A 57,671-nucleotide genomic window follows, 5' to 3' on the forward strand; every position below is an offset into this window, starting at 1 on the left:
ACGGTGCTGCTGCTGGCAGTGGTCGGGGCGGGGCTCGCGTTCCTCTGGTTCAACGCGCCCCCGGCGGCGGTCTTCATGGGCGACACCGGAAGCCTCGCACTCGGCGGAGCCCTCGGCGCGGTTGCGGTCGCCTGCCATCACGAGTTCGTGCTGGCGATCGTCGGCGGGCTGTTCGTGCTCGAAGCCGTCAGCGTCATCATCCAGGTTTTCTGGTTCAAGCGCACCGGCCGGCGCATCTTCAAGATGGCGCCGATCCATCATCATTTCGAGCAGCTCGGGTGGAGCGAGCCGACCGTGGTGATCCGCTTCTGGATCGTCGCCTTCATCCTCGCGCTGGCGGGGCTGTCGACCCTCAAGCTCCGGTGATCACGGCCCGCGCCTGGGCCGGCCGGCACTATGCGGTCTACGGCCTGGCGCGATCGGGCCTCGCGACGGTGCGCGCGCTGCTGGCGAGCGGGGCGACGGTCACCGCGTGGGACGAGCGGGAAGTGGCGAGGGCTGCGCTCAAATCCTCCCCTGCCGTTGCAGGGGAGGGGGACCGCTCGCCATCGGCGACTGGTGGAGGGGCCCCTCCGTCAGTCGCTGGCGCGACTGCCACCTCCCCTGCAAGGGCAGGGGAGGATCAGTTGACCCTCGCCCCCCTCGACGACCTCTCGGGCATCGACGCCCTCGTCCTCTCCCCCGGCGTTCCGCTCAACACCCACCCGCTCGCCGCCCGCGCCCGCGAGGCAGGGGTCGAAATCATCGGCGACATCGAGCTGTTCGCCCGCGCCCGGCCCGAGCTGCCGGCGCACAATGTGGTCGGGATCACCGGCACCAACGGCAAGTCGACGACGACGGCGCTGGTCCACCACATCCTGAAGACCGCCGGCGTGCCGACGACGATGGGCGGCAACATCGGCCTGCCGATCCTAGCGCAGAACCCGCTGCCCGCGGGCGGGGTCTATGTGCTCGAGCTGTCGAGCTACCAGATCGACCTGACGCAGAGCCTCGACTGCGATGTCGCGGTGCTGCTCAACATCACGCCGGATCATCTCGACCGGTACGACAGCTTCGAGGCCTATGCAGCAAGCAAGGCTCGGCTGTTCGACATGTCGAGCGGCGAGACGGTCATCGTGGGCAGCGACGCACCGACGCGCTCGATCGCTTCCCGTCATCCCCGCGCAAGCGGGGATCCCGCTTCTTCCCTCAAGCTGGACCCCCGCTTCCGCGGGGGTGACGCCTTGGTGGGACCGCACAACGAGCAGAACATTCTGGCGGCGCTCCTCACCGCGCAGGCGCTCGGAATCGCTGACGAACAAATCGCCGACGCCCTTCACACCTATCCCGGCCTGCCCCATCGAATGGAGCGCGTGGCGAACCGCGACGGCGTCCTGTTCGTCAACGACAGCAAAGCCACCAATGCGGAATCCGCCGCTCCGGCGCTCGCCGCGTTCGAGCGTGTTCGGTGGATCGTCGGGGGGCTCGCCAAGACCGAGGATCTGGGGCCTGCGGCCGACCACCTCGGCCATGTCGCCAAGGCCTACACCATCGGCAAGGCCGGGCCGATGTTCGCCCGCCTGCTGGAAGCTCGCGGTGTGGCCGTGGAGCCATGCGAAACGCTTGAAAATGCGGTGAATCGCGCGGCGGCGGATTCACAGCCGGGCGATGTTGTTCTACTCTCCCCGGCGAGCGCCTCGTTCGACCAGTTCCGGGACTTCGAGGCGCGCGGGGAAGCGTTCCGAAACGCCGTGGGGGCATTGTCATGACCAGCATCACTGGAAGACTGAAGGCGACGCGCGGCCTGGTCGACGCGAACCGCTACGGCCGGGCCGACCGCTCCGCCATCGGCCGCTGGTTCTGGGAGATCGACCGAGTCCTGCTGCTGCTGGTCACGGTGCTGATCGCGATCGGGCTGATCGCGGTCGCCGCCGCCTCGCCTGCGGCGGGCGAGCGCTACTCGGGCGGCACGCTCCAGCTTGCCGGGCTGCACTTCTTTTATCGCCAGCTCGTCTGGATCGCGCTGTCGGTACCGGTGATGGTCGGCATTTCGATGATGCCGCGCGAGCGGGCTCGCCGCCTGTCGCTCGTCGGCGCCGCGGTGTTCATGGCGATGCTGGTGTTCGTCCCGATCATCGGGCCTGAGGTGAACGGCGCCCGGCGCTGGATCGGCGTCGGCTTCGCGCAAGTCCAGCCGTCGGAGTTCCTCAAGCCCTTCTTTGTCGTGTCGATGGCGTGGCTACTTTCCCTCAAGGAGGGCGACAAGAGCCTGCCGGTCTATCCCGCCTCGGCGCTGGTGGTCGGGATCGTCGCGGTGCTGTTGATGAAGCAGCCCGACTTTGGTTCGACGGTCATCTTCGTCACCGTGTGGGTGGCGATGCTGGCGCTCGCCGGCCTGCCGCTCCGGATCCTCGGGATCATCGGCGCGCTCGGCGCGGTCGGCGTCGTCCTCGCCTACTTCTTCTACCCCGTCGCCACCGTCCGGATCGACGGCTTCCTCTATGGCGAAGGCGACAACTTCCAGGTGATCAACGCGATGCGGACGCTGACCGCGGGCGGACTGCTCGGCATGGGCCCGGGCGCCGGGACCCGCAAGTTCGGCCTGCCCGAGCCGCACACCGACTACATCTTCTCGGTCATCGGCGAGGAGTTCGGGCTGATCGCCTGCATCGCCATCGCCTGCCTCTACCTGGCGATCGTCGCCCGCGTGCTGATCAAGCTGCTCGACGAGGAGAACAGCTTCGCCATTCTCGCCGCGGCCGGTCTGGCGGTAGAGTTCGGGCTGCAGGCGATGATCAACATGGCGGTCAACGTCCACCTGGCACCGTCCAAGGGCATGACCCTGCCGTTCATCAGCTATGGTGGCTCGTCGATGCTGGCGTTGTCCATCGGGATGGGGCTTCTGCTCGCCTTTACCCGCAGAAATCCGTATCTGAAGCGCTCGCCCTATGTCGTGAAGTGGAGCGGGGACCGGGAAACCGCGTGACGCGCATGAATTTCGTACTCGCCGCCGGAGGAACCGGCGGACACATGATCCCCGCCCATGCCCTCGCCGCCGAGCTGAAGCGGCGGGGCCATGGCGTGCTACTGATCACCGACGATCGGGGCCGGCGCATTCCGGGCCTGTTTGACGGCGTGCCCGTCCATGTGCTGCCGGCCGGGCGCCTCGGCGGTGGCCCGCTCGGCCTCCTCAAGGCGGTGCGCTCGGTGCTCGCCGGGCGGCGCGAAGCGAAGCGGCTCTATCGCCAGCACCGGCCCGACGCCGTGGTGGGGTTCGGCGGCTACCCGGCCTTCCCCGCGCTGCTCGCGGCGTCGTCGCTGAAGATCCCGACCGTCCTGCACGAGCAGAATGCGGTGCTGGGCCGGGTCAATCGGCTGCTGGCGCGCGAAGCGCAGGCGATCGCCACGGCTTACCCGACGATCGAGAAGCTCAAGCCTGCCCAGCAGGGTAAGGTACGGCTGGTCGGCAACCCGGTGCGCGACAGCATCGTCCGGCTAGGCGAGCTGCCGTTCCCCGCATTCGACGAGGTGGCGCCGCTCAAGATCCTGGTGACGGGCGGAAGCCAGGGCGCCTCGGTGCTGAGTGACGTGGTGCCGGCCGGGCTGGGTGCGCTCGATGCGTCGCTCCGCCATCGGCTTCAGGTCGTCCAACAAGTCCGCCCGGAGGAGATGGAGCGGGTCCGTGAAACGTATCGCAAGCTGGAGATCCCGGCCGATCTCGCCACCTACATCCACGATATGCCGGCCGAACTCGGCGAGGCCCATGTGGTAATCGGGCGGGCGGGCGCCTCGACCATCGCCGAGTTGACCGCGGCGGGGCGACCTGCCGTGCTGATCCCGCTGCCGATCGCCACCGACGACCACCAGACCGCCAACGCGCGCGAGATGGTGAAGTCGGGCGGAGCGCGGATGATCGTCCAGACCGAATTCACGCCCGACACTCTGGCCCGCCAGATCGAGGCGCTCGCCGCCGACCCGGTCGCGCTCGCCAACGCGGCGGCGCGCGCCCTAGCGGTCGGGCGTCCGCATGCCGCAAGCGACCTCGCCGACCTCGTCGAGCAGGTCGCAGGAAAGGCGTCGCCGCTGCTGGTCGGGCCGGCCAAGACCCGGCCTGCCCGGCTCAGCGCCGCTGCCGCGGGCGCCCCGGCATGAAGGCGTTCGGGACCGATATCGGGACGATCCACTTCATCGGCATTGGCGGCATCGGCATGTCCGGCATCGCGGAGGTGATGCACCAGCTCGGCTACAAGGTGCAGGGCTCGGACCAGAGCGAGAGCTATGTCGTCGAGGGGCTCCGCAAGGCGGGCATCCCGGTGATGGTCGGGCAGAGCGCCGACAATCTCGGCGACGCGACGGTCGTGGTCTGCTCGACCGCGATCCGCGACGACAACCCCGAGGTCCGCGCCGCCGCCGAGCGCCGCCTGCCGCGGGTGCGGCGGGCGGAGATGCTGGCCGAGCTGATGCGGATGCAGTCGACCATCGCGGTCGCCGGCACCCACGGCAAGACCACCACCACCTCGCTGATCGCGGCGATGCTCGACAGCGGCGGGATTCATCCGACCGTGATCAACGGCGGGATCATCAACAGCTACGGCTCCAACGCACGGCTGGGTTCGTCCGACTGGATGGTGGTTGAGGCCGACGAGAGCGACGGCAGTTTCCTCCGGCTTGACGGCACCATCGCGGTGGTGACCAACATCGACCCCGAGCACCTCGAGCACTACGGCAGCTTCGAGCGGGTGAAGGACTGTTTCGTCGAGTTCATCGAGAACGTCCCCTTCTACGGGCTGGCGGTGATGTGCGTCGACCATCCCGAGGTGCAGAACATCCTGTCGCGGATCCGCGACCGCCGCGTCGTGACCTACGGCTTCTCCGCGCTCGCCGACCTGCGGGCCGACAATGTGACCGCCGAGGCGGGCGGATCGCGCTTCGACGCGGTCGTTCGCGGCGCGAACGGCGAGCGGCGGGTGATCGAGGGCGTCCGCGTCCCCATGCCCGGGCGCCACAATGTCCAGAACGCGCTGGCCGCGATTGCGGTCGGACTCGAGCTTGGCATGGACGACGAAGGGATCGCCCGCGGGCTGGAAGGCTTCGGCGGGGTCAAGCGCCGCTTCACCCGCGTCGGCGAGGTCGACGGCGCGACGATCATCGACGACTATGCCCATCATCCGGTGGAGATCCGCGCGGTGCTGTCGGCGGCGCGCGAGGGGATCGGCGAGGGCCGGGTGATCGCGGTCGTCCAGCCGCACCGCTACTCCCGGCTTCAGTCGCTGATGGACGACTTCACCAACGCCTTCAACGACGCCGACGTGGTGCTCGTCAGCCCGGTCTATGCGGCCGGCGAGGCGCCGATCGAGGGTGTCGACAACGAAGCGCTGGCCGAGCAGCTGCGCGCCAAGGGGCACCGCGCCGTCCACACCGTCGACGACAACGGCCACCTCGCTCGCTGCCTGCGCGATCTCGTCGCGAACGGCGACATGGTGATCTGCATGGGCGCCGGCGACATCACCAAATGGGCGGCGGGCCTGGCCGGGGCGATCGGCAGCGCCCGGGAAAGCCGATGAGCGGCCTTCTTTCCGACACCAACCGCCCCGGGCTCGTCGCCGATCGGACGCCGTTCGGCGTGCAGGGCAAGCTGACCCGCAACGCTCCGCTGGCGCCGCTCGTCTGGTTCAAGGCCGGTGGCGCCGCCGAATGGCTGTTTGAGCCGAAGGACGTGGACGACCTTGCCGCGGCGCTGCGCGGGCTCGATCCCGCCGTCCCGGTCATGGGCCTGGGTCTCGGCTCCAACCTCATCGTTCGCGATGGCGGCGTGCCCGGCGTGGTAGTCCGCCTCGGCAAGGCGTTCGCCAAGGTCGAGCGGCTCGACGATCTCACCCTGCGCTGCGGCGGCGGGGCGAGCGGGATCCTCGTCTCCTCGGCCGCGCGAGACGCGGGGATCGCCGGCATCGAGTTCCTCCGCTCCATCCCCGGTACGGTCGGCGGCTTCGTCCGGATGAACGGCGGCGCCTACGGGCGCGAGGTGCGGGACATCCTCGTCGAGGCCGAGGTGGTGCTCCGCTCGGGCGAGCGGCGGACGCTGTCGCTCGACGAACTCGGCTACACCTATCGCCACAGCGCGCTGCCCGTGCAGGCGATCGTCGTTTCCGCCACCTTCCGGGGCACCGAGGGCGAGTCAGCGGCGATCCAGGCCGAGATGGACCGCATCGCCGCCAGCCGCGAGGCCTCGCAGCCGCTGCGCTCGAAGACCGGTGGTTCAACCTTCAAGAACCCGCTGCCGAGCAAGGCGTGGGAGGTCATCGACCGGGCCGGCTGCCGGGGCCTGACGATCGGCGATGCCCAAGTCTCGGAAAAGCATTGCAACTTCCTCCTCAACTTGGGAAGCGCGACGAGCGCGGACATCGAGGCATTGGGCGAGGAGGTCCGGCGCCGGGTGCGCGCCGACAGCGGCGTCGAGCTGGAATGGGAGATTCAGCGGGTGGGAGTGAAGGGGTGAACCGCGACATGCACGTGGTCGTGCTGATGGGCGGCTGGTCGTCCGAGCGCGACGTGTCGCTGACCAGCGGTCGCGGGGTCGCCGACGCGCTGCGCGAGCGTGGCTGGTCCAACGTCACCACCCTCGACATGGAGCGCGACGTCGCCGCCAAGCTGGCCGAGCTCCGGCCTGACGTCGTGTTCAACGCCCTGCACGGCACGCCCGGCGAGGACGGGACGGTTCAGGGCATGCTCGACCTGATGGGAATCCGCTATACCCACAGCGGGCTCACCACCTCGGCGATCGCGATCGACAAGGAACTGACCAAGCTGCTGCTGGTCCCGGCCGGAGTGCGCATGCCGGCGGGCACGATCGTCGACAGCGAGACGCTCTACGACGCCGACCCGATCGCCCGGCCCTATGTGCTGAAGCCGGTCAACGAGGGATCGTCGGTCGGCGTGGCGATCGTCACCCAGGAGAGCAATTACGGGTCGCCGATCGGTCGCGAGACCGAGGGACCGTGGAAGCATTTCGACCGATTGCTGGCCGAGCCGTTCGTGCGGGGGCACGAGCTGACCGTCGCGGTGGTCGGCGGCGAGTCGCTGTGCGTCACCGAACTGAAACCGCGCACCGGCTTCTACGATTACGAGAGCAAATACACCGATGGCATGACCGAGCATGTCTGCCCTGCCGACGTTCCCGCCGACATCGCCGCGGCGATGATGCGGATGGCGGCGGATGCGCACCGGGTGCTCGGCTGCAAGGGCGCCTCGCGCTCAGACTTCCGCTGGGACGACGAGCAGGGCGAAGACGGCCTCTACCTGCTCGAGGTCAACACCCAGCCCGGCATGACCCCGCTCAGCCTCGTTCCCGAACAGGCGAAGCAGCGCGGCATTTCTTATGGTGAACTGGTCGAGAAGCTGATCGCGGAGGCGCTGGAGTAATGGCGGCGGCGGGGGCACGGAAAGGCAAGGCCAAGAAGGGTGGTCGGCCGACCGCCGCGCGCAAGCTGGCGGCGGCGCTGCCGCTTGAGGAAGGCAGCGCGAACAAGCTTGCGGGATGGGGAATTGGGCTGTTCGTGGCGTTCCTCGTCGCGCTGCTGATCGTAGCCTTCGGCATTCCGCGTCTGATCGGCGAGCAGCTTGGCGAAGCGGTCGGTGGCGCCGGCTTCGAGCTCAAGCGGGTCGACATCAAGGGCAACCGCCACATGGCGACCGCGCCCATCTACGCCATCGCCTTCGACCAGCCGTCCAAGGCAATGCCGCTGGTCGACGTCGCGGCCGTGCGCGGCAAGCTGCTGCAGTTCGGCTGGGTCAAGGATGCGCGGGTGTCGCGCCGGCTGCCCGACACGCTGGCGATCGACATCGTCGAGCGGACTCCGGCGGCGGTGTGGCAAAATCGCGAGCAGCTCAACCTCGTCGATGGCGACGGGGTGGTGCTGCAGAAGGTCCCGGTCGACCGGATGCCCGACCTGCCGCTGCTGATCGGGCCGGGCGCCAACGGCCATGCCCGGGAACTGGGATCGCTGATCGCCGCGGTCCCGACGCTCAAGCCGCAGCTCGTCTCGGCGACCTGGATCGGCGGCCGGCGGTGGGACCTCGCCTTCCAGTCGGGCGAGACGATCTCGCTTCCCGAAGGCGACACGTCCGCCGCGCAGGCGCTGGCCCGCTTCGCCCGCCTCGACAAGTCTTCTGGGCTGCTCGGCCGGGGGATCCTCCGCTTCGATCTCCGCCTTCCCGACAAGATGATAGTCCGCCTGCCCCGCGCGCCCGGCGAGAGCCTGACCCCCTCGACGGAGAATGCCGGCTGATGGCCGTGTCGCCCGACAAGCCGCTGATCGGCGCCCTCGATATCGGATCGTCCAAGGTTTCCGCGCTGATCTGCACGCAGGAGACGGACGGGCGCCTCACCGTGCTCGGCACCGGGCAGCGCCAGAGCCGCGGCATCAAGCGCGGCTACATCGCCGACATGGAGGCGAGCGAATTCGCGGTTCGCGAAGCCGTGGAGCAGGCCGAGAAGCTGTCCGGCGTCACCATCGACGACGTGTGGGCGAGCTTCGGCGCCGGCGGCCTGTCGAGCGACCTCGCCAATGTCGAGGTGGAGCTCGGTGGCCACCAGGTCGAGCAGACCGACGTCGACCAGCTGCTGCGCACCGGTCGCGATGCGATCAACCGGGACGGGCAGATGGTTCTGCACGCCCATCCCGCGCTCTACACGCTGGACGGGGTGCAGGGCGTCAAGAACCCGATCGGCCTCCACGCCGACCGGCTCGGGGTCGACATCCACGTCGTTGCCGCCGACCCGGCCCCGCTGCGCAATATCGACCTTACGATCCGCTCCGCGCACCTCGGGGTGAAGGCGATCGTCGCCTCGCCGGTCGCCGCGGCGCTGGCCTGCCTCACCGAGGAGGAGCGCGACCTCGGGGTGGCGCTGGTCGAACTGGGTGCCGAGGTCACCAACGTCAGCCTGCACGCCGGCGGAATGCTGGTGGGGTTGCGCTCGATCCCGCTCGGCGCGCGTGACATCACCGACGACATCGCCTGCGCCTTCGGGGTGAAGCGCCGCGACGCCGAGCGGATGAAATGTTTCCACGGCTCGGCCATGACGTCCCCACGCGACAATCACGAGATGATCGAGGCGCTGGCGGTCGGTGCGGAAGAGGGCGCCGAGCCAATGCGGATCAGCCGCGCCCAGCTGATGACCGTCATCCGCCAACGGATTGAGGAGGTCACCGGCGAGGTCGAGGCCAGCCTCAAGAGCCTCGGTTTTACCGGACCGGTCGGCCGCCAGGTGGTGCTGACCGGCGGCGGCGCCGACCTCAAGAACATCGCCGACTATATGCAGGGCGTGCTCGGCCGAGCGGTGCGGGTCGGCCGCCCGCGGCAGATCCCCGGCCTCCCCGACGCGCACAGCGGCCCCGGTTTCTCGACGCTGGTCGGGCTCGCGCTGCTGGCGAGCGGCGGCGAGACGGACATCCGGGACATCGGCCTGCCAATGGCACCCAAGAAGAAGGCGGAAGGCGTGGTCGGCCGCTTCATGTCGGCGCTGCGGGGCGGTTTCTAAAGCTGCACTGCGGGCCACCGCCCAGAATCGAGAGGAACAGCATGGCCAGCATCGCGGATCGGACCGGGCGCGCAGCCCTTCGCTGGCTGGTGGTGCTGCTCGGCGCTGCGGTATTCCTCAACTATGTCGATCGCGGCGCGGTAGGGATTGCGGCCCCGCTGATGAAGGGCGACCTCAAGCTCACCAACGAGCAGTTCGGGATCGCGGTCAGCGCCTTCTTCTGGATCTATGCGCCGGTGCAGCTGGTGGTCGGCTGGCTGTGCGACCGCTTCTCGGTGACCCGGATCCTCGCCGGCGGCGTGCTGCTGTGGGCGGCGAGCACGCTGCTGATCGGCTTCGCCGGCGGGTTCGCGAGCCTGCTGGTACTGCGCGTCCTGCTCGGAGTGGGCGAGAGCATCGCCTTCCCCGCGAGCAGCAAGATCATCGCCGAGCAGGTGCCTGCGGGCGGGCGCGGCGCGGCCAATGCGATCGTCTCCGCGGCGCTGGCGCTGGGCCCGGCGGTGGGAACGCTGGCGGGCGGCGCCATCCTCGCCAGCCTCGGCTGGCGCGCCATCTTCTGGATTTTCGGCGTGATCACGCTCGTGTGGCTGCTGCCGTGGAGCCGCGCCGCGCGGACGCTCGCGGCGGGGCGGGAGCGTCCGGCACCGGTGCCGCTCGGCCGGCTGCTCGGGCGCTGGTCGCTGTGGGCGATGAGCATCGCTCATTTTGCCAGCAACTACACCTTCTACTTCCTGCTGACCTGGCTCCCGCTCTTTCTCACCAAGTCGCAGGGCTACACCATATGGCAGATGACCCTGCTCGCGACCTTCGGCTACGCGGTACAGGCCGCCGCTGCGACCGTCGCCGGCACGCTTTCCGACCGCTGGACGCGCGCCGGGCACGACGAGGGTCGAATCCGCCGGGCGATGATGGTGGGAGGGCAACTGGTCGCCGCCGTCGCCGTGCTCGGGATCTTCGTTGCCGGCAGCGGCCCCATTCTCGCGCTCATGCTTGCCCTGGCCGGCGCCGCCACCGGCGTGCTGTCGCTCAACACCTACGCGGTCGGGCAGATGTTCGCCGGCCCGCGCGCCGCCGGCAGCTGGATCGGCTTCCAGAACGCGCTCGGGAACATGTCGGGGATCCTAGGGCCGATCGTCACCGGCGCGCTGGTCGACAATGCGGGTTACGCCAGCGCCTTCCTGGTGACCGGCGCGGTGGCACTGTTCGGAGCGCTGTGGTGGCTCGTCGCGGTGCCGCGGATTCACCAAGTTGCGCTCGACTGAACGGCTCGCTGTCCCAGAGTGAATCAAGTGAGTCCGAAGCGACACGGCTCACCGTCTTTTTTGCACATGCGTTAACGTTTTCGCTTGTGCCGAAGAGTCCGGCGATTCATAGCTTTGTCCCTGTGTTTCAACGCGCTGTCGGCGCAATTGGGGGGACTTGGCGATGAGCATCGATTTCATCCGGCCGGAAGTCGACGAACTGCGTCCGCGCATCGCCGTCATCGGGGTCGGGGGCGCCGGCGGGAACGCCATCGCCAACATGATCCGGCGGGATGTCCAGGGGGTCGACTTCCTCGTCGCCAATACCGATGCGCAGGCGCTCAACAACAGCCTTGCCGACCGTCGCATCCAGCTCGGCCCGAAGATCACGCAGGGGCTCGGCGCCGGCTCGCGGCCGGAGATCGGCCGGGCCGCCGCGGAAGAGACGATCGACGAGCTCGAGCGCTGTCTTGACGGCGCGCACATGTGCTTCATCGCTGCCGGCATGGGTGGGGGCACCGGCACCGGCGCGGCGCCGGTCATCGCCAAGGCGGCGCGTGACCGCGGAATCCTGACCGTCGGCGTCGTGACCAAGCCGTTCGCCTTCGAGGGCGCGCGGCGGATGCGCTCGGCCGACGCCGGGATCGACGAGCTCCAGCAGCATGTCGACACGCTGATCGTCATCCCCAACCAGAACCTGTTCCGCCTCGCCAATTCGGACACGACCTTCAAGGAAGCGTTCGAGATGGCCGACGAGGTGCTCCAGCAGGGCGTCCGCGGGATTACCGACCTGATGGTCATGCCGGGCCTCATCAACCTCGACTTCGCCGACGTCCGCTCGGTGATGGGCGAGATGGGCAAGGCGATGATGGGCACCGGCGAGGCGTCGGGCGACAATCGCGCGATCCAGGCCGCCGAGAAGGCGATCTCTAACCCGCTGCTTGATGGCGTCAGCATGCGGGGCGCCAAGGGCGTGATCGTGTCGATCGTCGGCGGCGAGGACATGCGCCTGATGGAAGTCGACGAGGCCGCCAGCCACATCAAGGAGCTGGTCGACCCCGACGCCAACATCATCTGGGGTTCGGCGTTCAACAACGATCTCGAAGGCAAGATCCGGGTCTCGGTCGTCGCGACCGGCATCGAGGCCGAGGTCGCGCAGCAGCCCGCGACGACGCAGGGCAAGGTGTTCAGCTTCCCGGGGCGGACCACCGCCACCGCGCAGCCGGCGCCGGTGGCCGCGGCGCCGATCGCCAAGCCGCAGCCCACGGCGACCTACCGCGCCGAGCCGAAGGCGCCGCAGGCGGCCGACATCAACGACCCGCTCGAGCTCGGCAACGGCAATGACGGCGGGGACGAGCTGCTGCTCGACTCCGACGACATCCTGACCTCGCCGGTTGGCACCCCGCCGATCGCGCCGCCGCGCGACGAGGCTCCGGTCGAGGCGGCCGGCTACGCGCAGCCGCGTGTGGCGACAGCGAAGGAGAGCGGCACGCTGTTCGAGCGGATGAGCAACATCGCGCGCGGCGCGGGCAAGGTGGAGGAGGGCGCTCCAACCCCGACCATCCGCCGCGAGCCGCTCGACATCCCGCGCTTCCTCAACCGCCAGACCAACCAATAGTCGCCGACTGAGGCGAGACCAGGAGGGTCGCGGGGTTCGTCTCCGCGGCCCTTCTTGCGTCCGGGTTCAGAACAGGGCGCCGGCCATGGTGAGAAGATTCTCGACGAAGCGCCGCAGGATCGAGCGCTGCCGTACCTCGTCCTGGCTGACCTCCTCCGACTGCGAGAGATAATGTTCCTGCCGCTCGCGGACTGCCTCGGCCAGCCGGGGCGAATGGAGCAGCATGTTGTTCTCGAAGTTGAGCTCGAGGCTGCGGCGGTCCATGTTGGCCGACCCGATCAGCACCACCTCGCTGTCCGCGACCATCGTCTTGGCGTGGAGCAGGCCGGGCTTGAACTCGAAGATTCGGACGCCCGCGCGTAGCAGCTGCGGGTAAAGCGACTTGGCGATCGCGCCGATGGGGGCGCTGTCGTTCCGCTCGGGCAGGACAAGGACCACGCTGACCCCGCGCCGGGCGCAGTTCACCAGCGCCGCCAGGAGCGGCTGGTCGGGGACGAAGTAGGGGGTGGTCACCACCACTTCGTGCTCGGCCGCGTAGAGCAGCGAGCAGAAGGCGCCCGACATGCACTCGCGCGGCGACAAGGGGCCGGTAGCGAAAGCAACGCCGGTGGTCTCGCCGCCTTCGACCGGGTCGGCCGAGGTGCTGGTCAGCAGCTCGGACAGGTCCTCCCCCGTCTCCACGGTCCAGGCGCTCGCGAAGATGAGCTCGTTCTGCAGCGCGAGCGGTCCCTCGAGCCGCACCATCATATCGACCCAGGGCGCAAACTTGGCCTTGATGCGGAACTCGGGATCGGCGAAGTTCTGGCTTCCGCAATAGGTCACGCGGCTATCGATGACCGCGACCTTGCGGTGATTGCGGAGATCGAGCCGGCGCGCGGTGATCAGGTTAAAGCCCTTGGGCAGGCTGAGCGACGGGCAGATATCGACGCCCGCGTCCCGCATCGCATCCCAGTGCAGCGAGCGGATCAGCTGGCGCGATCCCAGCGCGTCGGCGGCGATCCGGCACCGGACGCCACGTTTCGCGGCGCGGATGACCGCCTCGATCAGCTTTACGCCGTTGCGGTCGGTCAGCCAGATGTAGACGCTGAGGTGGACGGTGCGGCGCGCGGAGTCGATGTCCGCGACGAGCATGTCGACCGCGCTGTCGGAGTCCGGTGCCAGCGAGAAGCGGTTGCCGGCGCGGGCGTCGATGTCGGCGATGGCCTCGGCCTGGCGGAACGGCGGGAGGAAGTGGCCCGGCAGGGCCTCGATCGGCTGCTGCAGCCGCGGTCCGACGGTCAGCGACTGGAGGTGCCGCGAAACCTTCGCCGCGCGTCGCCGGAAGCGCTGCGACATCCACGGCTCGCCGAAGGTGGCGTAGAGCAGCACCCCCAGGATCGGGAGCAGGATAATCGTCATCACCCAGGCCGCGCGCGAATAGGGATCGCGCCCGTCGAGCAGCACGGCGCGGACGATGACGGCACCCTCCGCCAGCACCAGCAGGGTCAACCAGAGATAATGCGTCGGCAAGGCTCGTTCCCCCCAGGCGGCGGAACAGGCGAACGCGCGAAGCGGCCAAATGGCTCGACGCGGCCTACGGCTTGGCGGGAACGGCCTTGATGACGAATGCCCGGCCCGTGTCGAGATAGGTCTGCGCCGCGGCTTGCAGCATGGCCGGGGTGATCGAGCGGTATCCCGCGACCTGGCTGTCGATCTTGGGCAGCACCCGCGGGTCGTCGGCGGCGCCGGCGAGATTCGTCAGCCAGTAGGCGTTGGTCAGCCGGGTCCGCGCCACGCCCTCAAGCAAAGGCTTTTGCGCGCGCTGCAGCTCGTCCGCCTCGACCGGCCGGGTGCGCAGGTCGGTGACGATCCCGCGAACGGTGTCGACGAAGCCGGCGAGTGTCGCCGGCGGCGCCTCGATCGCGGCGCTGAACACGCCGTAGCGGTCCCAGACCTCCGACGGGGCGTGCGAGGCGCTCGGCGAGTAGGCGATGCCCTGCTCCTCGCGGACTTTTTGGGTGAGGCGCAGCTGGATGATCTCCGCCAGCAGGTTGAGCGTGCGCGCGTCGCGGCTGTTGCCGTAGAAGCCGACGGTTGGCCAGGCGACGAGCGCGGCCGCCTGATCCTTGCGACCCTGGTGCGTCAGCGTGACTTCGCCCGGCTTGGGGAAGAGCGGATCGGGGCCGTGGGCCTGGGCCTCACCGCGGCGCCGCGGGAGCGCGCCGAAGGTGGCACGGGTGGCGCGGATCGCGTCGGTCACGGTGACGTCGCCGACCATCACTACCTCGATCGGCGCGGCGGCGAAGGCGGGGGCGAGCAGCGCGCGTGCTTGGCTGATATTGCTGACGCTCATCTGGTCGAGCGAGGGGAGCGCCCAGCGGCGGTCGCCCGAATGGAGCAAGGCCTGCGCATCGCGGCCCATCACCCCGCCGGGCGAACTCGCCAGCTGTGCCTGGATCGCCGGGGCGAGCCCGCGATAGCGGTCCCAGCCGGTCGGGCGCCAGCCGGGATCGGCGATGTTGGCGGCGAGCAGCTGCATCTGGGTCGGCAGGTCGGCCGGGGTGGTTCGCCCGGCAAGGACGAAGCGGTCGTCGTCGACGGCCAGGCTCGCCCCGGCGATCTTGCCGGCAAGCGTCTGCTGCATCTGCTCGTAGCTGAGCTTGCCCGTCCCGCCGAGGATCACCGCGCCGCCTTCGATCGCCCACTCCGGGTTGACCGCGGCCGGATCGAGCGCCCGCTTGCCTCCGCCGAGCCGCGCCTGGACAAGAATCTGGTCCTTGGCAAAGGCGGTCGGTTTGACGATCAGCCGAACCCCGTTGGCGAACCGCACCGCGGTCGCCCCGGTGTCGCCGAGCACGCGCTGCTCGAGCACGCGGCCGGGAACCCCGAAGCTGGTGTATGGCCATGGCCGGGCGGCGGCGAACACGGTCGGCCGGACCGCCACGGCCTGGCTCTCGACGAAGGCCGCCTGGAGCGCGCTTGCGCCGCTGCGCACCAACGGCGGCTTGCCCGTCACTCCCATGACGGGCGTGGGGGAGGAGAGATAGAGAAGGGGGCCCGAGCCGGTGAACAGCGGCTTGACCGCCGCCAGCACGGTGGCCGGAGTCGCCTGCCGCGCCACCTCGTCGAAGAGCGCAAGCTGGTCGGCCGGCGAGAGGGTGACGACCTTGTCGCCGACCGCGGCGATGATCGTGTCGGCGATTCCGCTCGAGAAGCGGGTGTCGGCGCCGGCGACCGAGGCGGCCAGCGCCGCTCGCCGCTCGCCCAGCTCGCGGTCGATCTCGGCCTGGGTCACGCCGAAGGTCAGCAGCCGGCGCTGCTCCTGCTCGATCGCGGCAAGCCCCTTCTGCCACTCGCCGGGGCGAGTGATCGCGCTGAGCTGGGTGGTGTCGCCAATGTCGGCGGGTTGGCTTCGGCCGGCGCCACCGGCGATCAGTGGCGCCTTCTCGCCCAGCGCAGCCAGCCGCTCGATCCGGCGGTTGAGGATCTGCAGCGCCAGCGCCGAAAGACTGTTGCGGACGCGCTCGGGCCGGCTGTCGGCATCGAGGTCGGGCGGCCGGACCCATGAGATGGATACCGCCGTCGACAGTCCTGTTCCGACGAACACCCGAGCGTCGCCGGCGCGGGTCGCAACCGTGCCGCGGCTGCCGTTGGCACCGGCGGCCCCTTCCCCCTTCCAGTCGCCGAACTGCTGGCGGATCTTGGCCTCGATCTGGTCGACGTCGAAGTCGCCGACGATCACGAGAGTCGCGCGCTCGGGCCGGTAGTAGGCGTCGTAGAAGGCCTTCAGCCGCTCGCGCGGGGCGCCCTGGATGACCTGCGTCAATCCGATCGGCAGCCGCTGCCCGATCGGCTGCCCCGGGTAGAGGAAGTCCAGCTGGTTCACGAGCTGGTTCAGCTGCGGCCCGGCGCGGGTCCGCTCCTCCGCCAGCACGACGCCGCGCTCACGCTCGAGCGACTTGGCGTCAAACAGCGCCTTGTCGGCGACCTGGCGAAGGAGGAACAGCGCGGTATCGACTGTGTCCGCATCGGTTTCGGGTAGGTCGAGCTTGTAGATGGTGTGCTCGAAATCGGTGGTCGCGTTGGTGTCCGCCCCGAAGCGGAGCCCGTGGCGCTGGAGCCGCTGCACGAACTCCCCCTCGGGGACGTCCTTGCTGCCGTTGAAGACCATGTGCTCGATGAAGTGGGCGAGGCCGCGCTGCTCCTCCGTCTCGTTGAGCGATCCGGTGTCGATCAGCAGCCGCACCGAGGCGTTGTGCGCCGGCGTCGTGTTGCGGCGGATGGCGTAGCGCATGCCGTTGGCGAGCACGCCGGTGCGGATGCTCGCGTCGGGGGTGAGTCCGGCCGCGGAGACCCAGGCCGGCGCCTCGGCGGCGCGGGTGGCGGGAACGGTGGCAAGCAGTCCGCCCGCAATGGCGAGCATCGAGGCGGTCAGGCGCAGATTCATGGGGATCCTTGGGGTGGGCACAGCGGAATCGAGCGGCAGGATGGAGCAGAGCGGAACCGGGCTGCAAGTGAAAGAGAAGACGGCTGCGGCAGGATCGGCACGCTGCGCCAGCGAATTCGACGAACGGGCCCGCTTGGCTTGGCCAACGACCCGAGCGCGACTAATAGCAGCATTGCAACATGGCTGTGTTGCACGCATAAAACAGCCCGTGAGGACACCCCATTGACCGACTTTGCCGACATTCGCCGCCGCATGGTCGAGAGCCAGCTGCGTCCGCAGGGCGTCGTCGATCCGTTCGTGCTCGAGGCGATGTCGACGCTCCCGCGCGAGGACTATGTCCCCGCTTCGCAGCGAGAAGTCGCCTATGCAGATGCGATCATCCCCTTGGGCGAGCGACGGGGACTGCCGACCTGTTCGGTGACCGGGCGCCTGCTCAACGCCGTGGCGGCGCGCCCGGACGAGCGGGTGATGGTGGTCGGCGCCGGCACCGGATACGCCGCGGCGCTGTTCGCGCATATGGGCTGCAGGGTTACCGCGGTGGAGAACGATCCGCTGTTCGCCGACAATTTGGCGCGGCTGACGGGCGTCACGCTGGTCAGTGGCGAGCTGGCAGCGGGCCACGCCGCGAACGCGCCCTATGACGTGATCGTGATCGACGGCGCGATCGAGCAAATCCCGCCGGCGATCGTCGAGCAGCTCGGCGAAGGCGGCCGGATCGCAACCGTGCTCGTCGAGCGCGGGGTCGGCCGGCTTACGCTCGGCTTCAAGGCGCCGCACGGCGTCGGTTACAGCAGCTTTGGCGATGTTGGTTGTCCAGCCTTGCCCGGTTTCGCCCGTCCCCGGGTCTTCACCTTCTAACCGGAGAGACGCTTCGTGCGACTTGCCCTTCACCTTGCTTCCACGGCGCTGGCGATGGTCGCGCTTGCCGGTTCGGCGAATGCCGACACGCTGCGCGACGCGCTGGTCTCAGCCTACCGCACCAACCCCAACCTGACCGCGCAGCGCGAGGTGGTCCGCCAGACTGACGCCGGCGTGGCGATCGCCCGCGCCGCCGGGCGGCCGCAGGTGAGCGCTAATATTGGCCTCAACCGCAGCCTGACCCGGAGCGGGATCATTGCGGCGACCAGCGGCAGCAAGGGGCCGGTGATCAGCGGCGGTGTCGACCTCAGCGTTCCCTTCTTCACCGGCGGCCGGGTGCGCAATGGCGTCCAGGCGGCGCGGACGCGGGTCGAGGCGGGGCGGTCCACCCTCCGCGCGGTCGAGGGCGACGTCTTCACCCAGGCGACCACCGCCTACATGAACGTGATCCGCGACCGCGCGATCGTCGAGCTCAACCAGAACAACGTCTCCGTCCTCGAGACCAACCTTCGCGCGACCCGCGACCGGTTCCAGATCGGTGACGTCACCCGCACCGACGTTGCCCAGTCGGAAGCGCGGCTGTCGCTGGCGCGGTCCAACCTTGAGACGGTCCGCGCGCAGCTGACGGCGAGCGAGGAAACCTACCGCCAGGTCGTTGGCCATGACCCGGGCACGCTGGCGCCGCCGCCGCCGCTGCCGCCGCTGCCGGCCACCTCGGACGAGGCGGTCCGCATCGCAATCGTCCGCAATCCCGACCTCATCTCCATCACCCAGCAGACCCGGGCTGCCGGCTACGACGTCTCGGTCGCGCGATCGGGACGGCTGCCGACGCTGTCCGGCGTGGCTTCGGGCAATTATGTCAACACGGTTGCGGGGTCGGTCGGTCCGTTCCCGCGCTCGGGTACCGAGACCAGTCTCGGCGTCGCCGCCAACATCCCGCTCTACCAGGGCGGGTTGGTTGCCGGCCGGATCCGCCAGGCGCAGGCCGTCGAGGGCCAGCTGCTTGAGCAGACGATCGGGACCGAGCGCGCGGTGGTGGCGCAGACCGGCTCCGCCTTCGCCGCCTATTCCGCCGCGGAGCGTGCGATCGAGAGCAACCATGTCGCGGTCCAGGCGAACCAGCTGGCGCTGACCGGCGCTCGCGCCGAGAACAGCGTCGGCACCCGCACCATCCTCGACGTGCTCAACGCCGAGCAGGAGCTGCTCAACTCGCAGGTGGCCGAGGTGAGCGCACGGCGCGATGCCTATGTCGCCGGCTTCCAGCTGCTGAACGCCATGGGCATGGCGCAGGTCGACGAGCTCGGGCTCGACGGCGGTCCGCTCTACGATCCCACCGGTAACTACCGGCGGGTGGCGAACGGGCGGAACGACTGGGCCAACGACAAGCGCCACGTGCCGGTCGCCACGCGGACGGTGACACCGCAAGAGGACGTGCCGCCGACCGGGGTGACACGGCCGCGCTGATCGGCGATAGGTCGGGGATGCAGAACCCGTCCGGCGAACCGTCGATGGAAGACATCCTCGCCTCGATCAAGAAGGTGATCGCGGAAGAGAAGGAGCTGCGCGCCGCCGCGCCGCCGCCGGCCCCTGCTGCCGCCGCCGACGACGACGTGCTGGAGCTGGACGAGCTCGTCGCGGAGGAAGCCGCCGCCGAGGCATCCGCGCCGCTGCCGCCGGTCACAGCCGCCTCCGTCGAGAGCGGCCCGCCGCTGGTCAGCGACGATGCCGCGGCCGCCAGCCGGGAGCGGCTGGCCGTGCTTCAGCAGGTCGCCGCCGCGGCCCCGCCGGTAGCCGCGGTCAACCCGCTCGAGCAGGTCATCCGCGACATGCTGAAGCCGATCCTCAAGGAATGGCTCGACCGCCACCTGCCGGAGATCGTCGACGAGCATGTCCGGCGCGAGATCGGGCGGATCACCGGCACCCCGCTCTAGCGAGCCTGTTGCGTCGAATCGTTTCGGCGCTAACAGCTTGGTTCCATGAAGCGCCTCCTGCTCGCCGCGGCCGTCGCCGCGCTCGCTCCCGCCACGCCCGCCGGCGCCCGGCCGATGACCGCCACCGACCTGCATATGATGCACCGGCTCGGTGCGCCCGAGGTGTCGCCTGACGGCCGGACCGCGATGTTCACGATCAGCGATACCGACCTTACGAAGAACAAGCGCAACAACCGCCTCTACACGCTCGACCTGCGCACGCGCGGCGCACAGCCGGTGCCGCTCGCCGGCGCGGAGGGTGGACACGACGCCGTGTTCGCGCGCGACGGGTCGATCTGGTTTCTGAAGGCGGCCGGCGAGCGCGACCAGCTGTTCCGGATGGTACCGGGCGGCGCGGCGGCGCAGGTCAGCGACTTCGCGGCGGACGTCGGCGGGTTCAAGCTGGCCGACAACCTGTCTCGCGTCGTGGTCTGGGCCGATCGTCCTGCGTGCCCGGACCTCGCCTGCTCGACCGTCCGGCTGAAGGGCAAGCCGGAGGGCAGCGGGCGGACCTACGACCAGCTGTTCGTCCGCCACTGGGACAGCTGGGCCGAACCCGGCACCCGCTCGCGTCTCTACGGCTTCGCGCTGTCGGGCGGGCGATTGCAAGGACAGGGTGTCCTGCTCTCGGCCGGGCTGGAGGGCGACGCGCCGTCCAAGCCGTTCGGCGGCGGCGAGGAAGTGGCGCTCTCGCCCGACGGCACCACCGTCTTTTTCGCGCTGCGCGAGGCGGGGCGGATCGAGCCCTTGTCGACCAACCTCGACATCTTTCGCGCACCCGCCGACGGCAGCACCGCGCCGGTCAACCTGACCGTTGCCAATCGCGCCACCGACACGCTCCCGACCCTGTCGCCCGACGGACGCTGGCTCGCCTGGGCGGCAATGAAGCGGCCGGGCTACGAGAGCGATCGGCAGGTGCTGATGCTGCGCAACCTTGCCACCGGGCAGGTTCGCGCGCTGACCGAGGGTTGGGACCGGTCGGTTGCGTCGATCGCCTGGGCGCCCGACGGCCGCAGCCTGGTGGTGGGCGCGGGCGATACGCTCGACGATCCGCTGTTCCGGGTCGACGTCCGAAGCGGCAAGGTCAGCCGCCTGACCGGGGCCGGAACCGCGGGCAATGCGCGCGTGCTTCGCGACGGATCGATTCTCTACACGTCGAACAGCATCCGCCAGCCTGACGACCTCTACTTGCTGCGCGGGCGTGGCAAGCCGGCGCAGCTCACCGCTGTCAACGACGCGCTGCTGAAGGATCTCGACCCTGTCACGGTCGAGCGCTTCTCCTTTGCCGGTGCGAACGGCGACAAGGTGTGGGGGATCAAGACCAAGCCGGTGACAGCCGCGAAGCTGCCGATCGCCTTTCTCGTCCATGGCGGCCCGCAAGGCAGCTTCGCGGACGGATGGTCCTACCGCTGGAACCCGCGGCTGTTCGCCAGCGGCGGCGGCGGCTTCGCGGCGGTCAGCGTCGATTTCCATGGCTCGACCGGCTACGGCCAGGCCTTCACCGACGCGATCACCAACGACTGGGGCGGCAAGCCGCTCGAGGATCTGAAGCTCGGCCTCGCCTACGCGACCGCGAACGACCCGCAGCTCGATGCCGCCAACGCCTGCGCCTTGGGCGGAAGCTATGGCGGCTACATGATGAACTGGATCGAGGGGAACTGGCCCGACCGCTTCAAGTGCATCGTCCAGCACGACGGCGTGTTCGACGCGCGCGCCATGGCCTACGAGACCGAGGAGCTGTGGTTCGACGAGTGGGAGCATGGCGGCAAGGCCTATTACGAGGACCCGGCCGCGTTCGAGCGGTGGAACCCGGTCAACCATGTCGCCGCCTGGAAGACCCCCCAGCTTGTGATCACCAGCGAGAAGGACTTCCGCATTCCCTACACCCAGGGGATCGCCGCCTTAACCGCGCTCCAGCGCAAGGGCGTGCCGTCGCGGCTGCTCGAGTTCCCCGACGAGAACCACTGGGTGCTCAAGCCCAAGAACTCGATCCAGTGGTACGACGAGGTGTTCGGCTGGATGAACCGCTGGACCCGCGGCACCGCGCTAACGCGGGTCGAGGGCGATCCGGCGCAGCTCGATCCGGCCGCTCGTCACCCCGAGGCGCAGCCGGTTGCGGCCGGCAGCCAGGGCAAGCGCGGGGAAGCGGAGCCGGCTCCAGCCGCGCACCGGCCCGACTGACAGGGTCACCGGCGCGCCGCCGTTCACCGTAACGGTAAGGCGCGCCGGGGCCGCGGCCCGCAGCAGGAGGCTTCCGCCGCGCGCGCCCGCGCGGTCGGCGTCGAGGCTATACTGCAGCCATTCGCCCGCCTCGAACGCGGTCACATAGGGCTGGCCGGCAGCATCGCGCGCGAGATCGACCCCGTCGTTGCGATAGGTCCGCCCGTCGTTCCACTCGGTCCGCTCGCCGCCGGTGTCGACATGATAGTCGGCGTCGACCCGGTCGGCATAGGCGATCCCCGGCGCCCCGAGGTCGTAGTCGGCGGCGGCCACGACGAGCGCGCCGGGCCCCAGCAGGCGCGGGCGGAAGGGCAGGGCCCGGTCGTCGTGCGGCTGGCGCATCAGCGCATCGACCACGTCGGGGTGCGGCTGGTTGAAGCGGACGTCGGCATCATGGGTGGCCAACCGCATCATCGCGGCGCGCGCGGCGGCGGGCGAGGGACGGGGCCCGTTGCCGGTCAGCCAGGCGACGAGCCGAGTCCAGCCCGGGTTGGCGACGAGCTCCAGCGGGTTGCTGACCCCTATCTTCTTGAGTGGCCACCAGGCCCAGCCGACCCGGTTCGCCTCGAGCAGCCGGACCACGTCGCGGCCCCACGCGTTGGAATTCTCGCCCGTCTCCCCGACCCACACCGGGCGCCTGGTCGCCTCGCGAAGCGCGAGCATCTTGGCGATCGAGCGCTGGTCGTTGCGGTTCCAGTATTTGTGAAAGCTCAGCACCAGCTTGGGATCCCAGTCGGGCGCGATCCCGTCATAGTTGTTGCCCCAGCAATTGCCCTCGATGAGGATGAGGTGGCGAGGATCGCTCTCGCGGATCGCGGCGGTGATCTGGCGGTAGAGCGTCTTGATCGGCGCATTGCGGTGATCGTTGCAGCCGTGCCCGCCGCTCCCGTCGAAGTCCCAGTTGGGCTCGTTCAAGATGTCGTAGGCGCCGACCCAGGGATTGTTCGCGTAGCGCCTCGCCAGCGCCCGCCACAGCTCGACCGTGCGGCGCCGGCTCTCGTCACTCTGCCACAAGGAGGGCTGGGCGGGATCGCGGTCGGCGATCGGCAGGTCGTTGCCCTGACCGCCCGGCGCGGCGTGGAGGTCGAGCATGACCCAGATTCGGTTCGCCGCCGCCCATTCAAGCAATTGGTCGGTGCGGCGGAATCCGTCCTGCCGCCAGCGGATCGTCCCGGCCGGCGCCGCCGGATCCATGAACAGCGCATGGTGGAGCGGCAGGCGGACGGCGTTGAAGCTCCAGCGGTGGAGCAGTTCGAGGTCGCCGCGCGTCGTCTGGTGGTCGAGCCAGGCGGCGGCGAAGCGGTCGACCGCGGGGCGGCCGACCAGCGCCGCGAGCCGCTGCTGGATGACATGCTGCTGCCCGAGCTCGCCGAGCTTCAGCATATAGCCTTCCTGCAGCATCCAGCCGCCCAGCCCGACCGCGCGCAGGAGAAGCGGCCGGCCGGCTCCGTCGACGATCTCGGTCCCGCGAACGTCGAGGAAGCCCGGCGCGGGAGCCGGCGCGGGAGCCGGGGCGGGCGGCGAGGCGGCAGCCGGGGCACCTGCAAGCAGGGCGAGCAGGGCCGCCGTTCCGAACCGCCAGCCACCCATGTTCTATCCCTCTTGTGAACGTTCTCAGCTCAGTCTGGAACGATCGCGATCCCTGCGCAAGCGGCGGTCGTCACCATCGCCTGTGCGGCGGGCGGGGCTGGGGTGTTGAGTGTTGGCGCGCTCGCCTCTAACCGCTCGGCGATGAGCGAGCTGCCCAAGACCTTCGATCCCGCCTCCATCGAGGCGCGCTGGTATGCGCACTGGGAGGAGAGCGGTGCCTTCCGGCCCGACCGGCCGGACGCCGAGCCCTTCACCATCGTCATGCCGCCGCCCAACGTCACCGGCTCGCTGCACATCGGCCACGCGCTCGACAATACGCTGCAGGACATCCTCATCCGGCGCGAGCGGATGCGCGGCAAGGACAGCCTGTGGGTGGTCGGCACCGACCATGCGGGGATCGCGACCCAGATGGTGGTCGAGCGCCAGCTCGACCTCGAGCAGAAGAAGCGTACCGACCTCGGCCGCGAGGCGTTCCTCGAGCGGGTGTGGGAGTGGAAGGGCGAAAGCGGCGGCCAGATCACCCGCCAGCTCCGCCGCCTCGGCGCCTCATGCGACTGGAAGCACGAGCGGTTCACCATGGACCCGGGCTTTTCGAAAGCCGTCACCCACGTCTTCGTCGAGCTGCACAAGCGTGGGCTGCTCTACCGCGACAAGCGGCTGGTGAACTGGGACCCGCGCTTCCAGACCGCGATCAGCGACCTCGAGGTCGAGACCCGCGAGGTACCGGGCAAGTTCTGGCACCTGCGCTATCCGCTTGTCGAGGGGTCCGGCCATATCGAGGTGGCGACCACCCGGCCCGAGACGATGCTCGCCGACATGGCGGTGGCGGTCCATCCGACCGACGAGCGCTACACGGCGCTGGTCGGCAGGCAGGTTCGGCTGCCGATTACCGGGCGGCTGGTCCCGATCATCGCCGACGAACATGCCGAACCGGAGCTTGGGAGCGGCGCGGTCAAGATCACGCCGGGGCACGACTTCAACGATTATGAGGTCGGCAAGCGCGCGGGGATGAAGCCGGGCGAGATGCTCAACATGCTCGATGCCAGCGGCCATGTTGTCCAGACCGCGGACGGGCTGATCCCGGCCGAATTGATCGGCTTGGAGCGGTTCGCGGCGCGCCAGGCGGTGATCGGGATGCTCGAGGCCGAGGGCGCGCTGGTCAAGGTCGAGGACCGCACCATCGCGACGCCCTATGGCGACCGCTCGGGCGTGGTGATCGAGCCGTGGCTGACCGACCAATGGTATGTCGACGTCAAGCCCCTCGCCGAGCGCGCGATGGAAGCGACCCGCTCGGGCGCGATCCGGATCGTTCCCGAGACTTGGGCGAAGACCTGGTACAACTGGCTGGAGAATATCCAGCCCTGGTGCGTCAGCCGTCAGCTATGGTGGGGCCATCGCATCCCCGCATGGTTCGATGGGACCGGCAATGTTTTCGTCGCGGAAACCGTTGAGGAGGCGCAAGCGCAAGCTGGGAACGGAGTTGCCCTCCGCCAGGACGAGGACGTGCTCGACACCTGGTTTTCCTCCGCCCTGTGGCCGTTCGCGACGCTCGGCTGGCCCGAGCAGACGGCGGATCTCAAGCGCCACTACCCCAACGACGTGCTCATCTCCGGCTTCGACATCCTCTTCTTCTGGGACGCGCGGATGGCGATGCAGGGGCTGGAGTTCATGGGGGAAGCGCCATGGAAGACGCTCTATCTCCACGGGCTGGTCCGCGACGCCAATGGCCAGAAGATGTCCAAGTCCAAGGGCAACACGGTCGACCCGCTCGGCCTCATCGACCGCTACGGCGCCGACGCGCTGCGCTTCACCATGGCGGCGATGGAGAGCCAGGGGCGCGACATCAAGCTCGATGAGCGACGGGTCGAGGGCTACCGCAACTTCGCGACCAAGCTGTGGAACGCCGCGCGCTTCCTGCAGCTGAACGGGGTGGGAGCGAGCGCCAGCGTCGCCGCGCCGGCGGCCGAAAAGCCGGTGAACCGCTGGATCATCGGTGAGGTGGTGACGACGCTCGCCCGGCTCGACGAGGCGTTCGACCAGCTCCGCTTCGACGGCATGGCCGACGCCATCTATCATTTCACCTGGGGCACCTTCTGCGACTGGTATGTCGAGCTGGTGAAGGGCGGCTTCGACGAGGAAACCAAGGCGGTCGCCGCCTGGGCGTTCGACCAGATCCTGGTGATGCTCCACCCGTTCATGCCGTTCGTCACCGAGGAAATCTGGCACGCGATGGGGGAGCGCGACCACGACCTCATCGTCGCGCAGTGGCCGGAGCCGCAGGCTGTGATCGATGCGGAGGCCAAGGGCGAACTCGACTGGCTGATCCGGCTGATCGGCGAAATCCGTTCGGCGCGGACCGAACTGAATGTGCCGCCGGGTGCGCGCCTGCACCTGTTCGCCGCCAATGCGAGCGATGCGACGGAAGCCCGGCTCGACCGCCACTTCGAAAATCTTCGCCGGATGGCGCGGCTGGAATCAATCCAGCTCTCGCCGTTCGAGGGCTCCGGGTCAGCGCAGGTCGTGGTCGACGAGGCGAGCTTCGCGCTGCCGCTCGAGGGCATCATCGACCTCGCCGCCGAGCGCGCGCGCCTGACGAAGGCGATCTTCGCGGCGGAGAAGGAGCGCGACAGCCTCGCGGCGCGGCTTGGGAACCCGAGCTTCGCCGAGCGTGCCAAGCCGGAAGCCGTCGCGAAGGCGCGTGCGGACCACGAGACGCGGGCAGCCGAAGCCGAGCGCCTCACCGCCGCGCTTGCCCGGCTGGGCTGAGGGCAGAGCCATTCTCCCGCGCGGGATTGTGGCGGCCGAGCCACAAGGATCCGTGCATTTTGGCGCAAAGCTGCGCTGAACTGGCGGGCAGTCGAACTCGCGGTTAATCCTGATGACGTTCTGTTAACCAAGTTTTCCCTACTCCTGCCGGGAGCCGGGCGGCTGATAGCGCGGCGGAACAGGGGGTAGCATGCAGGCCGTGATCCTGGCCGGTGGTCTGGGCAGTCGACTGGGCGAGGAGACATCCATTCGCCCCAAGCCCATGGTTGAGATCGGGGGCATGCCGATCCTCTGGCACATCATGAAGATCTACTCGAAGTTCGGGATCAACGACTTCGTGGTCTGCCTCGGGTACAAGGGCTATGTGATCAAGGAGTTCTTCGCGAACTACTTCCTCCACACCGCCGACGTCACTATCGACCTCAAGAACAACGGGCTGGAGGTTCACCAGAACTGGGGCGAGCCGTGGAAGGTCACGCTGGTCGAGACCGGCACCGACACGATGACCGGCGGCCGGCTGAAGGCGATCCGCCGCTATCTCAAGGACGGCCAACCCTTTTGCTTCACCTATGGCGACGGTGTCGCCGATATCGACATCGGCGCGCTGGTCGGCTTCCACAACACGCACGGCAAGCGCGCGACCATCACCGCGGTGGCGCCTCCCGGACGGTTCGGAGCGATCGACTTCGACGGCGACATGGTCCGCAGCTTCCGCGAGAAGCCGGCGGGTGACGGCGGGCTGATCAGCGGCGGCTTCTTCGTCGCCGACCCCTCGGTGCTCGATCTGGTCGATGGGCCGGACACGATCTGGGAACAGGGGCCGATGGAGCAGCTGGCCGCCGCCGGCGAGCTGGTCGCCTATCGCCACGAGGGCTTCTGGCAGCCCATGGACACGCTGCGCGACAAGCTGTTCCTGGAGGATCTGTGGGAACGCGGGGCGCCGTGGAAATGCTGGTGAGGTCATCCATCTGGCAGGGCCGGCGAGTGCTCGTCACCGGGCACACCGGCTTCAAGGGCGGCTGGTTGTCGCTGTGGCTGCACCAGCTCGGCGCCGAGGTCAGCGGGTTCTCGCTGCCGGCACCGACCGAGCCCAGCTTCTTCGAACAGACCCGGCTGGCGGAACTGATCGACCACCGGGTCGGCGACGTCCGCGATCCCGCGGCGGTGGCGGCGGTGATCGCCGAGGTGCGCCCCGAGATCGTCTTCCACCTCGCCGCCCAGCCGCTGGTCCGCTACTCTTACGACCATCCGGTGGAGACCTACGCCATCAACGTCATGGGCACCGTCCATGTTCTGGAGGCCTGTCGCCACCAGGACAGCGTCAAGGCGGTCGTCTGCGTCACCACCGACAAATGCTACGAGAACCGCGAGTGGGTGTGGCCCTATCGCGAGTCCGATCCGATGGGTGGTCACGACCCTTATTCATCGAGCAAGGGCGCGGCCGAGCTGGTGATCTCCGCCTATCGCCGCTCCTATTCCGGCGGTCCGCGGATCGCCTCGGTCCGCGCCGGCAATGTGATCGGCGGCGGCGACTGGGCGCTCGACCGACTGGTGCCCGACCTCGTCCGCGCGTTCATTGCCGGGGAACGGCCGCTGATCCGCAATCCGCGGTCGGTGCGGCCCTGGCAGCACGTGCTGGAGGCGCTGAGCGGCTATCTAAGGATCGGCGAGCGGCTGCTCGACGGCGACGACACCGCGGCGACGGCGTGGAACTTCGGGCCGTCCGACGACGATGCGCAGCCGGTCGGCTGGATCGTCGAGACGATGCTGGCGGGCTGGGGCGCGCAAGGCTGGGACCGACCCGGCGGAGAGCAGCCGCACGAGGCGGTGCTTCTGCGGCTCGACTGCAGCAAGGCGCGGGCCGAGCTGGGCTGGCGCCCAGCGCTTCGGCTTGAGGAAGCGCTCGGCAAGGTGATCGAGTGGCATCGCGGGGTCGCCGACGGGGGCGACGCAAGGGACATCAGCATTCGGCAGCTGGCGGATTATGCCGCGCGCCGGGACAGGCAAATGGGCGAGGTGACATGGGCGTGAACGACAAGCAGGCGATCGAATTGGCGAACCTCGCCGAACAGTCGGACGAGGGGCAGCTTCGGCAGATGATCCTCGACCTGGTCGGCGAATATGCGCGCCGCCATCACGCGCCGAAGCCGTTCGTCCCCGGCGAGAGCATGGTGCCGGTATCGGGCAAGGTCTACGGCGCCGAGGACATGCAGAAGCTTGTCGACAGCTCGCTCGACTTCTGGCTCACCACCGGTCGCTTCAACGCTGAATTCGAGGAGCGGCTCGCCGCCCGGATCGGCGTCCGCCACGCGCTCACCACTAATTCGGGCTCGTCGGCCAACCTTCTGGCGCTGTCGACGCTGACCTCGCACTATCTGCGCGGCGAGGCGCTGAAGCCCGGCGACGAGGTGATCACGGTGGCCACCGGCTTCCCGACCACGGTCAACCCGTCGCTCCAGTACGGGCTGGTGCCGGTGTTCGTCGACGTCGACATCCCCACCTACAACATCAAGCCCGAGATGATCGAGGCCGCGGTCAGCGAGAAGACCCGGGCGATCATGATCGCGCACACGCTGGGCAACCCGTTCGACCTCGGCGAGGTGATGCGGGTCGCGCAGAAGCATAACTTGTTCGTGGTCGAGGACTGCTGCGACGCGCTCGGCGCGACCTATGGCGGGCGTCACGTCGGCACCTTCGGCGATCTCGGAACGCTCAGTTTCTACCCGGCGCACCACATCACGATGGGCGAGGGCGGGGCGGTGTTCACCGACAAGCCGAGGCTGAAGCGGGTCACCGAATCGATGCGCGACTGGGGCCGCGACTGCTGGTGCGCGCCGGGGATGGACAATACCTGCGGCAAGCGGTTTTGCCGCAAGCTCGGCGACCTGCCGATGGGCTACGACCACAAATATACCTACAGCCACTGCGGCTATAATCTGAAGATCACCGACATGCAGGCGGCGGTCGGCTGCGCGCAGCTAGACCGGCTCGACGGCTTCATCGCCGCGCGTCGCCGCAACTTCGCCCTGCTGACCGAGCTGCTGAAGCCGCTCGAGGATCTGCTGATCCTGCCGCGGGCGACCCCGAACAGCGAGGCGAGCTGGTTCGGCTATCCCATCACCCTGCGCGAGGGCACGCGGATCAGCCGCGACGACCTGGTCAAGCATCTCGACGCCAACAAGGTCGGGACTCGGCTTCTGTTCGGCGGCAACCTGCTGCGCCAGCCCTACATGCGCGGTCGCAACTATCGCGTGGTCGGCGAACTGACCAACGCCGACATCGTGACCGAACGGACCTTCTGGATCGGCCTCTACCCGGGGCTCGAGGCCGCGCATCTTGAATATTCGGCCTCGCTGATCACCCGCGCGCTCAGGAATTAAGTGTCGGCTAACCATTACCGGATACCAATTTGCCAATAGCTTTCTGGGGGATGGTGAGATGGCCAAGGGCAAGCGGATCTACGACCTGTTCGTCAGCTTAAAGGGGGAGTTCGAGGCCGAGGGCCTGACCCGCGACGAAGTGGCCGGAGAAGCGCTGTTCGCTGCCCGTCGCGGCCTCGACTATCTGGTCAAGATCGGCGGCTGCGAGGCGAAGTCCGACCTCGTCTTCCTGCAGCAGGTCGGGATCAGCAGCGTCGTCGCACCGATGATCGAGAGTCCGTTCGCGATGAGCAAATATATGGCGATGGTCGATCCCAAGCTGTTCGACCACATCGGGGTTACGATCGAGACCGCAACGGCGGTCTCGGACATCGACCGGATCATCGACGCCGGGGTCCACCTCACCGACGTGACGATCGGCCGCTCCGATCTCACCGCCTCGTTCGGCGGCAGCGGGGTCGACAGCGCCGAGACGATCCGGATGGTGAAGACGGTCGCTGCGGCGGCGAAGGAGCGGGGCCTCCACGTGACCATGGGCGGAAGCGTCAGCGCCGGGACGCGCGACCTGCTCCGCAAGGATGCCGAGCTGCGCTCGCTGCTCGACCATATCGAGACCCGCAAGGCGATCATGACGGTCGACCGGTTCATCGCCGACGGGACGCTGGAAGCCGCGATCGAGGCCGAGCTCGACCTGCTGGTCCATCGCGGTGCGGTCATCGACAAGCGCGGCGGCGAAGCCTCGTCGCGCGCCGACAAGATCCGTGAGCGGCTCTGATCCGATGCAGCCCAAGCTGATCCTCGATTTCGACGGCGTGCTCTTCAACAGCGCGTACGAGGCCTATTGCGTCTGCAACCGCCATGCCGAGACCAATCCCGGACTGCGCGATGACGTCGGGTTCGACGAGTTCATGCGCTTCCGCGCGGTGCTCACCGACGCCTGGCAGTTCAACCGTCTCTACTCGCGCGAGCACAAGCTGTGCGATCCGGCCAAGCTTCCGCAGGTTCGTCCCGAGGCTGCCGACTGGGCCTATGCGGAAGGCTTCTTCGCCGCCCGCGCCGAGATGATGAAGGACGAGTCCTGGCCCAAGCTGATGGCGCCGTACGACTTCTTCTTCCTGCTCCGCCCGACGCTGCGCAAATATCCGGACAAGTTCGCGATCCTGTCGACCCGCAACGTGGAATCGATCCGCCGCACGCTGGCCTTCTTTGATGCCGACGTCATCCCGGTGTTCGGCCAGGAGGACATTCGCCGCGAGGGCTCGAAGGTCGAGGTGGCGCGCAGCCAGGGCTGGCTCGAGCCGGGCAAGTTCATCACCGTCTACGTCGACGACATGAATGCCCACCTCGAGCCGTTCGACGGTCGCGTCTACCTGCCGCTCCACGCCAATTGGGGGTACGACCAGGTGAAGGACGCCAGCCTCAACTCGAACCAGGTCCTCAAGATTCTCTGCTCCATGCTGAAGCTGAGTGCGGCGGCATGAGGGACGGTTCGGTGGGCATCAAATACAGCGACCAGATTGGCGCCTGGCTCAAGGAAGCGGGCTACACCCATTATTTCTTCGTCGGCGGGGGCAACATCATGCACCTGACCGAAAGCCTCGACCGCTATCTCACCGGCGTTCCGGTGGTGCACGAAGTCGCCGCCGGGATCGCCGCCGAATATTTCAACGAGCTCGCCGCGCCGGCCAAGGCGCTTGCGCTGGTTACTGCGGGACCGGGGCTGACCAACATCGTGACCGCGCTGTCGGGCGCTTATCTGGAAAGCCGCGAGCTGCTGGTGATCGGCGGTCAGGTGAAGACGTCGGACCTCGCCGGGCCGACGATCCGCTCGCGCGGCATCCAGGAGATTGATGGCGTGTCGCTGGTGCGGTCGACCTGCAAGCTCGCGCACCGGTTCATGAAGCCCGAGAAAGCGGCGGACTTCGGCCGCATGATCGCGACCAGCTGGACGCCGCGGAAAGGCCCGGTGTTTCTCGAGATTCCGCTCGACGTCCAGGCCGCCAGTGTCGAGCAGGCGCCGCTCGGCGAAATCCTCCTCGATCCACTGCCAACCGCCGGCGACGCCCTGCTCGGCGAGATCGTCGCGGCCTATGATCGCGCGGAGCGTCCGATCGTTCTTGTCGGCGGCGGGGTCGACCATCAGACCATGGCCGGGCTTCGCGAGCGCTTCATCGCGCTCGGGATCCCGACCATGACGACCTACAACGGTGCCGACCGGCTGGGCGGCGACGATCCGATCTATCTCGGCCGCCCGAACACCTGGGGCCAGCGCAGCTCCAACATCATCATCCAGCAGAGCGACTTCATCCTCGCGCTCGGCACCCGTCTGGGACTGCAGCAGACCGGCTTCAATTGGCAGGAATTCGGCCGCGACGCTCGGATCGCCCATGTCGATCTGGATCGGGGGGAGCTGGAAAAGGGCCACCCGCGCACCGACTGGCAGATCGCCGCGGACGCCAACGACTTCGTCCGCCGCTTCGTCGCCGCCGATCTTGCGCCCAAGGCCGAATGGCTTGCCGAGGCGAAGCGGATTCGCGCCGCCGTGCCACGGGTCGAGGACGTCAATCAGACCGGCGAAGGCTATCTTTCGCCCTACGATTTCATCGTCCGGCTGGAGAAACTGACTCGCGCCGACGACTTCGTCATCCCGTGCAGCAGCGGCAGCGCCTTCACCTTGTCGATGCAGCTCTACGAGCAGAAGTTCGGCCAGCGGATGCTGACCAACAAGTCGCTTGCTTCGATGGGCTACGGCCTGTCTGGCGCGATCGGAGCCTCGGTCGCCGCGAAGCCGGGGCAGCGAACCATCCTGATCGAGGGCGACGGCGGCTTCGCGCAGAACATGCAGGAGCTGGGCACCGTCGAGGTCAACCAATCCAACCTCAAGATCTTCATCTTCCACGACCAGGGCCATGCCTCGATCCGCATGACCCAGCGCAACTATTTCAACGGCAAATATCTCGGCTGCGACCGGCACTCGGGGCTCGGGCTTCCGCAGTGGGAGAAGCTGTTTCTCGCCTGGGACATCCCGGTGATGGCGCTTCCGCTCGACTTCGAGACGGATCCGCGCTTCGGCGAATTGTTCGAGGCCGACGGGCCGGCCGCCTTCATCGTGCCCGTCGATCCCGAGCAGACCTATTTTCCGAAGATCAGCAGCCGGATCACCGCCAGCGGATCGATGGAGAGCAACCCGATCGACCGGATGACCCCGGAGATCGACTATCTGGCCGGCGCGTGACGCGCGCTCTGCCCGAAACGGTCGCCGCCGCGCTCCGCGACAGCGACGCGCGGCTGGTGCTGACCGGCGCGGGCGGCTGGCTCGGCCTTGCCACGCTCGAACTGCTCGCCGAGACTCTCGGCCCGTCCTTCACTTCGCGGGTCGTCGCGTTCGGCTCCGCCCGGCGGACGCTCCGCCTGCGTGACGGCACCGCCATCGACCAGCGCCCGCTCGAGGAGATTGTGGCGCTCCGCCCCCAGGCGACGCTGGTGCTGCACACCGCCTTCCTGACCAAGGACAAGGTCGCTGGCATGAGCGAGCAGGCCTATGTCGCGGCCAACCGGCGCATTTCCGACACGATGTTCGGAGCGCTGGATGCGATCGGCGCCGACGGGCTGTTCCTCGCTTCGTCTGGCGCGGCAGGCTTCGCGGACGATCCCGCCGCGGCGCCCGACCTCCGGCTCTATGGCCGGCTGAAGCGCGATGACGAGGAGCGGGCCGCCGTCTGGGCCGCGGAGCGCTCAGGAACCGCCGCAATCGCTCGGATCTTTAGCCTGACCGGACCGTACATCAACAAGCCGCACAACTATGCGCTGGCGAGCTTCCTGCTCGACGCACTTGCTGGCCGACCGATCGAGGTCCGCGCCGCCACACGGGTTGTGCGCAGCTACGCCGCCATCCGCGACCTCGTAGCGCTGTCGCTGTCGCTGCTGCTCCGTCGCGCCGATGCGATCACCCGGTTCGAGACCGGCGGGGTGCCGATGGAGATGGGAGAGATCGCCGCGGCGGTCTCGGTCGTCACTGGCGGACCCGGCTTCGTCCGCGCGCCGCTCGGCGAGGGCGAGGACAATATCTACGCTGGCGACGATCGTCAGTGGCATAGCCTTCTGGCCGGAGAAGGGCTCGCACCGACCCCCTTCGCCGAGCAGCTTCGCGAAACCGCGGATTATCTCGCCGCGCTTGACCGGGTCCGCCCGGAACCGGGCGTCGGTGCCAGCCGCAGCAGGACGCAGGTGAACCATGCTTAAGATCCCGACTGTCTCGCCCGAGATCACGGTGGTCATTCCGTGTCGCAACGAGGAGCTCAACGTCGAGAAGATCGCCGCGGCGGTGATCGGGCAGATGGAAACGGTGTGCGCCGACTTCGACGTCCTCTTCATCGAGAATGAGTCGAGCGACGGGACGATCGAGGCGATCCGCCGGGCCTGCGCCCGCGATCCGCGGGTCAAGGCGATCATCAACACCCGCAACTTCGGCCAGCTCCGCTCGCCCACCCACGGTATCTTCCAGGCCAAGGGGCGGGCGATCATCGGCATGTGCGCCGATTTCCAGGATCCGCCCGAACTGCTGCCCGAGATGGTCCGCCGCTGGCGCGCCGGGACCGACATCGTGCTCGGCGTCCGCGAGTTCGAGAAGAGCTCGCCGCTGCACGCCGCGATGCGCGACATGAGCTATTCGCTGCAGCGCCGGTTCGGCGACTATCCGATCATTCCGCACGCGACGGGTTTCGGCCTCTACAGCCGACGCGTGGTCGACTCGATCCGCGAGCTTAACGAGCCCGAACCCTTCTTCCGCGGGCTGCTGGTCGAGACGGGATACAAGATCGAGACGATCGAGTTCCACCGTCCTCCGCGGGCCGCCGGAGAGTCCAACAACGGCTTCTTCGCGCTGCTCGACTTCGCGCTGCACGGGCTCGCCAGCTCGTCCAAGGGCCTGCTCCGGGCACCGCTCTACGTCACCTTCTTCATCGGCATGGCCTGCGTCTTCACGCTGCTCGGCGCCCTCTACTCGATGATCGTCGGCGCCAACCCGCGCATGTGGTTGTTCGCGACCCTGGTCGAGGGGCAGTTCGGCCTCCTCTTCCTCTTCCTCGGCCTGCTTGGCGTCCATGTCCGGCTCATCTCCGACCGCACCCGCGGCACGCCGCTGGTATTGGAGCGCGAGCGGATCAACTTCGCGCCTGAGGACTGATGGCGACGCGGTTCGGGGAGGCAGTCCCGGCGCGCTGGCGCGAGCTTTGGCGTTACTATCAGGCGGGAGCCGTCAACACGCTGTTCGGCTATTCGCTCTATGCGCTGCTGGTGGCGGCCGGGCTCAACCTGTTCGCGGCGCAGATCGTCAGTCACGTCACCGGCGCCGCCTTCAACTATTGGACCTTCAGCCGCCATACGTTCCGCGACCGGCAAGGGTCGAAGACGCGCTTCGTCCTCGCCTATGCCGGGCAGTATCTGCTCAGCCTGGCCTGCTTCGCGCTGCTCGCGCCGCTGATCCGGTCGCCCTACCTGATCGGGCTGGTGACGATCGGGATCGTCTCATTGCTCAACTATTTCGTGCTGAAGCAACTGGTCTTCCGCCGCGCCTGATCCGTTCGTGGCGGCGGGAGGCGGACGTGGTATTGGCGCAACAGCAGTGAAGTTATTGCCGGCGGGCTGAACTTGCTTACGGCAAAATTATTCAAACTATTGAGTGCCTTAGTCTGCAACGGTTGGCGTTGATGACGCGTCGGTGACGCTCGCCGCCGTCGACATTCGGCCATTTTGGCAACAGGGGAGCATTTCGTGCCTCGCCCGACGCTTTGCCGGAGGATTGCCGTTCGCGGCGACCCGCGGACTGCGGATCGGGACGGGTGACGCGCGGCCGGTCGTACCGGACCGCGAAATCAGAAGGGAGTTTCCGTGAAGACTATCTGGACGAAACTGCTGGTCGGAGCCGCGGCGGCGACCGCGATCGCCAGCCCGGCGGCAGCGCGCGACGGTGCGCCCTACGTCGGCATCGAGGGCGGTGTGATCATCCCGCTCAAGTCGAAGGTGGACCGCGACTTCGGGACCGGCTGGACCGACTTCATCAAGGTCAAGCATCGGCTCGGCTACGACGTCGACGGCATCGCCGGCTACGACTTTGGCCTGTTCCGGCTCGAGGGCGAGTTCGCCTACAAGCGCGCCAAGCACAACCGCTACGAGGTCCAGTCGACCGCGACCGGAACGCTGCCGGCCGGCGTGTTCGCCGGCACCGCCTACGACGCGGAAGGCCGCACCAGCGTGCTCTCGGGCATGCTGAACGGGCTGGTCGACATCGGCGACGAGACCCGCACCAGCTTCTATGCGGGTGGCGGCGTCGGCCTCGCCCGGGTCACCATGACCATCGGCGGCCTTGGCCCGCAGACCCTCCGCTTCCGCGACAGCGGCAAGTTCGCCTACCAGGGCATTGCCGGCTTCCGCACGGCGCTCAGCCCGAACGTCGATGCCGGCCTGAAGTATCGCTACTTCTCGACCAACCGGCTGCACGACGACTTCGGTGGCGCGGTCGGCTACAACGGCCGTTCGACTTTCCGGTCGCACAGCGTGCTGGCGAGCCTGACCTACAGCTTCGCCTCGCCGCCGCCGCCGCCGCCGCCTCCGCCGCCCCCGCCGCCGCCGCCGCCTGCGCCCACGACGCAGACCTGCCCGGACGGTTCGGTGATCGACGTGACGGCGACCTGCCCGGCGCCGCCCCCGCCGCCCCCGCCGCCCCCGCCGCCGCCGGCTCCGGAGCGCGGCTAAGCGACGGTCTGGCCGGGAGCGGGCTCAGGTTCCTCCCGGTTCGGGCATGGCAACAGACGAGGTCGGCGGCGCAAGCTGCCGGCCTTTTCTGTTTTCGGGTGAGGTATGGAAAACGCGCTAGCCGCGCGGGGCGGCGATGGTCACCGCGGCGGCCGCGACCCGGGCGGTGAACGGAGTCTCCGGCCCGAGCTCCCCGTCGATCGAGACCTTGAGCCGGGGCCGGGTGGTGATCCGCAGCTCGCGGCCGTGGAACTCGCGCACGGTCTGGCGCCGGCTGCGGTGGCGGAGCGCCGAGGCGGCATAGTTGATCCCCAACCCCACCAGGCTCCGCCCCTCGACCGCCTGGACGACGATCTCGCCGCTCTCGACGCTGGCGCTGTCGATCAGCTCGACCCCGCCATGGAAGCGTCCATTGGCGATCCGCACCTCGGTCGCCCACAGGCGGTGGCGCTGGCTGCCATCCTCGACCACCAGCCGGAAGGCGCGGAAGCTGGCCGCCGACCAGCCGGCCCAGAGGAGATAGCCCAGGCGGCCGAGACTGCGCTTCAGCCCGTGCGGCACCGTCTCGGCGACCTTGGGAGCGAGCCCCAGCGCGGCGTTGTTGAGGAAATAGTCGTCCTCGATCTGGCCGAGGTCGATCTTGCGCGGCGCCCCGTCGTGGATCACCGCCACCGCGCCGGGCAGGTCGAGCGGGATCCCCATGGTGCGCGCGAAGCTGTTGGCGGTCCCCAGCGGGAGCAGCGCGAAGATGGAGTCCTTGCCGACGAAATGGTCGATGTTCTCGCTGAGCGTGCCGTCACCACCCCCCAGGATCACCATCTCGGCTCCGGTCTCGATGGCAGCGATCACCTTGCCGTCGATCTGCTCGGGATCGCTCACCGCCTCGGCGGCAGTGAGTTCGATCCCGGCCTCGACCAGCCGGCTTCGCGCCTCCTCGAACGCGTCGGCGCCGCGGCGGCTGGCGGCATTGACGATGAGGACGGCGCGGCGTGGAAGTGTATGGGTCATGGCGGTGGAATGAACCAGCGGGCACATCTTTCCGTTGGACGCGGACGCAAGGAGAGCTGAATGGCGACACGAGCCATGTCACAGGGACGCGGACGCCACGACCTCACGCAGGGGCCGATCACCCGCACCCTGCTGCTGTTCATGCTGCCGACTCTCGGCTCCTCTATCCTGCAATCGCTGAACGCCTCGATCAACACCATCTGGGTCGGGCGGATGCTCGGCGAGCAGGCGCTGGCGGCGACCAGCAACGCCAATACCGTGATGTTCCTGCTCCTCGCCTTCGTGTTCGGGTTCGGTATGGCGGCGACGATCCTGATCGGCCAGTCGTTCGGCCGCCGCGACGTCGAGGCTGCCAGGCGGGTGATCGGGACTGCGGTCGCCGCCTTCTTCGCGGTGGCGGTGGCGATGAGCGCGATCGGCTACGTCCTCGCGCCGCGGATCCTCGGCTGGCTGGCGACCCCGGCCCCGGCGGTCCCGCTCGCGCTGGCCTATCTTCGCGTCATCTTTCTCGGCATGCCCGCGGCGCTCACCTTGGCGATGCTGATGATGGCGATCCGCGGCTCGGGTGACAGCCTGACGCCGCTGTGGTTCATGGGGCTGTCGGTAGTGCTCGACAGCGGGCTCAACCCCGTCTTCATCGCCGGTCTCGGCCCCGCCCCGAAGCTCGGCATCGCCGGAGCGGCGACTGCGACCCTGATCGCCAACTGGGTGGCGCTGGCGGCGCTGATCGGCTGGACCTATCTCCGCGACCTGCCGCTGCGGCTGCGCGGGGCGGAGCTGCGCTTCCTCCTCCCCGATCCCGCGTTGCTCCGGACCATAATCACCAAGGGGCTGCCGATGGGGCTGCAGATGATCGCCGTCTCGGCTTCGGCGATGACGATGTTCGGGCTGGTCAATCGCCAGGGCGTCGACACTACCGCGGCGTTCGGCGTCGCGCTCCAGCTGTGGACCTATGTCCAGATGCCGGCGATGGCAGTCGGCGCGGCGGTCTCGACCATGGTCGCGCAGAACATCGGCGCGGGCCAGTGGGACCGGGTTGGCAAGGTGACCAACAGCGGGATCGGGATCACGCTCGCGGTGACCGGCGTGATGGTTGTTCTGCTCGCGCTCGCCGACCGCACGGTGCTCGCCCTCTTTCTCGGCGGGAACAGCCCGGCGTTGCCGATCGCCCGCCACATCCAGCTGCTCGGTACCTGGGGGTATCTCCTGTTCGGGGTGACGATGGTGATCTTCGGCACGGTCCGCGCCAACGGTGCGGTGATCCCGCCGCTGATCATTCTCGCGGTCGGGCTGCTGCCGATCCGGATCGGCTTCGCCACACTGGCGCAGCGCTGGATCGGTCCCGACGCGCTGTGGCTCAGCCTGCCGATCGCCTCGGCGGCCAACCTCGTGCTTGCGCTCGCCTATTATCGCAGCGGACGCTGGCGCAAGGCGCACATCGACGTGCCCCCCGAGCCCGAGGAGTGCGTGGAGCAGAGCGTCTCCACCATGGACCCGGGAGGTCGGCTGCATCCGACTGGATGAGCCGCGGCGGCCGCGCTAGAGGGCGGCCATGTCCAGCTATCCCGCTCTGCGCATGCGGCGCGCCCGCTCGGCCCCCTGGATGCGTGCGATGCTCGCCGAGCACCGGCTGCACCCCAGCGACTTCATCCTGCCGATGTTCATCTGCGACGGGCAGGGCTGCGAGGAGCCGATCGCCGCGCTGCCCGGGGTCAGCCGCTGGAGCGTCGACCGGATCGGCGCAAAAGCGAAGGAAGCGGCGGCGCTCGGCATCCCGTGCATCGCGTTGTTTCCCAACACGCCGCCGGGGCTGCGGACGGAGGATGCGCGCGAGGCACTCAACCCGGACAACCTCATCTGCCGAGCGACGAAGGCGGTGAAGGACGTCTGTCCGGAGATCGGCATCCTCACCGACGTCGCGCTCGATCCATATACCGCGCACGGCCACGACGGGATCACCGACGGCTCGGGCTATGTGCTGAACGACGAGACGTCGAAGATTCTGACCGACCAGGCGCTGACCCAGGCGCGGGCGGGGGCGGACATCGTTGCGCCCTCGGACATGATGGACGGGCGGGTCGCCGCAATTCGCGGCGCCCTCGAGCGCGAGGGCTTCGTCAACACCGCGATCATGGCCTATGCCGCCAAATATGCCTCGGCCTTCTACGGCCCATTCCGCGACGCGGTCGGCAGCCGCGGGCTCTTGAAGGGCGACAAGAAGACCTACCAGATGGACCCGGCCAACAGCGACGAGGCGATCCGCGAGGTCGCGCTCGACCTCGCCGAGGGCGCAGACATGGTGATGGTGAAGCCGGGCCTGCCCTATCTCGACATCGTCCGCCGCGTGGCGGAGGAGTTTCGGGTCCCGACCTTCGTCTACCAGGTGAGCGGCGAATATGCGATGCTCGAGCATGCCGCCGCGGCGGGCGCGGGCGAGCGCGACGCGCTGATCCTCGAGATGCTGCTGGCGTTCAAGCGCGCCGGGGCGAGCGGGATCCTCACCTATCATGCGATGGACGCCGCCCGGCTGATCGCCGCCGCATGAGCGACCTGCTGCTCACCCGGCTGGCCGAGCTCGAGCGCGCCGCTGCGCCGCTCGAGCCGGCCGCCGAAGAGCGACAGTCGGTGGCCACACGCGCGCTCGGCGACGCGCTCAACTATTGGGCGGGGGTCGAGGAGGCGCCGGCGAGCGTGCCGGCGGAGAAGGTGTTCGAGCGGCGGTTCGAGCCCGAGTTCACCGAGACGGGGCGAGCCGCGGACGAGGTGCTCGACTATGTGCGCGACTGCATCGCGGCGCCCGGCTTCACCACCGCCTCGCCGCGCTTCATGGCCTATGTGCCGGGCGGCGGGCTGCCATGGGCGGCGGTCGGCGACCTGCTCGCCGCGGCGTCGAACAAGTATAGCGGCTTCGCCTCTGCAGGACCGGGCGCGGTGCGGGTGGAGAACGCCTGTGTCCGTTGGGTGGCCGAGGTGGTCGGCCTTCCGGACGGCGCCGGCGGGACGCTGACCAGCGGCGGCAGCCTGGCCAATCTCACCGCGATCGTCGCCGCCCGCGAGGCGCGCGACCCGAACGGCGGCGGCGCCGTCTACCACAGCCGCTTCGTCCACCATTGCGTCGACAAGGCGCTGCGGATCGCCGACCGCCACCGCTCGCCGCGCCGCTTGGTCGCGACCGATGCCGAGCACCGGCTGTCGGTCGCGGCGCTTCGCGACATGGTCGAGCAGGACCTCGCGGACGGCATCCGCCCATGGCTGGTCGTCGCGTCGGCCGGGACGGTCGATACCGGCGCGATCGATCCGCTCGACGCCATCGCCGACCTCTGTGCCGAGCACGGGATCTGGCTCCATGTCGATGGAGCCTATGGCGGCCTGTTCGCGCTCAGCGAGACGGGGCGGGGCCGGCTGACCGGGATCGATCGCGCGGACAGCCTCGCGCTCGACCCGCACAAGACGATGTTCCTGCCCTACGGCACCGGAGCTGTGCTGGTGCGCGACGAGCGGCATCTGCTCGCCGCCTTCTCGCAGCAGGCCGACTACCTGGTGCCGGTTGAGGAGAGCGCGGTCGGCCACTCGCCCGCTGACCTCTCGGGCGAGCTCACCCGTCACTTCCGAGCGCTTCGCCTGTGGCTGCCGCTCCAGCTCGCCGGAGTGGGTGCCTTCCGCGCCGCGCAGGAGGAGAAGCTGCTGCTCGCGGCCTACTTCCACCGCCGGCTCGCCGCGATCGACGGGTTCGAGCCCGGCCCCGAGCCGCAGCTCTCGACCGTTGCCTTCCGGCTCTCCGCCGGGGACGCCGCAAGCGAGCGGCTGCTCGGCGCGCTCCAGCAGGGCGGGCGGGTGATGCTGAGCGGGACTCGGGTCGATGGCCGCTTCACGATCCGCTGCTGCATCCTAAGCTTCCGCACCCACCGCCGCCACGTCGACGAACTGCTCGCGCTGCTTTCCGTGGTCGACCCGCAGACCGGGGAAATGCGTCATTAACCCTATTTCTACCGGGAGCGCCTAGGCCCATGCCGACACGGGACGAGGTGGGCAGGGGCATGGCGAGTGCGGCGCTGGGCGGAGTGGCGGACGAGGGAGTGCGGGCTCGCTCGACGCGATGGCGCTTCGTCGCCACCATCTTTCTCGGCAGCTTCCTCCTGTTCCTGGTCCAGCCGCTGGTCGCCCGTCTGGCGCTGCCGCGGCTCGGCGGTGCGCCGGCGGTGTGGAATTCGGCGATGCTGGTCTACCAGGCGCTGCTGCTCGCCGGCTACGCCTATGCCCATCTCCTCTCCCGTCTCGCGCCGCGCACCCAGGCCGGCGTTCACCTCGCGCTGTTCGGCCTCGCCGCGCTGACCCTGCCGATCGGGTTGAGCGGCATGGAGATGGCGCCCGATGCCAACCCGCTGGTGTGGGTCCCATGGCTCCTGCTGGTTTCGATCGGGCCGATCTTCTTCGTCGTCTCCGCGCAGGCGCCGCTCATTCAGCGCTGGTTCGCGATGGCCGGCGGCGGCGATCCCTATCCGCTCTACGCCGCGTCCAACCTCGGCAGCTTCGCCGGCCTGCTCGCCTACCCGCTGCTGGCCGAGCCGCTGACGGCGCTTGCCGAGCAGCGGGTCGGCTGGAGCATCGGCTTCGGCCTGCTCGCCCTGGCGGTCGCCGGCTGCGCGACGGCGCTCCCGAAGAGCGTCGCGGAGGAGGCCGCGATCGAGACCGGCCCGCGTCCGACCACGCGGCAGGTCGCCCGCTGGATGCTACTGGCGGCAATACCCTCGGGGCTGATCCTGTCGACCACGCTCCACCTCACCACCGATATCGTCGCCATGCCGCTGATCTGGGTGGTGCCGCTCGGTCTCTACCTGCTGAGCTTCGTCGCCGCCTTTGCGCCCGACCGCCGCGCCGCCGCGCTGATCGGGCGGATCACGCCCTTCGCCCTGCTGATCGCCGGTATCGCCGCCTTCCTGCCCAGCACCATGCCGGCGATTACCGGGGCCTTTGCGCTGGCGACCCTGCTGGCGCTCTTCACCGTCTCGGTCTCGCTGCACGGCCAGCTGTTCGACGAGCGCCCGGCGGCCGAGCACCTCACCCGCTTCTATCTCGCCATGTCGGCCGGCGGTGTGCTCGGCGGCTTGTTCTGCGCCCTGCTCGCGCCCTTGCTGTTCGACTGGACCTACGAGCATCCGATCCTGCTGTTTGCCGCCGCCTGCCTGCTGGCGCCGGTCAGCCCGTTTGAGGCGACCCGCCGCTGGTGGTCGCGCGAGCCGCTGGCAACCCGGGTCGGGCTGATCGGCGGAAGCGCGCTGTTTCTTCTTTCCATCTGGGGCAAGGGCGAGAGTTCGACCGCGGATGGGTTAGAGGAGCTCGCCTCGGGCGGGATCATCATCGCAACCGCGGTGGTCGCCATCGGCAACCGGCTGCTCTACCCCGCCGCGCTCGGCGCGCTGATGCTCTGCTATGGCGGGTGGGACATGCTGACCTGGTCGATCCAGCCGGGCCGGATGAGCCGCAGCTTCTTCGGCGTCTACGCGGTCCGGCCGTCGGGCAAGGACGCGCGGATGCTGGTCCACGGAACCACGCTGCACGGCATCCAGAACCTGGGCAGCCCGGCGCGCGAGCGGATGCCGACCAGCTACTATGCGCCGCTGTCGGGCGTAGGCATCGCCATGCGGACTCTGCCCGCAAGCGCACGGGTCGATGTGGTCGGGCTCGGCTCGGGCACGCTGAGCTGCTACTCCCGCCCCGGTCAGCAGTGGCAATTCTTCGAAATCGACCCGGTGATCGCCGAGATCGCCAACGATCCCCGGCGCTTCACCTTCCTCTCCCACTGCCTGCCCAATCCCCGCATCAACATCGGCGACGCCCGGCTGACGCTCGCCCGCCAGCCTTCCGCAAGCGCCGACCTGCTGGTGGTCGACGCTTTCTCCTCGGACAGCGTGCCGATGCACCTGCTCACCCGCGAGGCCTTCCAGGTCTACCAGCGGGTGCTGGCGCCGGGCGGGCTGCTGATGGTCCACATCTCCAATCGCTACCTCGACCTCCAGCCTGTGCTGGCGGCAGCGGCGCGGGAGGGCGGCTGGTCCACCGCCTATCGCCGCTACCGGCTGACCCCGGCGGAAGCCGCGCTCAACTATGCCGGTTCGGACTGGGTGGCGTTCAGCCGGAGCCCGGAACGGGTCTATCAGCTGCAGCGCGGATCGGGGGTCGAATGGCGCACGCTGGCGGAGCGCCCGGGGTTCGAGGCCTGGACCGACGATCATGCGAGCGTCCTGCCGATCGTCCGCTGGTAGGCTTGCCCGCGGCGGCGAGCTCGGCCACGAGGCGCGGATGAGCGAGACCCTCATTAAAACCGAGCGGCTGCGGCTGCGGACCTGGGACGCGGCGGATGTCGATCCCTTCATGGCGGCGACCAATACGCCTGCGGTCCTGCGCTGGCTGAACGGGGTGCAGGAGCGACCCTTCTACGAGGCAATGCGAAGCCGCATCGACGCCTGCCAGCGCGAGCACGGCCATGGCTTCTGGATCGTCGAGCGCAAGGCGGACGGCGTGATCCTCGGCTTCTGCGGGCTGAAGCGGGTCAATGCGCCGGGCGCGCCCAACCCGGACGCGTTCGAGATCGGCTGGCGGTTCCGCGAGGATGCCTGGGGGCAGGGCTATGCCAAGGAAGCCGCGATCGGCACGCTCGACCATGCCTTCGGCCCGCTCGGCGCGACGGAGGTGATCGCGATGACGGTCGCGGGCAACCGCGCCAGCTGGGGCCTGATGGAGCGGCTGGGCATGTCGCGCCGCGCCGACCTCGACTTCACGGACACGCGGTTCCCCGACCCGGGCGACCTCAATCCTACCATCCAATATGCGATGCGCGCCGCCGACTGGCCGCGGGCGCGCGCGGCGCTGGAGCCGGGAAGCTAGCCGCCGAGCCGCCGCCGGACCGCCCCGGCACGGTCGCTCTGCCGATCGTCGATCCGGCGGATCTCCGCGGCACCCTGCTGGATCGCGTTGAGATCGCCGGGCGCGATCGTGTCCGCGCGCTGCAGCGCGTCCGCGGCAAGTGAATCGATGTCACCCAGCGCGGTGGCCACCGGCCGCCGGGCCGCTTCCGCGGCGGACAGCGCCTGCTGCGCCACGATCCAGCCTTCGCTGCCCGCCGCGCCGGCACCCCCGGCCAGCCGCTCGGCGGCAGCAATGAGCGGCTCGAACTGACCGTCGCCGGCGCGGGCCTGGCCGACCAGCGCCGCGACCCGGCTGCTGGTGGTGCCCGAGGCCGGGCCGGACACGACCTCGCTGGCGATCGGCACGCGTGGATCGATCGCTTCTGCGGCGCGCGGGGCCAGCGACGGCAGCCCGCGCGGCGAGGCGCAGGCAGCGAGGCTGAGGCAGGTCAGGGCGGCGAGGAAGGCGGGACGCATGGGCAGGGGATAGGCATGGCGGAATATCGGCGCAATGCGGCAAAGCGGGGTTGCGCCGCCCGGCATGCTCGCCTAGATGGCCCTCGGCTCAGGCGCCCGTAGCTCAGCTGGATAGAGCATCAGACTACGAATCTGAGGGTCGGACGTTCGAATCGTTCCGGGCGCGCCATTTTCCTCCCTGTTCGTCGCCGCCACTGTTTCCCAACGGTCACAGTCGGCGCGCTTCATCGTCCGTTCGGAAATGCGGGCCTATGCCGCCGCGGACCTTGGCGGCATTTCAGCGGGTTATGGCGGGTGCAGTGAACTCCATCAGGCTTTCCCTTGGCATCGGCGCGGCGGTGCTCGCGCTGGCGAGCCCGGCCGAGGCGCGGCGTCGGCCGCTGCCGGCACCGGCGGCGCCGGTCGTCACCTATGCGCCGCGACCGACTGATGCTCCCCTGTGGTTCTGGAACAAGAAGGTCGATCCCGCGGTCGGGGTGCTCGCCACCGTGCTGGTGAATGCGCCCGCGGAGGGCATCGTCGACGGGGCGCAGCGAGCCGCGGAAGTGAACCGCGCCGCCGCGCTGGCGCTGTCGGGCAAGCCCGACGACACAGCCGCGGCCAACCGCATCGTGTCCTCGGCCTGGGCGGCCTATGTCCAGGCGATCAAGGCGCCGACGCCGGGCATGATCTACGCCTATGCCTCGCTCAAGCCCCAGAACACCGAGCGCGCGACCATCCTCCGGTCCGCCGCGGCGGCCAGCGACCTGTCGCGGCATCTCGAGCAGGTCGCGGCGCTCAATCCCATCTATTCCGCGCTGCGGGCCGAGGCGATCAAGCGCTACAAGGCCAATGGCGGGTTTGCCGACGAGGCACTGATCGAGAATCTCGCCCGTGCCCGCTCGCTCCCGCCGGGGGGGCGCTACATCCTCGTCAACACCGCACAGCAGCGGCTCTGGATGTTCGAGGACGGCAAGCCGGTCGGATCGATGCGGGTGGTGGTCGGAATGCCCGATCTCGCGACCCCGCTGATCGCCAGCTACGTCCATTACGCGACGCTCAATCCCTACTGGAACGTCCCCGACCATCTCGTGAAGAAAACGGTGGCGGCGAACACGGTGAAGACCGGGCTCAAATATCTGACCGCGCACGGCTACCAGGTGATGAGCGACTGGACCGACAAGGCCGAGGTAGTCCCGGCGGCGAGCGTCGACTGGAAGGCGGTCGCCGACGGCGGCAAGATGGTCCGCGTCCGCGAGCTCCCCGGCGGCGCCAACAGCATGGGCAAGATGAAGTTCACCTTCCCCAATGGTCAGGGCATCTTCATGCACGACACGCCCGAGAAGGAGCTGCTCGACAAGGACGTGCGGACCTTCTCCAACGGCTGCATTCGGCTCGAGGACGCGCCGCGGCTGGGGGAATGGCTGCTTGGCCGGCCACCGGTCGCCGAGGGCAGCGATCCCGAGCAGCTGGTCAAGCTGCCGCAGGGCGTGCCGGTGTTCGTCACTTATCTCACCACCATGCCAGTCGACGGCCGGCTGGTCACGGTGAGCGACGTCTATGGCTGGGACCGCAGCCCGAGCAAGCAGATCGCCGCGGCCGAGTTCCTGCCGACCGGCGCGCGCGACTAGCCGCCGCCACCCGCCCGGGCCGCCATGGCCGGAGGGCAACACTTGTTAGAGTGTCGGCGGGGCGCTACTCCGCTGTTGATGATTTCGGGGAAATTGGGCGTGTTCAAAGGTTTAGATGATCGCAGCGAGCCGAAGGCCCGCATCGGACAGCCACGTGGGCGGCGCTTCGCCCGGCTCGCGCTCGCCGGCGGCGTGCTGGCGCTGCTGTCGGGCTGCGGCGGCGGCCTGTCGGGCTCGACCGGCCCGTCGCGCAGCGCGATCCTCAAGGCGCCCACCGGGGCGCGCATCGAGGGATTGCGGATCATCGACATCACCAATGTCGACGCGGCGCGGGCGAGCCCCGCCGCCTCGCCCAGCAACTTCGCCCAGGCGCTCGGCGGCGCCACCCCGATCGGGACCACGGTCGGCGTCGGCGACCTGCTCGAGATCACCATCTGGGAAGCCGCCCCTGCCGCCCTGTTCGGGACCATGCCGAGCGACACCCGGATCGACTCCGCGATCCAGACCAGCCGCGGCAACACGCTTCCGCAGCTCCAGGTCGGCCCCTCGGGCACCATCTCGGTCCCGTTCGCGGGCGACGTGCCGGCGGCGGGCCGCACGCTGCGCCAGATCGAGCAGGAGATCGTCCGTCGGCTGCAGGGCCGGGCGCACCTGCCGCAGGCGCTGGTCCGCGTCGCCAAGAACGTCACCGCCAACGTCACCGTGCTCGGGGACGTGAAGCAGCCGACGCGGGTCCCGCTGACGCCCAAGGGCGAGCGGCTGCTCGACGTGATCGCGGAGACGGGCGGCACCGCCCAGCCGTTCGAGAAGATGACCGTGCAGATCACCCGCGGCCAGCAGGTGCTGTCGATGAGCGCCGCCGACATCGTCCGCGACCCCAGCCAGAACATCGTGATGGCGCGCGACGACGTGGTCAGCGTCTCCTACCAGCCCTACAGCTTCACCGTGCTCGGCGCCGCCGGCAAGAACGACGAGGTCCGCTTCGAGGGGTCGGGCATCACCCTGTCGCAGGCGCTCGGCCGGGTCGGCGGGCTGCGCGACCAGCGGGCCGATCCCAAGGGCGTCTACATCTTCCGCTACGAGCCGGTCACGCCGACCCCGCTGACCCCGGCCGCCGTGAGCGCCGCGCCGGCCAGCGTCCCGGTCATCTACAGCGTCGACCTCAAGAACCCCTCGTCCTACTTCGCGGCGCAGAAGTTCGCGATCCGCGACCATGACGTCATCTACGTGAGCGTCTCGCCGCTGTCGGAGATCCAGAACTTCATCAACGTCATCGCCTCGTCGATCCTGCCGGTGACCTATGCGCGGGGTGTCCTCAACTAAGGGGGTGGCACCGAGGTGAGCGATCCCGCGCCGCTTCTGCTCGACGTCAGCCGGCTGATCTGGCGCGCCTGGGTGGGGCGCCGGCCGACCGGGGTCGACCGCGTCTGCCTCGCCTATCTGCGCCACTACGGACCCCGGGCGCAGGCGGTGGTTCAGCACCGCCATTTCCGCAGTATCCTCGGCCGCCGCGCGTCGGCGGCGCTGTTCGCGCTGCTCGACCAGCCCGGCCCCAGCTTTCGCCGCGACTTCACCCGCCTCGCGCTCCGGCACTCGGCGTCGCGGCGGGGCGACGGCAAGGGTCGGCTCTACCTCAACGTCGGGCATACCGGGCTCGACCAGGACGGGTTCGGGCGCTGGGTCCGCAACGCGCAGGTGCGGCCCCTCTACTTCGTCCACGACCTCATCCCGATCACCCACCCGCATCTGTGCCGCGCCGGCGAGCGCGAGCGGCACGAGCGGCGGATGCGCACGGTGCTCGACACCGCCGCCGGGGTCATCGCGAACAGCCGCGCTACCCTTCAGGACCTGAACGACTTCGCCGCCGCCGAGCAGCGGCGGGCGGGGCCGCAGCTCGCCGCCTTCCTCGGGGTGACCCCGCTGCCCCGGACCGCGCCCAGCAGCCGCGCTCCCGACGCCCCCAGCTTCGTCGTCCTCGGCACAATCGAGGCGCGCAAGAACCACCTCTTCCTCCTTCACCTCTGGTCGCACCTGATCGAGCGGATGGGGGCCGCAGCGCCGCGCCTGCTCATCATCGGCCAGCGCGGGTGGGAGGCCGAGCAGGTCGAGGACTGGCTTGACCGAAGCGACCGGCTGCGGACCCGGGTGACCGAGCTCAACCACTGCTCGGACGAGGAGCTGGCAGCGCATCTCGGCTCGGCGCGGGCGCTGCTCTTCCCCAGCCTCGCCGAGGGTTACGGCCTGCCGCTGGTCGAGGCGCTCGGCGCGGGCGTGCCGGTGATCGCCAGCAACCTGCCGGTGTTCCGCGAGATCGGGCAGGACATGGTCACGCTCCTGAACCCGCTCGACGGACCGTCGTGGGAACGCGAGGTGCTGGACTATGCCCGTCCGGACAGCGAAGCGCGTGATCGTCAGGTCCGCCGCCTCGCCGAGTTCCACACGCCGACATGGGTGGACCATTTCGCCACGGTGGACGACTGGCTCGTCCGCTTCTGATCAGCGCAGCAGCCGCTCGTGCATCGATTCGACGAGGATGGTGACCGCGGACTCGCTCGCCAGCCCGCCGCGGACCAGGCACTGGTCGGTCAGCACCCGGCGAAAATCCTCGAAGAGCCCCGGTTCGGGTGGCTGCGGATCGCGCCAGAAGCCGTCGAGATGGCCTTGGTGGGTCAGGCCGGGCAGATTGTAGATCGCCTCACCGATCGCGCACACCGGCACACCGGCCGCGAGCGATAGCGTCGCCGAGGTGCTGTTGACGCAGACCATGCCGCGGGCATCGCGCGCCATGTCCTGGAGGTCGCCGCCGTCGACGTAGTGGAGCCGGTCCTCGATCTTCAGCCGGCGCGCTTCCTTGCGGACGAACCCCGCCCAGCTATGGAAGCGATTGTCGAGCGGGTGCGCCTTGACCAGCAGGTGGACGTCGTCCGGGGCATTCGCGGCGAAGCTCTCGATCACGTAGCGGGCGGCGCCTTCCATGTCGGGGAAGTGCGAATGCGCGCGGATCTGATAGTCGCCCGACAGCTGTAGCGGGAAGACGAAGAAGGGCTTGCCGGCGATCTCGCGCAGGGTCTGCTCGGCCGCCTTGTCGCGGCGATCGCGCCACCACAGCCACCACAGCCAGCCGAACCCGTCCATGATGATCCCGCGCGGCCGGTGCGAGCGATAGTGCGGGTAGCGAATCCGGCCGGTGCAGACGTAGTGATAGTACCAGTAGCTGTCGCGCGCCCGGCGGCGGAAGGTGGCGGTGATCGGGTCGTGGACCGTCTCTGGCGGCAGCCGCTTGGCCTGCTCGCGAATCCACTGCTTGTTGCGGGTCAGCCGCGAGCGGGCGTTCACCCCGTCGAGCTCGAGCGTCATCCAGTCCGGGCGGAGATAGCCTTCCTCGAGCACGTGGATGCGCAGCTTGCGCGAGGAGGCGATTCCGTGCGCGACCACATGATAAGGTCGGCAATCGCCGTACATCAGCACGTCGGTGATGCGGTGCTCGCGGATGAACTTGTCGATGAAGACCGGCCAGCGCGAGAAATTGTCGCGATAGTCGATCGTCGGCTCCGGCCAGTCGAGCCGGTCGCCCCCGCTGAGATTGATCCGATAAACTTCGTTCCCGCTGTCGGTGAGCGACTTGGCGAGACGCAGGAACAGCGGCCCGGGCGGTCCCTGCAGGAAGAGGAAGCGGCGGGTGAAGTTGCTGCTCATCGGCCGAGCAGGCTCCCGGCCGCGCGCTTGAGGCTGCCCTGTGCCCGGCGCGCTCGGACCAGCATGCCGTCCTTGGGCGCGGCTGCCGCGGCGAGCCGGTCGACCAGCACCTCGGGCGAGCAGGGGAGGCGGGTCACCGGGTCGAGATAGCGCGGGTAGAGGATCAGTGTGGCGGCGACGAGTTCGTCGAGCGAACGCCGGCGGGTCCGCCGCGGCAGTGCCTCGCCGAGATCGGTGGTGAGCCCCCAGCCGGCATAGAAGGGTGAGCCATGGGTGGTCACCGGCTTGCCGCGCATCAGTGCCTCGAAGCCGGCGAGGGAGGTGTTGACGTGCACCGCGTCGGCCTCGCCGATCAGCGTGGTGATCGGCCGGTCGCGGACGATCTCGTCGGCGACCGCGAGGCAGGCGGCCTCGGGGATCGCGCCGGTGCGATGGCCGGCCTCGACGTCCGGGTGCGGCTTGTAGAGGATCCGCGCGCCCGGCTCCTCCGCGCGGACGCGGCGCAGCAGTTCGAGGTTGCTGTGAACCCTCGACCCGCTGACCACCGACCGATCGTCCTCGACTTGGCCGGGAACGAGAATCTGGCGGCCGGACCCAGCGCGCGGCGCGAGGGTCTCGGTGGCGACCGCATATTTGCTGATCCCGCCGGCGACGATCCGCTCGCGCAGGGCGCGGGCGCGCTGCAGCAGCTCCGGGCCGATCTCGGCGGTTTCGAGCAGCATTTCCAGCTCGCTTGGGCGGGACGGGTCGAAGTGCGCGCCGAGCCGATCGACGACGATCGAGAGCGGTGGAACGCAGTCCGCTCCCAACCCGGAAGAGCGGATGAAGCCGTCCTCGACCTCGACCAGCGTTACGCCGCGCTGATTCAGCACGCCGAGCGTGCGCGGGGAGATACGCGAGCGCCAGGTCGCTACCGCCTCGCCGGCTGCGGTGTCGCCGAGGCGATCGAGGAAGCGGAACGGCCGCCCGGACCAGAGCAGGGGTTCGACCGTCGGCCGCTTCCACCGCGAAAAGCCCATGCCGCTGCCGATCCCGCGATTGCGATCGATCAGCGAGCGCCACAGTGCCAGCAGCTCGACCAGCGCGGCGATGCTGGCGGGCTGGCCCGAGAAGGGGTCGAGCGGCGTCCCACCGGCGAGAAGGTGCGAGCGGAGAGCGCTCCGCAGCCCGGCGGGCGAGCCCACTTCGGCGAACGGCCCATCGCCGACCGGCTCGACCGCCACCCCCCGCAACGCAGCGACCAGCAGGATCTCGTCCGAGGCCGCGGCAACGACCAACTTGGCTCCGGAGACGAGGTGCCAGGGATCGTAGGCGCCGCTGATCTGGAAGGCGACGCCCTGGTGATTGGCTCCGGACTGGCGAGTCGGTGACCAGTGGACGACTGGCCCGTCCGCTTGCGTGCGATCAGGGCTCGGGCGCGCCGGCTCGGCAGCGCGGACCAGCACATAGGGTTCGGCCGGCAGCAGGGGCTGCTCGCCCCAATAGTCGCCACCCACGCGCACCCCGGCGATCTCGGCGCCGAGTGCGTCGACTTGCTGGTCGGTCAGCGGCGGAGCATCGCCCGGGCCCGCGAGGCGAATGGCGGCCGCGCCCGGGAAGGGCGGCACCCGCAGGAACGGCGCTTCGCCCACGCCACCGGTCCTCGTCCTCGACCCGCGCACTCCCGTCACCCCAGCCGCGCGCCCGCCCGTGCATGAAGCGCCTGCAGGCTGTCGATCAGTCGCGGCATCTCGGCCAGCGGGATGGAGTTGGGCCCGTCGGACAAGGCGTTCGCCGGGTCCGGGTGGGTTTCCATGAACAGGCCGGCGACTCCGACGGCGACCGCTGCTCGAGCCAGCGGCTCCACGAATTCGGGTTGGCCGGCGGACTTGTCGCCGCTGGCGCCGGGCAGCTGGACGCTGTGGGTCGCGTCGAACACCACCGGGCACCCGGTGCGCCGCATCACCACCAGCCCGCGCATGTCGACCACGAGATTGTTGTAGCCGAAACTGGTGCCGCGCTCGCAGACGAGGAAGGGACCGCCGCCCTCTTGCGGGGCCGCCCGGCGCGCCTTGGCGATGAGCGGTTCCATGTCCGCGGGAGCCATGAACTGACCCTTCTTGAAATTGACCGGACGACCGGTCGCGGCAGCCGCCTCAATGAGATCGGTCTGCCGGGCCAGCAGCGCCGGGGTCTGCAGAACGTCGACAACCTCGGCGGCAGCGCGCGCCTGTTCGGGCGTATGGACGTCCGTGATCACCGGCAGTCCGGCTTCGCTTCGAACCTTCTCGAGAACCCGCAAGCCCTCGTCGATGCCGTGACCGCGGAAAGAGGTGGCCGAGGTCCGGTTGGCCTTGTCGAAGCTGGCCTTGAACACGACCAGCATGTCCAGTCGTCGAGCGATGTCGGACAGCGCCTCGGCGATCGCGAGGCAGATCCGCTCATCCTCGACGACGCAGGGTCCCGCGAAGAGGAACAGCGGTTCCCCGGCACCGATCGGGCGACCGCACAGCTCGGTGCGTTCGAGCGGTTCAGCGGGCATCACGGCGCCGCAGGATGGCTTCGACCAGCGGCGCATCGCCGGGATTGTTCACCTCGATGACGTCCCAAGCGGGCGGCTCGCATAGCGCCACCCCGACGCGCAGCCCGGCATCCAGAAACCGCAACTGCTCCAGTCCTTCCTGCTGCTCGAGTTGGCACGGGCCGGCATCCACATACGCCGTGAGCGCCGCCCGACGATAAGCATAAATGCCGAGGTGAAGATAGACGTCCGGGGTCTGCTCGCGCGCCTGCTCCGGGTCGACATAGGGAAGGATGCGCTTCGAGAAATAGAGCGCGTCGTGGTGCCGGTTGAACACCACGGTGGTGCCGCCGACCCGCCCCGCCGCGGCGTCGTCGGCAAGATGGCGGTATACCGTTGGCGTGCAGCGAATCGCGGGGGTGGCGACGGGAAGGTAGGGGTCGGCTCCAAGCCGGGCGACCACCGCCGAAAGGATGTCGGGCGGGGTCAACGGTGCATCGCCCTGGAGATTAACGATGATGTCGGCATCGCCCGGTATCGCGGGCAAGGCCGCGGCACAGCGCTCGGTGCCGTTGCGGCAGTCCGCCGGGGTCATCACTACCGAACCGCCGAAGCTTTCGACCTCACGCGCAATTCGCTCGTCGTCGGTGGCGACCACGATCGTGCTGGCACCGGTGAAAGCGCTTGCCGCGCGCCAGCTATGCTCGATCAGTGTCCTTGCCGTCCCGTCCGCTCCGCGAAAGCGAGTCAGAGGCTTGCCGGGGAAGCGGGTGGAAGCAAACCGGGCCGGGATGACGATGGCAACGCTCGGCGCGTCTGCGACAGCCACCGTCGCTTAGGACCCGCGCCCGGACGTGAGGTCGTGGATGTGGACCAGCCCGACCGGCTTGCTGGGGCGGTTCGCCGACATGACGAACAGGCAGGTGATCCGGCTCGACTGCATCAGCGCGAGGGCGTCCTCGCAGCGGGTGCCTTCCGGAACGGTGATCGGGCGCGCCGTCATCACGTCTTGCGCACTGCTGTGGAAGAGATCGTCGCAGTGGCGGCGCAGATCGCCGTCGGTGATCACCCCGACCAGATTGGAGTCATGTCCCATCACGCCTGCAATGCCGAAGCGGCGCAGGGTCATCTCGATCACGACTTCCTTCATCGGCGCGCCTGCTGCGACCAGCGGCAGCGCGTCGTCGGTGTGCATGATCTCGTCGACATAGGCCATGCGCGAGCCGAGCGAGCCGCCTGGATGGAGGATGCGCAAGTGATCGCGAGTCCAGCCGCGGCTTTCCATTACCGCCACGGCGAGCGCGTCGCCGAGCGCGAGCATCAGCGCCGTCGAGGTGGTCGGCGCCATGTTCTTGGGGCAGGCTTCCGGCAGCGCCGGAAGGAGGAGGAGCACGTCCGATCGCTGCGACAGCGGTGACTGCGGCTGGGCGGTAACCCCGATCACGGCGCAGCCGAGCGTCTGGCCGTGCCGGAGCACCGCGTCGAGCTCCGCCGTCGCGCCGCTGTTCGAGAGAACAAGCAGCACGTCGCCGCGGACGATCATCCCAAGATCGCCATGAGCGGCTTCGGCAGGATGAAGAAAGAAGGAGGGCGTGCCGGTGGCGGCGAGGGTCGCAGCGATCTTGCGACCGATGTGGCCCGACTTGCCCATGCCGGTGACGATCACCCGCTGGTGGGTGTTCAGGAGCACTTCCGTGGCCGCCGCAAAGCTTTCGTCGAGGCTGCTGGCGAGTTCCAGAAGGGCCTGTCCCTCGCGCTCGACCACCCGTCGACCGTGCGCCACAGCGCGCACCGGGTCGAGCGCTGGCCGAATAGGCCACGGCGAATTGACAGACACTTGCATCGCTAAGCTCGTTCCCACCTTCGCGGCCCTTAGACCGCCCCCTCAGCACCTGCCAAGTCTAGCCTCACGAATAGTTAATTGCCACAAAACATTGCTCTAGTTGGGTGCAACCCGCCCGACTGTGTCTTTACAACATCGCGTAGACGGCCGCGGTCGCCTCGACGCAGGCTCGCCAGCTATACTGAGCGGCGTGGGCCACGCTGGCTTTGGCAGCCTGTTCGAGCCAAGCCCCGTCCTCAAGCGCTTCGCAAACGGCATTACGGAAGCCGCCATGGTCATCGGGGTCAGTGTAGCGTGCCGCGGCGCCGCACACCTCGGGCATGCAGGAGCGGTCGGCGGCAATCACCGGGACGCCGCTGGCCATGGCTTCGATCGGCGGCAAGCCAAAACCTTCGTAGATGGATGGATAGATGAACAGCTTCGCGCCGGCATAGAGGGCCGGCATCAGCGCTTCCGGAACGAAGGCGCAGTGGGTCAGCCACCCCGCCGCCTCACCCTCGGCGATTGCCGCCATGATGCTCTCGTTGCGCCAGCCGGGACCTCCGGCGAGCACCAGCGGATTGTCGGCGCGTAGTGCGGCCGGCAGGTCGCGCCAGACCCGGAGCAACTCGGCGATCCTCTTGCGCGGCTCGATAGTCGAGACGCACAGCGTGTATCGGCCGGCCTGCAGTCCGAGCCCACGCAGCGGCTCAGCCAGTTCGCCGGGGCTATGCGGCCGAAAAGAGGAGCTCACTCCCAAGGGCACCACTTTGATCCGCTCAGCAGCAATCCCGAAGTCGGCGACGATCTCGTCACGGACCGTCGCCGTGTCGGTAATAAGCCGGCGTGCCCGTACTAGCGAGTCGAGGAAATGCTTCTCGAAATGCCGAATGCGCTCGGCAGGGTGTGTCTCGGGGAAGCGGAAGACGGAAAGATCGTGGACTGTCATCACCCCCTGTTCAACCCCGCGAGGAAGGAAATAGTTGGGCGCGTGGACGATAGACGAGCGAGCCAGTCTCTGCCACTGCCGCCTGTCCCGCCAGCGCCGCGTCCAGCTCCGCTTCGGCATTCGCTGGTTGGTAAGAAGCGGCTTCACATCGTCGAAGAGACGCCCATGCGCGTAGTGATCGACGTGCGACACGCCCGGCACGCTCGGCAAGCCTCGCACCAGCTCGAGCGTGTAGCGGCCGATCCCTCCCATCTGCGGGGCGAGCGCGTCCACGACCAAGGACACTTGCATCAGTCGGCGAGCATCCAACGCAGCGTGTCATCGAAAGCCGGCATCGCGAGCGGACCGATCGCGGCCTCCAGCTTCGCCGCCGTCCCGCGCAGGGTTCGCACCTCATCGGGTCGGACGAATGCGGGGTTGACGGTCACGCTGAACGAGTGGCCCGAGATTGCGCGAATCCGCTCCAGCACCTCGCCGAGCGGGATAGCGACGCCCGAGCAGACGTTGAAGGTCTTCCCTGCCGCGCCCTCGCACTCGAGCAGCCGGGCATAGGCGTCAACGACGCCACGAACGTCCGAGAAGTCGCGCGCGACGTCGAGATTGCCCAGCGCAATCTCGGACGCGCCCGCCCGGACCTGCCCGACGATCTTGGGGATGAGGAAATCGGCCGACTGGCCCCGCCCGGTGTAATTGAATGGCCGCACGACCGTGATCTTCAGCCGATCGCCGTAAAGGTGAGCGAGTGCCTCGACCGCGACCTTGGTGATGCCATAATCGTTAGCCGGATTCGGCGGCAGCGTCTCGTCGAGCACGCCGGCCTGGCTGTTGCCGTAGACGTTGGCGCTGCTGGCAACGAGCACTGAGCGGGGCGGTTGCCCGGCCCGCGCCAGCGCATCCAAGAGCTGGCGCGTGCCGACGATGTTGGCGCGATACATTTCCGAGACGTCGTGATGCGCAACGAAGGCAATGGCGGCGAGATGAACGACATGGTCGGGACGGACCGCCTCTACCACCCGCTCCATTGCCTGCGGATCGGCGATGTCGCCCTCGTGGCACGCGAACAGCCCCTCCACCGCCTCGTCCGGGCGATGGTGCACAAGGCCGTGCACCTCGTGATCCCGCGAGGCGAGGAGGGCAGTCAAATAGCGCCCGGTAAAGCCGGCGGCACCGGTGACCAGCGTCCTAGGCACGGAGCAGCCGCCTGCTCGACTGGTCGCACCGCATCAGAAGGAGAAGCCGAGTCCGTTGCGGCGAAGGTCGGCCTCGACCATCATCCGGCACAGCTCCTCGAGCGTGGTCTTTGGCTCCCAGCCGAGCTTCTCGCGTGCCTTGGCCGGGTTGCCAATCAGCAACTCGACCTCGGCCGGACGATAGAACTTCGGGTTGATCCGCATGACAGTCTTGCCAGTCTCGACATCGACGGCGGTCTCTCCCTCGTCCTTGCCCGCGAACGACAGTTCGATCCCGGCAGCCTTGAACGCCATGGTGACAAAGTCGCGCACCGTCTCGGTGCGGTTGGTGGCGAGCACGAAGGTGTCGGGTTCGTCCGCCTGCAGCATCCGCCACATGCCATCGACATATTCCTTGGCGAAGCCCCAGTCGCGGCGCGCATCGAGGTTGCCGAGTTCTAGGCAGTCGAGCAACCCCAGCTTGATCTTTGCCACCGAGTCCGTGATCTTGCGGGTTACGAACTCGCGGCCGCGGAGCGGGCTCTCGTGATTGAACAGGATCCCGCTGCTGCCGTGGATGCCGTAGCTCTCGCGGTAGTTGACCGTGATCCAGTGCGCATAGAGCTTGGCGACACCGTAGGGACTGCGCGGGTAGAAGGGCGTGGACTCGATCTGAGGGACCGCTTGCACCTTTCCGAACATCTCGGACGTGCTCGCCTGGTAGAAGCGGATGTCCTTGTCGACGATGCGGATCGCCTCCAGCAGGTTGAGCGCGCCGATCCCAGTGATCTCGGCGGTGGTCGCCGGCTGGTCGAACGATACCCCGACGAAGCTCTGCGCGGCCAGGTTGTACACTTCCTTGGCGCCGGTCTGCTGGAGCAGGCGGATGGAGGACGAGAGATCGGTCAGGTCATATTCGACCAGCTCAAGCTTCGGATGGTTCTCGATCCCAAGTTCGGCCAGTCGCCAGAAATTAACCGAACTGGTCCGGCGATAGGTGCCGAAGACCTTGTAACCCTTGTCGAGGAGTAGCTCGGACAGATAGGCGCCGTCCTGACCGGTAATGCCGGTGATAATTGCGGTGTTCATATCAAATTCGTACCTTGAAATCTTCGTCGGGAAAAATGGTTGGCAGAAGCGTATCTACTGACTCCTCCCAACTCACTCGAGTGATACCTTCACTAGAGATGGCTGTT

The 57,671-nt window shown here is 68.7% G+C and carries 47 protein-coding genes, 1 tRNA gene and 1 pseudogene (2 of these 49 running past the window's edge); 35 read left to right on the top strand and 14 right to left on the bottom strand.

Features of this window, described 5'->3' with window-relative positions:
- The 11 genes from mraY to ftsZ all read left to right on the top strand — a co-directional run.
- A protein-coding gene (gene mraY / locus HMF7854_RS05500) for a phospho-N-acetylmuramoyl-pentapeptide-transferase (RefSeq protein WP_126718172.1) crosses the window boundary here: on the top strand, positions 1-366 show its 3' end. It extends 705 nt beyond the left edge of the window; 366 of the gene's 1,071 nt are visible here — the last part of the coding sequence; its start codon lies beyond the left edge, outside the window; it ends in the stop codon at positions 364-366.
- Positions 363-1,748 (top strand): UDP-N-acetylmuramoyl-L-alanine--D-glutamate ligase, encoded by a 1,386-nt coding sequence (gene murD / locus HMF7854_RS05505; RefSeq protein ID WP_126718173.1) that lies wholly within the window; start codon positions 363-365, stop codon positions 1,746-1,748. The genes mraY and murD overlap by 4 nt, the downstream gene beginning before the upstream one ends.
- Positions 1,745-2,965: an FtsW/RodA/SpoVE family cell cycle protein gene (locus HMF7854_RS05510; protein ID WP_126718174.1), complete on the top strand. Its 1,221-nt coding sequence runs from the start codon at positions 1,745-1,747 to the stop codon at positions 2,963-2,965. Before murD ends, HMF7854_RS05510 begins: the two co-directional genes overlap by 4 nt.
- Before the next feature lie 5 nt (positions 2,966-2,970).
- Positions 2,971-4,131, top strand: a complete 1,161-nt coding sequence (gene murG, locus HMF7854_RS05515) for an undecaprenyldiphospho-muramoylpentapeptide beta-N-acetylglucosaminyltransferase (protein WP_126720086.1) — start codon at positions 2,971-2,973, stop codon at positions 4,129-4,131.
- Positions 4,128-5,543, top strand: coding sequence for a UDP-N-acetylmuramate--L-alanine ligase (gene murC, locus HMF7854_RS05520; protein ID WP_126718175.1), 1,416 nt, complete (start codon positions 4,128-4,130; stop codon positions 5,541-5,543). The genes murG and murC overlap by 4 nt, the downstream gene beginning before the upstream one ends.
- Positions 5,540-6,475: a UDP-N-acetylmuramate dehydrogenase gene (murB, locus tag HMF7854_RS05525; protein ID WP_126718176.1), complete on the top strand. Its 936-nt coding sequence runs from the start codon at positions 5,540-5,542 to the stop codon at positions 6,473-6,475. Before murC ends, murB begins: the two co-directional genes overlap by 4 nt.
- Positions 6,442-7,398: a D-alanine--D-alanine ligase gene (locus tag HMF7854_RS05530; RefSeq protein ID WP_185829169.1), complete on the top strand. Its 957-nt coding sequence runs from the start codon at positions 6,442-6,444 to the stop codon at positions 7,396-7,398. The genes murB and HMF7854_RS05530 overlap by 34 nt, the downstream gene beginning before the upstream one ends.
- Positions 7,398-8,264, top strand: coding sequence for a cell division protein FtsQ/DivIB (locus HMF7854_RS05535; protein WP_126718177.1), 867 nt, complete (start codon positions 7,398-7,400; stop codon positions 8,262-8,264). The genes HMF7854_RS05530 and HMF7854_RS05535 overlap by 1 nt, the downstream gene beginning before the upstream one ends.
- Positions 8,264-9,517 carry a cell division protein FtsA gene (gene ftsA / locus HMF7854_RS05540; RefSeq protein ID WP_126718178.1) on the top strand — a complete coding sequence of 418 codons (1,254 nt, stop codon included), beginning with the start codon at positions 8,264-8,266 and terminating at the stop codon, positions 9,515-9,517. The genes HMF7854_RS05535 and ftsA overlap by 1 nt, the downstream gene beginning before the upstream one ends.
- Positions 9,518-9,558: 41 nt before the next feature.
- Entirely contained in the window at positions 9,559-10,779 is a 1,221-nt protein-coding gene (locus HMF7854_RS05545) for an MFS transporter (RefSeq protein WP_126718179.1), read from the top strand.
- Positions 10,780-10,942: 163 nt separating this feature from the next.
- Positions 10,943-12,376 (top strand): cell division protein FtsZ, encoded by a 1,434-nt coding sequence (ftsZ, locus tag HMF7854_RS05550; protein ID WP_126718180.1) that lies wholly within the window; start codon positions 10,943-10,945, stop codon positions 12,374-12,376.
- 66 nt (positions 12,377-12,442) lie between these two features.
- Here ftsZ and cls read toward each other — a convergent pair whose 3' ends face one another.
- Together cls and HMF7854_RS05560 are read right to left on the bottom strand one after the other, a co-directional pair.
- Positions 12,443-13,885: a cardiolipin synthase gene (cls, locus tag HMF7854_RS05555; protein WP_126718181.1), complete on the bottom strand. Its 1,443-nt coding sequence runs from the start codon at positions 13,883-13,885 to the stop codon at positions 12,443-12,445.
- Between the two features lie 64 nt (positions 13,886-13,949).
- Entirely contained in the window at positions 13,950-16,802 is a 2,853-nt protein-coding gene (locus tag HMF7854_RS05560; RefSeq protein WP_185829170.1) for a M16 family metallopeptidase, read from the bottom strand.
- A gap of 222 nt (positions 16,803-17,024) precedes the next feature.
- On the opposite strand from HMF7854_RS05560, the gene HMF7854_RS05565 reads away from it, so the two are divergent.
- From HMF7854_RS05565 to HMF7854_RS05580, 4 genes are read left to right on the top strand one after another with little or no spacing between them, the layout of a single operon-like run.
- The gene (locus HMF7854_RS05565; protein WP_126718183.1) at positions 17,025-17,660 is read left to right on the top strand and encodes a protein-L-isoaspartate O-methyltransferase family protein; all 636 of its coding nucleotides are present in this window, start codon (positions 17,025-17,027) and stop codon (positions 17,658-17,660) included.
- Between the two features lie 15 nt (positions 17,661-17,675).
- Entirely contained in the window at positions 17,676-19,124 is a 1,449-nt protein-coding gene (locus HMF7854_RS05570; protein WP_239016853.1) for a TolC family outer membrane protein, read from the top strand.
- A 17-nt stretch (positions 19,125-19,141) separates the two neighbouring features.
- On the top strand, positions 19,142-19,591 hold the full coding sequence (locus HMF7854_RS05575; protein ID WP_126718184.1) for a DUF2497 domain-containing protein: 450 nt from the start codon (positions 19,142-19,144) through the stop codon (positions 19,589-19,591).
- A 45-nt stretch (positions 19,592-19,636) separates the two neighbouring features.
- Positions 19,637-21,811 carry an alpha/beta hydrolase family protein gene (locus HMF7854_RS05580; RefSeq protein ID WP_221766414.1) on the top strand — a complete coding sequence of 725 codons (2,175 nt, stop codon included), beginning with the start codon at positions 19,637-19,639 and terminating at the stop codon, positions 21,809-21,811.
- A gap of 582 nt (positions 21,812-22,393) precedes the next feature.
- On the opposite strand, the pseudogene HMF7854_RS16005 reads toward HMF7854_RS05580, so the two are convergent.
- Positions 22,394-23,440: pseudogene (locus tag HMF7854_RS16005) on the bottom strand (glycoside hydrolase family 5 protein); the annotation flags it as partial.
- Positions 23,441-23,581: 141 nt separating this feature from the next.
- On the opposite strand from HMF7854_RS16005, the gene HMF7854_RS05590 reads away from it, so the two are divergent.
- The 11 genes from HMF7854_RS05590 to HMF7854_RS05640 all read left to right on the top strand — a co-directional run bounded on the left by HMF7854_RS05590 (position 23,582) and on the right by HMF7854_RS05640 (position 36,339).
- A complete protein-coding gene (locus HMF7854_RS05590) occupies positions 23,582-26,206 on the top strand; it encodes a valine--tRNA ligase (protein ID WP_126718186.1) in 2,625 nt (874 codons plus the stop codon).
- Positions 26,207-26,396: 190 nt separating this feature from the next.
- Positions 26,397-27,164, top strand: coding sequence for a glucose-1-phosphate cytidylyltransferase (gene rfbF, locus HMF7854_RS05595; protein ID WP_126718187.1), 768 nt, complete (start codon positions 26,397-26,399; stop codon positions 27,162-27,164).
- Entirely contained in the window at positions 27,155-28,237 is a 1,083-nt protein-coding gene (gene rfbG, locus HMF7854_RS05600) for a CDP-glucose 4,6-dehydratase (RefSeq protein ID WP_126718188.1), read from the top strand. Before rfbF ends, rfbG begins: the two co-directional genes overlap by 10 nt.
- Positions 28,234-29,586 (top strand): lipopolysaccharide biosynthesis protein RfbH, encoded by a 1,353-nt coding sequence (gene rfbH, locus HMF7854_RS05605; protein WP_239016855.1) that lies wholly within the window; start codon positions 28,234-28,236, stop codon positions 29,584-29,586. Before rfbG ends, rfbH begins: the two co-directional genes overlap by 4 nt.
- 58 nt (positions 29,587-29,644) lie before the next feature.
- Entirely contained in the window at positions 29,645-30,361 is a 717-nt protein-coding gene (locus HMF7854_RS05610) for an aldolase/citrate lyase family protein (RefSeq protein ID WP_126718190.1), read from the top strand.
- A 4-nt stretch (positions 30,362-30,365) separates the two neighbouring features.
- On the top strand, positions 30,366-31,067 hold the full coding sequence (locus HMF7854_RS05615) for a hypothetical protein (protein ID WP_221766415.1): 702 nt from the start codon (positions 30,366-30,368) through the stop codon (positions 31,065-31,067).
- On the top strand, positions 31,064-32,821 hold the full coding sequence (locus tag HMF7854_RS05620; RefSeq protein ID WP_185829171.1) for a thiamine pyrophosphate-binding protein: 1,758 nt from the start codon (positions 31,064-31,066) through the stop codon (positions 32,819-32,821). The genes HMF7854_RS05615 and HMF7854_RS05620 overlap by 4 nt, the downstream gene beginning before the upstream one ends.
- Positions 32,818-33,828, top strand: a complete 1,011-nt coding sequence (locus tag HMF7854_RS05625) for an NAD-dependent epimerase/dehydratase family protein (RefSeq protein ID WP_185829172.1) — start codon at positions 32,818-32,820, stop codon at positions 33,826-33,828. Before HMF7854_RS05620 ends, HMF7854_RS05625 begins: the two co-directional genes overlap by 4 nt.
- Positions 33,821-34,771, top strand: coding sequence for a glycosyltransferase family 2 protein (locus tag HMF7854_RS05630; RefSeq protein ID WP_126718193.1), 951 nt, complete (start codon positions 33,821-33,823; stop codon positions 34,769-34,771). The genes HMF7854_RS05625 and HMF7854_RS05630 overlap by 8 nt, the downstream gene beginning before the upstream one ends.
- A complete protein-coding gene (locus HMF7854_RS05635; RefSeq protein ID WP_126718194.1) occupies positions 34,771-35,163 on the top strand; it encodes a GtrA family protein in 393 nt (130 codons plus the stop codon). Before HMF7854_RS05630 ends, HMF7854_RS05635 begins: the two co-directional genes overlap by 1 nt.
- 312 nt (positions 35,164-35,475) lie before the next feature.
- Positions 35,476-36,339, top strand: a complete 864-nt coding sequence (locus HMF7854_RS05640) for an outer membrane protein (protein WP_126718195.1) — start codon at positions 35,476-35,478, stop codon at positions 36,337-36,339.
- A gap of 117 nt (positions 36,340-36,456) precedes the next feature.
- On the opposite strand, the gene HMF7854_RS05645 is transcribed toward HMF7854_RS05640, so the two are convergent.
- Positions 36,457-37,347, bottom strand: a complete 891-nt coding sequence (locus HMF7854_RS05645; RefSeq protein ID WP_126718196.1) for a diacylglycerol/lipid kinase family protein — start codon at positions 37,345-37,347, stop codon at positions 36,457-36,459.
- A gap of 60 nt (positions 37,348-37,407) precedes the next feature.
- Here HMF7854_RS05645 and HMF7854_RS05650 point away from each other — a divergent pair, with 60 nt between their 5' ends.
- From HMF7854_RS05650 to HMF7854_RS05670, 5 genes are read left to right on the top strand one after another with little or no spacing between them, the layout of a single operon-like run.
- Positions 37,408-38,871, top strand: coding sequence for an MATE family efflux transporter (locus tag HMF7854_RS05650; protein ID WP_126718197.1), 1,464 nt, complete (start codon positions 37,408-37,410; stop codon positions 38,869-38,871).
- A gap of 28 nt (positions 38,872-38,899) precedes the next feature.
- Positions 38,900-39,892, top strand: coding sequence for a porphobilinogen synthase (hemB, locus tag HMF7854_RS05655; protein ID WP_126718198.1), 993 nt, complete (start codon positions 38,900-38,902; stop codon positions 39,890-39,892).
- Positions 39,889-41,325 (top strand): pyridoxal phosphate-dependent decarboxylase family protein, encoded by a 1,437-nt coding sequence (locus HMF7854_RS05660; RefSeq protein ID WP_126718199.1) that lies wholly within the window; start codon positions 39,889-39,891, stop codon positions 41,323-41,325. Before hemB ends, HMF7854_RS05660 begins: the two co-directional genes overlap by 4 nt.
- Before the next feature lie 29 nt (positions 41,326-41,354).
- The gene (locus HMF7854_RS05665) at positions 41,355-43,610 is read left to right on the top strand and encodes a spermidine synthase (protein ID WP_239016856.1); all 2,256 of its coding nucleotides are present in this window, start codon (positions 41,355-41,357) and stop codon (positions 43,608-43,610) included.
- A gap of 37 nt (positions 43,611-43,647) precedes the next feature.
- Positions 43,648-44,232, top strand: a complete 585-nt coding sequence (locus tag HMF7854_RS05670) for a GNAT family N-acetyltransferase (protein WP_126718200.1) — start codon at positions 43,648-43,650, stop codon at positions 44,230-44,232.
- Here HMF7854_RS05670 and HMF7854_RS05675 read toward each other — a convergent pair.
- Complete coding sequence (locus HMF7854_RS05675; RefSeq protein WP_126718201.1) at positions 44,229-44,729, bottom strand: hypothetical protein; 501 nt, start codon at positions 44,727-44,729, stop codon at positions 44,229-44,231. The two genes, HMF7854_RS05670 and HMF7854_RS05675, sit on opposite strands and share 4 nt — an antisense overlap.
- Positions 44,730-44,821: 92 nt before the next feature.
- On the opposite strand from HMF7854_RS05675, the gene HMF7854_RS05680 reads away from it, so the two are divergent.
- The 4 genes from HMF7854_RS05680 (at position 44,822) to HMF7854_RS05695 (ending at position 48,835) form a co-directional block, all read left to right on the top strand.
- Positions 44,822-44,898 (top strand) — tRNA-Arg (locus tag HMF7854_RS05680).
- Positions 44,899-45,028: 130 nt separating this feature from the next.
- On the top strand, positions 45,029-46,339 hold the full coding sequence (locus tag HMF7854_RS05685) for a L,D-transpeptidase family protein (RefSeq protein ID WP_185829173.1): 1,311 nt from the start codon (positions 45,029-45,031) through the stop codon (positions 46,337-46,339).
- Positions 46,340-46,438: 99 nt separating this feature from the next.
- Positions 46,439-47,662, top strand: a complete 1,224-nt coding sequence (locus HMF7854_RS05690; protein ID WP_221766416.1) for a polysaccharide biosynthesis/export family protein — start codon at positions 46,439-46,441, stop codon at positions 47,660-47,662.
- A 15-nt stretch (positions 47,663-47,677) separates the two neighbouring features.
- Complete coding sequence (locus HMF7854_RS05695; RefSeq protein WP_126718204.1) at positions 47,678-48,835, top strand: glycosyltransferase family 4 protein; 1,158 nt, start codon at positions 47,678-47,680, stop codon at positions 48,833-48,835.
- Here the strand turns inward: HMF7854_RS05695 and HMF7854_RS05700 are convergent, their stop codons facing one another.
- The 9 genes from HMF7854_RS05700 to HMF7854_RS05740 all read right to left on the bottom strand — a co-directional run.
- Positions 48,836-50,035, bottom strand: coding sequence for a capsule biosynthesis protein (locus HMF7854_RS05700; protein ID WP_126718205.1), 1,200 nt, complete (start codon positions 50,033-50,035; stop codon positions 48,836-48,838).
- On the bottom strand, positions 50,032-51,666 hold the full coding sequence (locus HMF7854_RS05705) for a capsular polysaccharide export protein, LipB/KpsS family (protein ID WP_239016857.1): 1,635 nt from the start codon (positions 51,664-51,666) through the stop codon (positions 50,032-50,034). Before HMF7854_RS05705 ends, HMF7854_RS05700 begins: the two co-directional genes overlap by 4 nt.
- A gap of 35 nt (positions 51,667-51,701) precedes the next feature.
- Positions 51,702-52,556, bottom strand: coding sequence for a 3-deoxy-8-phosphooctulonate synthase (gene kdsA / locus HMF7854_RS05710; protein WP_126718206.1), 855 nt, complete (start codon positions 52,554-52,556; stop codon positions 51,702-51,704).
- Positions 52,546-53,364 carry a 3-deoxy-manno-octulosonate cytidylyltransferase gene (locus HMF7854_RS05715; protein WP_126718207.1) on the bottom strand — a complete coding sequence of 273 codons (819 nt, stop codon included), beginning with the start codon at positions 53,362-53,364 and terminating at the stop codon, positions 52,546-52,548. The genes kdsA and HMF7854_RS05715 overlap by 11 nt, the downstream gene beginning before the upstream one ends.
- A 6-nt stretch (positions 53,365-53,370) precedes the next feature.
- Entirely contained in the window at positions 53,371-54,318 is a 948-nt protein-coding gene (locus HMF7854_RS05720) for a KpsF/GutQ family sugar-phosphate isomerase (RefSeq protein WP_239016858.1), read from the bottom strand.
- Between the two features lie 187 nt (positions 54,319-54,505).
- Positions 54,506-55,579, bottom strand: a complete 1,074-nt coding sequence (locus HMF7854_RS05725) for a glycosyltransferase family 4 protein (RefSeq protein WP_185829174.1) — start codon at positions 55,577-55,579, stop codon at positions 54,506-54,508.
- A gap of 17 nt (positions 55,580-55,596) precedes the next feature.
- Positions 55,597-56,496: an NAD-dependent epimerase/dehydratase family protein gene (locus HMF7854_RS05730; protein ID WP_126718210.1), complete on the bottom strand. Its 900-nt coding sequence runs from the start codon at positions 56,494-56,496 to the stop codon at positions 55,597-55,599.
- Between the two features lie 33 nt (positions 56,497-56,529).
- Positions 56,530-57,564 (bottom strand): GDP-mannose 4,6-dehydratase, encoded by a 1,035-nt coding sequence (gene gmd, locus HMF7854_RS05735; protein ID WP_126718211.1) that lies wholly within the window; start codon positions 57,562-57,564, stop codon positions 56,530-56,532.
- Position 57,565: 1 nt separating this feature from the next.
- Positions 57,566-57,671 carry the 3' portion of a glycosyltransferase gene (locus tag HMF7854_RS05740; RefSeq protein WP_126718212.1) on the bottom strand. It continues 3,593 nt past the right edge of the window, so 106 of the gene's 3,699 nt are visible here — the last part of the coding sequence; its start codon lies off the right edge, out of view; it ends in the stop codon at positions 57,566-57,568.

This window comes from Sphingomonas ginkgonis (assembly GCF_003970925.1).
GTDB classification, from domain to species: Bacteria; Pseudomonadota; Alphaproteobacteria; order Sphingomonadales; family Sphingomonadaceae; genus Sphingomicrobium; species Sphingomicrobium ginkgonis.

Excerpts from the sequence above, each read along its gene's own strand:
- HMF7854_RS05510 (WP_126718174.1), top strand. The coding sequence starts at position 1,745 with ATGACCAGCATCACTGGAAGACTGAAGGCGACGCGCGGCCTGGTCGAC.
- murG (WP_126720086.1), top strand. The coding sequence starts at position 2,971 with ATGAATTTCGTACTCGCCGCCGGAGGAACCGGCGGACACATGATCCCC.
- murC (WP_126718175.1), top strand. The coding sequence starts at position 4,128 with ATGAAGGCGTTCGGGACCGATATCGGGACGATCCACTTCATCGGCATT.
- murB (WP_126718176.1), top strand. The coding sequence starts at position 5,540 with ATGAGCGGCCTTCTTTCCGACACCAACCGCCCCGGGCTCGTCGCCGAT.
- HMF7854_RS05530 (WP_185829169.1), top strand. The coding sequence starts at position 6,442 with ATGGGAGATTCAGCGGGTGGGAGTGAAGGGGTGAACCGCGACATGCAC.
- HMF7854_RS05535 (WP_126718177.1), top strand. The coding sequence starts at position 7,398 with ATGGCGGCGGCGGGGGCACGGAAAGGCAAGGCCAAGAAGGGTGGTCGG.
- ftsA (WP_126718178.1), top strand. The coding sequence starts at position 8,264 with ATGGCCGTGTCGCCCGACAAGCCGCTGATCGGCGCCCTCGATATCGGA.
- HMF7854_RS05545 (WP_126718179.1), top strand. The coding sequence starts at position 9,559 with ATGGCCAGCATCGCGGATCGGACCGGGCGCGCAGCCCTTCGCTGGCTG.
- ftsZ (WP_126718180.1), top strand. The coding sequence starts at position 10,943 with ATGAGCATCGATTTCATCCGGCCGGAAGTCGACGAACTGCGTCCGCGC.
- HMF7854_RS05560 (WP_185829170.1), bottom strand. The coding sequence starts at position 16,802 with ATGAATCTGCGCCTGACCGCCTCGATGCTCGCCATTGCGGGCGGACTG.
- HMF7854_RS05575 (WP_126718184.1), top strand. The coding sequence starts at position 19,142 with ATGCAGAACCCGTCCGGCGAACCGTCGATGGAAGACATCCTCGCCTCG.
- HMF7854_RS05580 (WP_221766414.1), top strand. The coding sequence starts at position 19,637 with ATGAAGCGCCTCCTGCTCGCCGCGGCCGTCGCCGCGCTCGCTCCCGCC.
- HMF7854_RS05590 (WP_126718186.1), top strand. The coding sequence starts at position 23,582 with ATGAGCGAGCTGCCCAAGACCTTCGATCCCGCCTCCATCGAGGCGCGC.
- rfbF (WP_126718187.1), top strand. The coding sequence starts at position 26,397 with ATGCAGGCCGTGATCCTGGCCGGTGGTCTGGGCAGTCGACTGGGCGAG.
- rfbG (WP_126718188.1), top strand. The coding sequence starts at position 27,155 with ATGCTGGTGAGGTCATCCATCTGGCAGGGCCGGCGAGTGCTCGTCACC.
- HMF7854_RS05610 (WP_126718190.1), top strand. The coding sequence starts at position 29,645 with ATGGCCAAGGGCAAGCGGATCTACGACCTGTTCGTCAGCTTAAAGGGG.
- HMF7854_RS05615 (WP_221766415.1), top strand. The coding sequence starts at position 30,366 with ATGCAGCCCAAGCTGATCCTCGATTTCGACGGCGTGCTCTTCAACAGC.
- HMF7854_RS05620 (WP_185829171.1), top strand. The coding sequence starts at position 31,064 with ATGAGGGACGGTTCGGTGGGCATCAAATACAGCGACCAGATTGGCGCC.
- HMF7854_RS05630 (WP_126718193.1), top strand. The coding sequence starts at position 33,821 with ATGCTTAAGATCCCGACTGTCTCGCCCGAGATCACGGTGGTCATTCCG.
- HMF7854_RS05635 (WP_126718194.1), top strand. The coding sequence starts at position 34,771 with ATGGCGACGCGGTTCGGGGAGGCAGTCCCGGCGCGCTGGCGCGAGCTT.
- HMF7854_RS05645 (WP_126718196.1), bottom strand. The coding sequence starts at position 37,347 with ATGACCCATACACTTCCACGCCGCGCCGTCCTCATCGTCAATGCCGCC.
- HMF7854_RS05650 (WP_126718197.1), top strand. The coding sequence starts at position 37,408 with ATGGCGACACGAGCCATGTCACAGGGACGCGGACGCCACGACCTCACG.
- hemB (WP_126718198.1), top strand. The coding sequence starts at position 38,900 with ATGTCCAGCTATCCCGCTCTGCGCATGCGGCGCGCCCGCTCGGCCCCC.
- HMF7854_RS05660 (WP_126718199.1), top strand. The coding sequence starts at position 39,889 with ATGAGCGACCTGCTGCTCACCCGGCTGGCCGAGCTCGAGCGCGCCGCT.
- HMF7854_RS05665 (WP_239016856.1), top strand. The coding sequence starts at position 41,355 with ATGCCGACACGGGACGAGGTGGGCAGGGGCATGGCGAGTGCGGCGCTG.
- HMF7854_RS05670 (WP_126718200.1), top strand. The coding sequence starts at position 43,648 with ATGAGCGAGACCCTCATTAAAACCGAGCGGCTGCGGCTGCGGACCTGG.
- HMF7854_RS05675 (WP_126718201.1), bottom strand. The coding sequence starts at position 44,729 with ATGCGTCCCGCCTTCCTCGCCGCCCTGACCTGCCTCAGCCTCGCTGCC.
- HMF7854_RS05700 (WP_126718205.1), bottom strand. The coding sequence starts at position 50,035 with ATGAGCAGCAACTTCACCCGCCGCTTCCTCTTCCTGCAGGGACCGCCC.
- kdsA (WP_126718206.1), bottom strand. The coding sequence starts at position 52,556 with ATGCCCGCTGAACCGCTCGAACGCACCGAGCTGTGCGGTCGCCCGATC.
- gmd (WP_126718211.1), bottom strand. The coding sequence starts at position 57,564 with ATGAACACCGCAATTATCACCGGCATTACCGGTCAGGACGGCGCCTAT.